Raw genomic sequence first — 50,609 nt, 5'->3', positions numbered from 1 at the left:
GGGCACGGGGGCGCGCGAGGGGTGTGGTCGGCTATTCGGGATTTATTGCCGATTGGCACCATTGCAGCTGGAAAGAAGCTGCGTGTGAAGTTCCTGTGAATTGGCTGGCAGCTCGGGGCGTGACCTGGGCGTTCTGGGGGCAAATTGGGTCATTCGGGTGAAACGGTCTCAGGTTATGCTGCCGGACCTGGGTTGACACGGTAGAACTGGCCTGTCAGTTCGGCTCCGGTGGCCCGCGTGGTTTCGGTTATGTGATGGGAAGTAGTTGAAACTCTCTAGAGACTGGGGGAACGAGTTACTGGAGTCGGCCAAGTGGCTGCTCCTCGCTTCCGGGATTACCGCGGTGCTGTTCGTGGTCGTGGGTGTGGCGCTGGTGGTCACGACCAAGTGGGGGCGGCAGTTCTGGCGGCTGAACGGGGCGTATTTCACCGGTCGGGGTGCTTGGCGGCCGCTCGGATACGTTGTCGCGTTGCTGATCCTCGCGGTGTGGGGGGTGCGGATGACCGCACTGTTCACCTATCAGTCCAACGACATGTACACCGCGATGCAGTACGCCGGGCAGGCCGTGGTCTCGGGGAAGACCGGTGCGCTGCACAGCTATGAGCATGTGTTCTGGTATTCGGTGCAGGTTTTCTGCATCCTGGCGACGGTCCACGTCATTCGTACGATGATCGAGTATTTCATCGGGCAGGCGTTCGAGATCGAATGGCGTGTCTGGCTGACCGATCGGATCACCGCCGATTGGCTCGACGGCCGGGCGCACTATCGCAACCGCTTCATCGACTCCACCATCGACAACCCGGATCAGCGTGTGCAGGAAGACATCACGACGGTCGTCCAGCAGAGTCACTCGCTGATTTTCCAAGCGGTGAGCAATCTGGTCTCGGTCGTGGTCTTCACCGCAATTCTGTGGGATCTGTCGGGACCGATGACGATCGCCGGCACGCACATCCCGCGGGCCATGGTGTTCATCGTGATCATCTTCGTGCTGCTGGCCTCGGTGGTGGCGTTCTGGGTCGGTCGTCCGCTGATCCGCTACAACTTCCGCTATCAGGCCGCGATGGCGACCTTCCGATACGCGCTGGTGCGGGTGCGCGAGAACGCCGAGAGCATCGCGTTCTATCGCGGTGAGCAGGTCGAACATCGGGGTCTGGCGAGGCGCTTCGCCGACGCGATCGTGGCCCAGTGGCGAATCGTGTACCAGGAGACCGGATTCCAGGCATGGAACCTCGTGATTTCGCAGATCTCGGTGGTTTTCCCGATCCTGCTGCAAATGCCGCGCTTTTTCACGGGCGCCATCACGATCGGCGATATTCAGCAGTCCGCGTCGGCTTTCGGCAACGTGCACGATTCACTGTCGTTCTTTCGGAACAACTACGACGTCTTCACCCAGTACCGTGCCGCCCTTCTGCGTTTGGACGGCATGGAAACGGCCGATATCCAATCTCGCGAACTGCCCAGGATCGCCGAGGCCGATCTGGACGGCAGCCTCGAACTCGAGAATATCGACGTGCGCCTTCCCGACGGCGCTCCGCTGATCGAGGCGCTGAACCTGCACCTGGTCCCCGGCGACGCGCTCGTGGTCAAGGGCGCCTCGGGCAGCGGCAAGACGACGTTGTTGCGCACGCTCGCCGAAATGTGGCCGTACGGATCGGGAACGATCCGCCGACCGGGCGCGAACGGCACGCTGTTCCTGTCACAGCTGCCCTACCTGCCCCTCGGCGACCTGCGGACCGCGGTCAGTTATCCGGCCGAATCGGGCGACATCCCCGACGAGCCCCTGCGCGACGCCCTGACCAAGGTGAGCCTGGGCCACCTGGCCGACCGCTTGGACGAGGCGGCCGACTGGGCCAAGATCCTGTCCCCGGGCGAACAACAGCGCCTGGCCTTCGCCCGGATCCTGCTGATGCGCCCGCAACTGGTGTTCCTCGACGAGGCCACCTCGGCGATGGACGAGGGCCTCGAGCACGCCGTCTACACCCTCATCCGCACCGAGGCCCCGGACACCATGCTGGTCAGCGTCGCCCACCGCAGCACCGTCGACCAATTCCACACACAGCGACTGGAACTCGGCGGCGAGGGCGGGGCGTGGAATCTGGAGCCAATGCCTGCGGCGGTATAGGCGCCGCTCAATGGGAGTGGACCCAATCCGCGATATCAGCGACGACGGCCGGATCGACGTGTTGGGCCGGTATGTATTCCATGGGCGTGGACGGGCCGGATCCGCTGAAGAACTGGTGATTATCGGCCTCGTAGATACGGATGGTGACGTCGTCACGGCCACCGAGGTCGTTCTGCCAGCCGACCAGATCGTCATCCACAGTGACCTGATAGTCGCGCCTGCCCTGCAGAATCAGCATCGGTATGTCGAGTTGGGCCGCCGTTGTGGTCGGGGGGTTGTCGCGCATCTCTATCCAGCGATAGGCCGGGAGATGATCTGGGAGGTCGCTGGTGGGCGTCGAGACCGACAATTCCGGGCTGTCGATCAGCGCGGCCTGCCTGATTATCTCCTGGACAGCAGGGTGGGTATCGACGTCGATGTCGGGCTGCAGTCCGATGAGGTATCGATACTGGCGAACCATGGTGTGGTGGAGCGGCGCGGTCGCCCCGGCCAGGATGATGAGCCCAGCTAGGACGGGCTCCGCGGCCGCGATGCGTGGGGCGACCGTTCCGCCTTCGCTGTGGCCGAGCAGAAATATCCGTGCCGGGTCGATAGAGGGATGCTCACGAAGCATCCGGATCGCGGCGATGGCGTGATCGATGTACTCGACGGTCAAGGTGGCGTCACGTTCGATGTCCAGTTTGTCAGGGTGGGTAAAAGTGACTTTGTCGAATCGCAGCACCGCGATTCCTTTGCTGGCAATTCCCCATGCCACATCCTTGAGTGGTTTGTTCGAAGTCTGTGGCAGTGTGCTGTCGCGATCCATCGGTCCGGACCCAGGTAATTGCACCACGGCGGGCCGCCGACCCGGCGTCGCCGGCATACTCAGAATCCCTGGTACGGCCAGGACGCCGCTGCCTACGGTGACGTTACTCTCGGTGAATGATGTGGGATCGGCATAATCCGGCGGTATCCACGGTTGAGCCTCCCCGAGCGCTCGCAGGCGCCAGCTCCACAGCCAACCCGTATCGTCAACTCCCAGGACAAGCGCGAAACCCTCGTTCGCGCATTTCACAGGAATCTTTACCAAGGTCAGCTGCGACCTGCCCGGCTCCGTGATGGGATCACCGATTTCGGTGATCGGTCCAGTCCGAGCAAGAGCATCCGTCCATGTGTCCCGGAGTTGTTCGGCCGTCAGCGCATCGCGCAGCTGAGGCGCGAACAGGTCGTGGACCTCGCCGAATCGTTCTACTCGGACGAGCCGCATGACCTCCAGGCCGTGCTCGGCCGCATCCACCGGCATGGGCGTCATTGTCCGCCGTCACTACAGGCTCACCCGCTGATCCTGGGCCAGGAACAGCTTGTCGCCCTCCTTCACCCCGAACGTCGAATAGAACTCCGGGAGATTCCGGACCACCTGGTTGCAGCGGAATTCGCCGGGGGAGTGCGGGTCGGTGGCGATCTGCTGTTCGGCGGCCTGGGTGGTCTGCTTGACCCGCCAGTTGCGGCCCCAGGCCCAGAACATGTCGGTGTAGTTCGGGGTGTCGGATTTCTGGTCGATGCGGAAGGCGGCCAGGGAGATCATCAGGCCGCGCAGGTCGGCGAGGTTCTCGCCGACCGTGAGTTCGCCGTTGACGTGCTCGGTCGGCGGCAGGCCCGCGGGGACCAGGGCGTTGTACTGGGCGATGAGCTGTTCGGTCTTGGCGTCGAAGGCGGCGCGGTCGCGCGGGGTCCACCAGTCGCGGCGGTTGCCGTCGCCGTCGTATTTGGAGCCCTGATCGTCGAAGCCGTGGCCGATCTCGTGGCCGATGACCGCGCCGATCGCGCCGTAGTTGACCGCGGCCTCGGCGCCGGCGTCGAAGAAGGGGGCCTGCAGGATCGCGGCGGGGAAGTTGATCGAGTTGGAGGTCTCGTCGTAGTAGGCGTTGACGGTCTGCGGCGTCATACCCCATTCGGTCTTGTCGACCGGGGTGCCGAGCTTGCTCATCTCGTACGCGGAGTCGAAAGCCGCTACGGCAAGCAGGGATTCGACGAGCTTGCCGCGGGTGATCGTCAGTTTCGAGTAGTCCCGCCACTTGTCCGGGTAGCCGATCTTGACCGTGATCTTGTTCAGTTTGGCGATGGCCGCGGCCCGGGTGGGCGGCGACATCCAGCTGGAATTGTGGAAGTTGTCGCGATACGCGGCCAGCAGATTGTTCACCAGCTGCTTGGCCCTGTCCTTGGCGTCGGACGGAAAGTACTTGTCCACGTACAGCTTTCCGAGTTGCATGCCGAGGTTGCCGTCCACGACGCCGATCGCGGACTTCCACAGCTCGGGGCGCTGCTGCACGCCGCTGGTCGCCTTCAGATAGGCGAAGTTCGCGTCGGAGAGCTGATCGGTCATGTACTTGGCGTACATGCGCAGCAAGCCGAGTTTGAGATAGTCGCGCCAGGTCTCGATATCGGTGTCGGCCCAGATACCGCCGGCGGCGGTGACGAATGACGGCTCTCCCACCACGACCTTGCCGAACAGGCTCGCGGGCCGGTCGGTGCAGCCGGAAAGCCAAGGTTCCCAATCGAATTGGGGTGCCAGGGCCTTGACCTCGTCCCAGGATTTCAGGTTGTACGTCGCGTCCGCGTCGCGCAGCCTGACGTTGTCCCAGAATCCGGCGGCGATCCGCTTCTCCAGATCCAGCACGCGCTGCGCCGAACCGTTCGGATCGGGGAATCCGGCGCCGGCGGCCAACTGTCGCAGCAGGTCCGAATAGGCCGAAAGATACTGTGCGAACTCGGGTTTGCTGTAGTACTGGGAATCCATGCCGAGGCCGGACTGGCTGATCTCGGGCAGGTAGGCGTTGGAATTCTTGCGGTCGACGGTGACGCCCAGCGCGACGAGTCCGCCCAACGGCAGCGCGCCCATCACCTTCGCCAGATCGGGTTTCGCCGCGGCGCCGTCGATCCGGGCGAACGGGCCGGACAGGGGGGTGATGCCGAGCTTGTTCAGCGTGGCTACGTCCATCCGCGCGTCGTACAGGTCGCGGATCTGCTGCGCCTCGGTGCCGCCCTGCGGATCCCCGAGGCCGTCGACGACGTCCTTCAACTGCCCCTCGACCCGATCGGACACCTCGGCGAAGGTGCCGAAGCTGGTCTTGTCCGGCGGCAGTTGATACTCCCGCAACCACGTGCCGTTGACGTGCCGGAACAGGTCGTCCTGCGGGCGGATCGCCGGATCGACGCCGGACAGGTCGGGGCCGGTCGGCGCCTTGGGGTCGCTGTCGGTGCAGGAGACCAGCGCGGCGACCGCGGGTATCGCGGCCAGGGTGTACAGGAACGAACGGCGATTCAGGTCTATCCGATGGCGCGGCGAATTCACGAAAGTCCTCTCCCCGACCGACTACTGTGCGCGGCTGCGGCGAACTCGATCAGCCCCTTGCCGGACGAGGCTACTGGACCGTGGATGAGAACGCCCGGACTTATCGCACCGTATGCACTGGCTCCCGGTCGTCGGTGCGCGATCGTCGAGCCGTGGACCAGGCATCGAGACGCCGCGATACCGTCCGCCGAAGGACGGCGAACCGGTCGGTGTGTCGGAGCGAGCCCCCTGATTTGGGCCCGACCTGGGCCTTGGCTACACTGGACCGGTTGCTGGCGGGACATCTGTGCCCGCACTCCGGCCGCGAACCCACAGTGGTTGATCACTTCGATCGTATAACCGCTGGCAGGCGTGTGTTGGGGAGCAACTGACCATGCCCGTCGGGTCGGCAATCCGGCGTGCATTACGTCCAGGTCTAGGAGGAGCTGAAGTGATTCAGCAGGAGTCGCGACTGCGCGTCGCCGACAACACGGGTGCCAAGGAGATTCTCTGCATCCGCGTGCTCGGTGGTTCGTCGCGTCGCTATGCCGGTATCGGCGACATCATCGTCGCCACCGTGAAGGATGCCATCCCCGGTGGCAACGTCAAGAAGGGCGAGGTCGTCAAGGCCGTCGTCGTGCGCACCACCAAGGAGCGCCGTCGTCCGGATGGCTCGTACATCCGCTTCGACGAGAACGCCGCGGTGCTGATCAAGCCGGACAACGATCCGCGCGGCACCCGTATCTTCGGCCCCGTCGGCCGTGAGCTGCGCGACAAGCGTTTCATGAAGATCGTCTCGCTGGCCCCGGAGGTGCTCTGACATGAAGGTGCACAAGGGCGACACCGTGATCGTCGTCTCGGGTAAGGACAAGGGCGCCAAGGGCAAGGTCATCCAGGCCTACCCGCAGGACGAGCGAGTCCTGGTCGAGGGCGTGAACCGGATCAAGAAGCACGTCGCGAACTCCGCGAACCAGCGCGGCGCCAGCTCCGGCGGCATCGTTACCCAGGAAGCGCCCATCCACGTGTCCAACGTGATGGTTGTCGACTCCGACGGCAAGCCGACCCGCGTGGGCTACCGCACCGATGAGAGCGGCAAGCGGGTGCGCATCTCCCGTCGCAACGGGAAGGACATCTGATGACCACTACCGAAAACAAGATCCAGCCGCGGCTCAAGGAGCGCTACCGCGCCGAGATCCGCGACGCGCTGAACTCCGAATTCGACTTCGCCAACGTGATGCAGATCCCCGGTGTGGTCAAGGTCGTGGTGAACATGGGTGTCGGTGACGCCGCCCGCGACGCCAAGCTGATCAACGGCGCGGTCGCCGATCTGGCGCTGATCACCGGTCAGAAGCCGCAGATCCGTCGGGCCACCAAGTCCATCGCGCAGTTCAAGCTGCGTGAGGGCATGCCGATCGGTGCGAAGGTCACCCTGCGTGGCGACCGGATGTGGGAGTTCCTGGACCGTCTGGTGTCCATCGCGCTGCCCCGTATCCGGGACTTCCGTGGTCTGTCGCCCAAGCAGTTCGACGGCCACGGCAACTACACGTTCGGCCTGAGCGAGCAGTCGATGTTCCACGAGATCGATGTGGACCAGATCGACCGCCCGCGTGGTATGGACATCACCGTGGTGACCACCGCGACCAACAACGACGAGGGTCGCGCTTTGCTCAAGCACCTCGGCTTCCCGTTCAAGGAGAACTGAGCATATGGCTAAGAAAGCTCTGAAGATCAAGGCCGCGGCCAAGCCGAAGTTCGCTGTTCGCGCCTACACCCGCTGCCAGCGCTGCGGACGCCCGCACGCGGTGTACCGCAAGTTCGGCCTGTGCCGCGTGTGCCTGCGTGAGATGGCGCACCGCGGCGAGCTGCCGGGCGTGCACAAGTCCAGCTGGTAAGCAGCATTATCGGCGAGCCCGGCACGGTTATTGCATACCGTGCCGGGCTTCGCTGTACCTGCAAAGAGCTCGCTCGGGAGTACTCAGACCGAGATCATCGTCAGTAGGTTTTCTGTGCCCTTGAAGTCGTCCGGATTGCGGGTGTAGAGCGGTAGATCGTTGACCGAGGCGATGGCAGCGATCATCAGATCGGCCTTGCGCGGCTTCGGGTTTCGTCCTGCGGCTACGACCAGTTTTGCCAGGGAGGTGAATCGCCGGGCGGAGGCGGCGCAGAAGGCGAGTGGGTCGAAGGTGTGCTCGAGCTCCAGCATTCTCTCCGTTCGAAGGGCCAGTATCTCCGGTGTCTTTGCACGGGCGATACCCAGTCCTAGCTCGGCCAGAGTGACGGTGGAGATCCGCGGCTCGATGGGCAGGGCGTCGTCGTCGATCACCTCGAGATCAATCAGGACACAGGTATCCAGCAGCCCGGCCGGAAATCGCCCGCTCGATACCGGCTCAATCATCGAGCCGGTCCTCGCCGAACATCTCGTCGATCTCTGCTCGCTCTTGCGCGCCGCTCGGCATAGCGGCGAAGCGGGCCAACCGTGCCTTGAGCTCGGTAGTTGTGATACTTCTCCGTCTCGGAGCGATGGGCCGCAGTTCGCCCACCGGTCGGCCGTTGCGGGTGATGACAAAGTCGTCGCCTGCTTCGAGTCCGTCCATGACGCCTGCGCTGCCATTGCGTAACTCGGCCTGGGTGATCGTCTTGGTCATAGGGCGATGATAGCAACCTATGCTATGTGTTGCTATGCGATCTTTCGCGTATCAGGGTCATGTCGCATTGAGCTATCGTGGCGCCTACTCGCTGGTAGGTTTGTTCTGGTGACGAGCACCGATGGTCTGTTGTTCAACCCGCGCACGTACGATCCGCGGCACTTCGACGCCGAGACGCAGCGGCTGCTGAAGGCCACCATCGAATGGTTCGAGTCGCGGGGCAAGCAGAGACTGCTGGCCGATGATGCGGATGCTGTGTGGGTCTCGGACTTCCTGGACTTCGTCCAGAAGGAGAGGTTGTTCGCGTCCTTTCTGACGCCCTCTGCTTATGCCGGAGGCGATCCGAACCGGCGCTGGGATGCGGCGCGCAATGCCGCGCTGTCGGAGATCTTCGGGTTCTACGGCCTCGCGTACTGGTACGCAGAGCAGGTCACCATTCTCGGGTTGGGTCCGATCTGGCAGAGCGACAACGAGGCGGCCAAGCAGCGCGCCGCCGCGGATCTCGTCGATGGCCAAGTGATGGCGTTCGGTCTGTCCGAGCGTGATCACGGCGCCGATATCTACAACACCGACCTGGTATTGACCCCGGCTGAGCCGGGCAGCGCCGATGCCGAGGCGGGAATCCTGTTCCGCGCCAACGGCGTCAAGTACTACATCGGTAACGGTAATGTCGCCAGCATGGTGTCGGTGTTCTCGCGTCGCGCGGATATCGAGGGCGCGGACGGCTACGTGTGGTTCGCCGCCGACAGCCGCCACGCCAACTATGAGCTCATCGACAACGTTATCCACGCCCAGCTGTACGTCAGTACCTTTGCGCTACACGACTATCCGGTGACTGCCGCCGAGATCCTCTCCACGGGCGCCGAGGCGTTCTCCGCGGCATTGAACACGGTGAATGTGGGCAAGTTCAATCTGTGTCATGGCAGTATCGGCATGGTCGAGCACTCGTTCTATGAGGCGATCACGCATGCCGACAATCGCATTCTCTATGGCAAACCAGTGACCGAATTCCCGCATGTGCGGACGAATTTCGTCGATGCCTATGCCCGCATCACCGCGATGAAGCTGTTCAGCGACCGGTCCATCGACTACTTCCGCACCGCGAGCCTCGAGGACAGGCGCTACCTGTTGTTCAACCCGATGACGAAGTCCAAGGTGACCTCCGAGGGGGAGACCGTGATCACGCTGCTGCTGGATGTATTGGCCGCCAAGGGTTTCGAGAAGGATACGTACTTCGCTCAGGTGGCTCGTTACATCGGCACGCTGCCTCGGTTGGAAGGCACCGTGCACGTCAATGTGGGCCAGATCTTGAAGTTCATGCCCAACTACCTGTTCAACCCGAAGGACTACCCGGAGGTCGGCACTCGCCGGGAAGCTGCCGACGACTCGTTCTTCTGGCGGCAGGGCCCGGCCCGAGGCGCGGGCAAGGTGCAGTTCGCCGACTGGACCGTGGTCTACGACAAGCACACCGATGTCGCCGGCGTGGCTCGCTTCTACGAGCAGGCACGAGCGTTGCGAACCCTGCTGACCACGGCCGCTCCGGATGCTGCCCAGCAGAAGGATCTCGACTTCATGCTGACCATCGGCCACCTGTTCTCCCTGGTGGTCTACGGTCAGCTGATCCTGGAGCAGGCCGCGATCACCGGTCTGGACCGCGACATACTCGACCAGATTTTCGACTTCCAGATTCGCGACTTCAACGCCTACGCCACGATGCTGCTGGGGAAGCCGTCGGCCACTGTGGCACAACAGGATTGGGCTATCGCCGCACTGCGCACTTCGATCGGCGACAGTGACCGATTCAAGCGGGTCTGGGACCGGGTCGCGTCCTATGACGGCGCCTACGCGATGCGCCCGTAGCGCTGGGCGACCGGGCGAAGTCTGCCGCAGGGCCGGCTGATCGGCAGGCCATACCTATTGGCCGGACCGAACCATTGAACCCAGACTTCGCCTCGGGCCCCCGACTGTCGCGGGGCGATGGCTGACAATGCGGACCAGGACCGCGAGCACGACGAGTGCGGGCCACGGGTGTCCATCGACTGTGTCACACCTCAGGTTCCGTATTCGTCTTACAGGTATGAAAACCAGGAGTCGGATATGCCAGTGAATCAGGAATCGCAGGCGCGCAACAGGGTTGCGTTCGAGCGGCTGCATGAGGTTGTCAATGCTGGTGATCTGGAGCTGATCTCGAAGACGATCGGTGAGATCGTGTGGGAGGATGCGGTGTTGCATACCTCGTTGCCGCTGGATGTGAGCGGGGCGGCGGCGTTCGAGCGGGTGTGGCAGATATTGCTGCGGGCCTATCCGGATATTCATGTGGCGGCCGAGGATGTGATCGTGGCCGAGGACAAGATCGTTGCGCGGCAGGTGGTGAGCGGGACGAATCTGGGGGAGTACATGGGCCACGCTCCCACCGGCCGCTCGGTTACCTACAACGAGATCTTCATCTTTCGGTTCGTCGAGGGGCGGATTGCCGAGGTGTGGGGAGTTGTGGATGTTTTCGCGCAGCTTCGGCAGTTGGGGTTCGTCGCGGTGTAGAGGGCGATCGCTCAATCTCCTACCTGGGGGAGGTGGCAGATTTGGATTAGTTCGCGGTCTCGGGTTCGGGAGATCATCAGGCCGCGGCCCGGGGGGTATTTGGCGGGGCGGATGTCGCCCAGCAGGATGCCTTCCTCCTTGGGGGTGCTCATCAGGAGCATGTCTACGGACATGTCTTTCATGGGGCCCAGGACGTTGTCGTAGAGGGCTCGGGCTATGCCGCCCGAGCGGCGGGCGATGATGAGGTGCAGGCCGATGTCGCGCGCCTGGGGGATCAGTTCGAGCAGGGGGATCAGGGGGTTGTTGGAGGCGACCATGTCGTAGTCGTCGACTATCACGTAGACCTCCGGGCCGCTCCACCAGCTGCGTTCGCGCAGCTGGGCGGGGGTGATGTCGGCGCCGGGGATGCGCTCGGAGACGAAGCCGGCGACCTCCTTGAGCATTCCGATGGAGGTTTGCGAGGAGGTCGAGTAGCCGGCCAGGTGGGGGCCCTCGACCACGCCGAGCATGGTGCGGCGGTAGTCGACCATGATGATGCGCGCCTCGTCCGGGTGCGAGTTCTCCACGATGCCCATCGCGATATTGCGCAGCAGGGTGGTCTTGCCGCAGCCGACGTCGGCGAACGCCAGCAGATGCGGCTGCTCGTTGAAATCCAGTACCAGCGGCTGCAATTCGGACTCGCCCAACCCGACCAGCACGTGCCTGGCGTCCAGTCGCAACTCCAGCTCGGTCGCCGCGGCGAGTGCCTGCTCGCGGGGTATCTCCAACGGCAGCATGCGCACGCCCGGCGCCCGGCGCCCGGGGTAGAACTCGGCCAGCTTCGCCTTGGCCGCGGTCACGCCGTCGGACAGCGTGTCCGGGTCGGTGTCGGAGTCCAGCCGGGGCAGGGCCAGCAGCATGTGCAGCTTGCCCTGGGTCATGCCGCGTCCCGGCCGGTTGACCGGGACGGCGACCGCCGCGCGACGGTCCATCTCGGAGTCCGACGGATCACCCAGCCGCAGTTCGATGCGGGTGCCGAGCTGGTCCCTGACCACCGGGCGAATCTCCGCCCAGCGGTTGGCCGCGAGCATGATGTGGATGCCGTAGGACAGTCCGCGCGCGGCCAGCGAGAGCACCTGAGCCTCGGGACCCGGGAATTCCTCACGGAACGCCGCCCAGCCGTCGATCACCAGGAACACGTCGCCGAACAGGTCCTCGGACAGCGGATCGGCGGCCCGTTCCGAGTCGGACCTGGTCGCGAGGTCGGCCTTGCGCCTGCGGAATTCGCGCATATTCTCGATGCCCAGCTGCAGGAATCGAGCCTCGCGCCGGCGCAGCAGCGTGGCGAGTTCGGCGACGGTGCGTCGTACTCGATCGCCCTCTAGCCGGCTGGCCGCCGAACCGACGTGCGGCAGCTCACCGAGTCCGGCGAGCGTGCCGCCGCCGAAGTCGACGCAGTAGAACTGCACCTGCTCGGGGGTGTGCGTGGCGGCCGCGGCCATGATCACCGACCGCAGTGCGGTGGACTTGCCGGACTGCGGGCCGCCGACCACCACCATGTTGCCCTGCGCGCCGGACAAATCGATGACGAGCAGGTCGCGCCGCTGCTCGTAGGGCTTGTCGACGATGCCGATCGGCATCCGCAACTCGCCTTGGCGATTTCCGGGTGATTGCCAATCCGGTTCGGACAGCAGCATATCCACGGTGGGTGAGATGTCCAGCGGCGGTAGCCAGACCTCGTGCGCGGGGCGGCCGTGGCCGACGAGCCGGTCGACCACCACCTGGAGCACGCTGCGTTCGGCGCCGGACGTGTCCACACCGGGCTGCTCCGCCAGCAACTCGTTCAAATCCGGCAGCTCGACCTTGACCGGTTCGGGCGGCTCGTGCATCGCCACCGGCGAGGCGGTGAACAGATCCACCGTATCCGCCGCGGCCGGGCCGCCCTCGGCCCGTGGCCCGGTGGCGATCGGCGGCACATACGTGCCCGAGACATAGCTGCCGTTGAAGCGCAACGGGTCGGCCGAATCGCTTTTCAGATAGGCCGAGCCGGGCTGGCTCGGCAGATGGTAGGCATCGGTGATGCCCAGGACCTGCCGAGATTCGCTGGCCGAGAAGGTGCGCAGGCCGATCCGATAGGACAGGTGCGAGTCCAGGCCGCGCAGCCGGTTCTCTTCCAGGCGTTGCGAGGCCAGCAGCAGATGCACGCGCAGCGAGCGGCCCAGCCGCCCGATCATCACGAACAGCTCGGCGAAATCCGGCTTCTGCGTGAGCAATTCGGTGAATTCGTCGACGATGACGAACAGTGCGGGCAGCGGATCGAGCTGGGCGCCGTTGGCGCGAGCCTTTTCGTACTCGGTGACGTTGGCGAAATTGCCTGCCGCCCGCAGCAATTCCTGGCGGCGGTTCATCTCGCCGGCCAGTGCGTCGCGCATGCGGTCCACCATCGAGAGTTCTTCCTCGAGGTTGGTGATGACCGCCGCGACGTGCGGCAGCGGATCGAGCCCGAGAAACGTTGCGCCGCCCTTGAAGTCGACCAGCACCAGGTTCAGTAGGTCCGGGGAGTGTGTGGTCACCATCGACAGCACGAGGGTGCGCAGGAATTCGGATTTACCCGAACCCGTTGCGCCGATGCACAATCCGTGCGGCCCCATGCCGTTCTCGGCGGACTCCTTGATATCGATCTCCACCGGTTGGCCGTCCGGTGTGACGCCGATCGGCACCCGCAGTCGCTCGCGGGACGAGCGTGGGCGCCATACGGTGTCCGGGGTGATGGCCGCGGCGTCCGGGATCTTCAACAGGGACATCAGTCCCGGGTCGGTGACGGTGTCCGCGTCCAGGTCGACGATCTGGTTGGCGGTGGCGGTGCGATAGCGCGACATGCCCCGGGCGAAGGTCGCGCTCTCGAACAGGCTCACCCGGTCGGGACCGGCGAATTTCTCCACCGTGCCGCCCGTGCGCGCGCCGATGACGCCGTCCTCGACGACCAGTTGCAGGCCGCGGCGCACGGCCAGACCTGCTTGCGGCGCGGTCAGATCCAGCACGGTCACCGAATCCAGGCCCGCGTCGCTGATGACGCGCTCGGAACCGCCGACGTAGCCGTCATCGATCACGACCACCAGATGGATGCGGCCTGCGGTGGGCGGCGTGTTGCGCAGGAACCGGCCGCGTTCGAGCAGGTCGTCCGACAGTGCGTCCTCCAGCTCCGACAGCGACTCGTACAGCATCCGGGCCGAGCCGATGCCGTCCTTGTCGCGCGAATGTTGCAGGTGCGGAAGCCATTTCGCCCACTCCCAGTGCACCGAGTCGGGATCGGAGGTGACGATCGCCACCCCGAGGTGATCGGGGCCGTGGAAGGTGACCAGCTCCATGACCATCGCGCGGGCCAGGTCACGGCCGAACTCGAGGGGGCCCTCGATATTGATCGCCGGGAAGGCACGCAGCGATATCGCGGTCGGCAGGCGGTGCACCACCGAATGGGTGCGCACGAACCGGCGCAGCGCGACCGTCGCGACCGGTTCCAGATCCTCCAGCGGGCCGGTTTCGGGCCGGGCGAGCTTGGTGGCGATGCGGTGGCTGCCGACGCCGATGCGGACGTGACCGAAGTCGGGATCGTTGGGGCGGCGTTCCCACATGCGCCGGGTGCCGATGAGCGAGTGCAGGTCCCGCGGATGCGGATGACTCCAGGTCAGCGCCTCGCGCTGCGACCGGCCGGTGTGGCGGACGTCCTTGCGCAGCTGCTCCAGGTAGCGGAAGTAGTCCTTGCGCTCCTCGTTGAGTTCGGCCGAGCGCTTACCGCCGCCACCGGAGCGGCCCGCGAACATGCCGACCATCGACATCAGCATCATCATCGGGAACATCAGGGTCAGCGGGTTGCTCAGCATGGCCTTGCCGCCCATGGTGAACATCATGCCCACCATGCCGAGCATGGCGACGAGCATCACCACCGGCATCAGCCGCTGCCAGAGCGGACTCGGGATGGGTGAGGTGATCTCCGGCGGCGCGTCGACGATCACCTCACCGCCCGGCGAACGGGGCGGCGCGATCCGGGCCAGCCGGACGAAACCCTGTGTGGTCATGGTTTACTCCTCCAGCTCGAGCGGGCGCTGATGCTCGCGGCGGAACGGAATCGACACCGCCAGTACGATTGCCAGCAGGATCAGGCATGCGGCCGCGCCGCCGACCCCGATGCGCAGCGGCCACGGGTCCACCCGAGGTGGTGGTGGCGGTGCTGGAATGGCCTGTCCCGCATCATGATCCGAGTCGCTCCGCGCGGGCAGTTCGGCGGTGAGCGCGGCCACCGGATCGACCATTCCGGCGCCGATGCGGTCGTCGCGGCCGTTGCCGGGCGCGTGCGCCGTGCGCACGATGCGGTCGATGACCTGCGCGGCGGACAGTTCGGGATAGCGGGCGCGTACCAGTGCGGCCACGCCGGCGACGAACGCGCTGGAGAAACTGGTGCCGTCCACGGGTGCGACCGCGCCGCTGGCCTGCGGGGTGCCGTTGATCAGGCCGATACCACCGGGTGTGCTGTCCAGCGACATCAGGTTGGTGCCCGGTGCGGCCACGCCGACCCAGGGGCCGTAGAGCGTGAATCCCGATGGCGCGCCATCGGATTCGACCGAGGCGACCGACAGCACGTACGGGGCGTACCAGGCCGGGGTGGCGACCGTGTCGACCGAATTCCAGCCGGTGGTGCCGTTCTGGGTCTTGCACGCCCCCTGGCTCTCCAGGTTTCCGGCCGCGGCGACCACCACCACGTTGCGGTCGGCGGCGTACTTCAGCGCTGCCCCCAGCGCGGCGTCGCCGGTACCCTGACCTGCCGCGGAGCACGACACCTCGGAGATGTTGATCACGGTCGCATGCAGGTCGACCGCGTGTACGACCGCGTAGGCGAGGGTGCTCACGTTGCCGTAGCCGCCGGCCGACATCTGCCCGGGGCGCTGATCGCCGTAACTGTCGGCGGCCTCGTAGGCGAGGCTCGTCTGTCGGATGGACAGGATGGTCGCGTCGGGCGCCACCCCGGAGAACTGGTCGCTGCCGTCCGCGGCGGGGTGAGCGGCGATGATCCCGGCCACCAGGGTGCCGTGCCCGTCGCAGTCGGTGGTGCCGTCGGAGGTGGACACGTAATCACCCCCGGGAACGACGCTCAACCGTGGATGCCGGTTCACCCCGGTATCGATCACCGCGACCAACTGCCCCGCGCCACGGCTGAATTGCCAAGCCTGATCAAGCCCGAGCTCCTGTTGCGCGGCAGGCTCACCGGTCGGCGCCGGTCCCGACCAGATCGGATGCGAGCACACCAGATGCTGCTGCGTGGGCTCCGGCGGTGCGACCGGGGCGTTCAGGATCAGCGCACCGGGGTTCACCGTGGGCGGCGCGATAGCCTGGGCGGCACCGGCAGATGCGAGGGTCAGCGTCAACGCCGCTGCGGCAGCACCGAGACGGTATGCGGCAGTCTTCGGCGCGCGACCTGCCTCGAAAAGTACTGCGGCAGGGTCGAGGTGGCGTGCGACGGTGGGTTCGAGGGCGTCGGTGTCAGCCATTGCGGGCGAGGGAGTAGATGTCGAGGAACCAGAAGGCCAGGGGGCCTATGGTGCAGATGCACAGGTATTCGAGCAGTTCCGCGGAGCGTTGGGCTATCGGTGAGACGGTCGTGCGGGGAGCTACGACGCCTACCAGTACCGCGATGAGCGAGAGGACTATCAGGGTGCCGGCGGCGGGTAGTGCCCAGTCGTGCAGCTTTGTGCCCAGTAGTATCGGCAGGCCGATCAGGATTGCGCAGCTGGCCAGGACCAGCGTCGCCGCCTGGATGCGGTCGGCGAAGATGCGGCCGCGCCGGCACAGCACCAGGCCTGCGGCGGCCGCGAGTGCCGCACCCTGCCAGCGGTGTTCGGCCGATCCGGCCGCGGCGAGCGCGCCCGCGGTCACGGCCAGCGCGAGGCCGATGAGCATGCCGGACTGGTATTCGTTGGCCTGACGTGAGCGCAGGTCCAGGCCGGCCGCCGAGGGGATGGTGGTCGCGCCGATCGCGCCGATGCCCTCGATGGTGGGCCGTTGCTCGTGGTCGCGCGGATCGATCACGCCGCCTGCGGTCGGCACCGGTGGCACCGGCAACCGGGCGGCCGCCACCGCGATGCGCGGGGTGAACGTGACGATCAGCAGCGCGCACATCATCGCGATCACGCCGACCTTCGGCGCCGCGAGATGCCACAGCGTGATCGTGCCGGCCGTCGCGGTACCGAACGCCGCGGTGGTGATCACCGCCGCGAAAACTGTTGTGCCCGTACCGACCAGGCGCAGCGTCACCACGGCCAGCAGCAGGGTGACCGCGCAGCCCAGCAGCAGATGCGGCGCGCCGAAACCGCCCGGTACCAGCACTGCCGCGCCGGCGCCGCTGAGCGCCAGACCGCAGACCGACAGTGCGGTCGCCGTGGTCCGGTCGGTATAGATCCGCGCGGTCAGCGCCGCCGCCAGCAGAGCCAGCAGCCCCACCGCGAGACCGGCCGCGCCGGCGGGCGGGCCCCAGCCCTGCGCCTTGGCCACCGGCAGCAGCAGTGCCGCGGCGATACTGCCCGTGGTTGCCGCGGCCAGCCCGGCCTGCCCCGCGGACTCGGAAGTCCAACCGCGGAAGGAACTTTCGGTCAGCCGAGCCACCGCATCGATGACATCGTCGAAAAGGGCGGGCGCCTCGACGGTTTCCACCTCGCGCAGCACCAGCAACTCGCCGTCGAACACATCGGCCTCGGTCAGCGATCGATGCGGCTCGATCGGTTCGTGACCCAGCCGCGACAGGGTCCAGTGCTCGGCCCGCAGTGCGCCGTCGCTGTCCTCGTGCTCGGACAGATTCGGATTGCGAGAGGCGATGAGCGCCACCACTTCCGGAATGAAGTTGGCGACCGGGATCGCCGCGGGCAACGCCATGTCGACCTGGGTGTTGCCGCCGATCACCGACACCCGGCACAGTTGCGGCTCGACGGTGGATGGCTCGATCACAGATCCTCCAATGCTCAACGCGGGCCCCAGGCGCCGGCCAGAGGGTCCAGCGCCGCGGCGGTGTGCAGTACACCGGCCAGGACGCCGGTCATGGGCCGGCGGGAGATGAGCTCGAAGCCCGCGGTCTCCAGTTCTGCCCTGGCCGCGTCGTCGCGGACCAGCTCGACGCAGGCATCCACCAGCTCGGGATAGCGGACCGCGGTGACACCCCCGCCGAGATCGTCGTCATCGTCGCTGGGGCCGACCTCGGCCACGACCGCCTTGCGGTTGCTCAGCAGATATCCGACGCGCACGGATTCCATCACCCGATATTCGGTGTGCGCGTGCAGGTTCAGCACCACCTTGGCGCGGGCGATGATCGGATCCAGTGCGCTGCCGTAGACACCGCTGACATGAACCGCCTCCAGACCCGCCCGGCGCAGCGCGGAGACGATGGCGATCCGGCGCGTGGTGCCGCCGCCGTAGAACAACACGTCGATATCCTGCTCGGGCGCCGGGGTGACGCGCCGCAGCCGCGGGTGATAGCCGAAGGGGACGTAATGCGCCGGCACCCCCCGCGCGCGCAGCTGTTCGACGTTGTGCCGCGAGTAGTCCCAGACGACATGGCGGCGCAGCACGTCCATCCGCACATGATCCGTCCGCAGGGTGTGCGCGGACACCGGCTCCAGCTGATAGACGACCGACCTGTCGGGAAAACGCCCCGGCTCGATGTAATGACCGAACACCACGTCGATGCGATCGGGGTCAGGCGCGCCGGTGTCCACGGTGCTGTGGCCGAGATCCCGCAGCGCGGCGCCGACGACGATCATCATGTCGTCGAAGGCCGGGGTGGTCCGGGTCCGGCTCGCCAGTGTGACGTTGAATTGCATTGCCGCGGGCCTAGATCGTGTAGAAGCCGTCGCCCCACAGGGTCTGCAGGCGCTGGAAGTAGTAGTCGTACTCCTTGGCGATGACCTCGGTGGAGAACTTGGATACCGCGTAGTCGCGAATCCCCTGGTAATCGAGCTTGTCGACCGATTGGGCCGCGTCGCAGAACTCGCGCAGCGTGCGGCAGCGGTATCCCTGCACGCCCTGCTGCACGGTCTCGCAGAACGCTCCCCAGTCCGTGGTGATCACGGGTGTGCCGCACAGCATGGCCTCGGCGTGGACGCCGCCGAACGGTTCGAGATACAGCGTCGGCACGAACACGCCCCGGGCCCTGCTCATCAGCTCGCCGCGTCGTTGCACGTCCACGATCCCGGCGTATTCGCCGTACTCCGGCGGGTGCCCGGCGCCGGCGACGATCAGCTTGGCGTCCAGGCGTTTACAGGTGTCGACGGCGATCTGGAAGCCCTTGGCCTCGATCAGGCGCCCGATGAACAGGAAGTAGTCGTCCTTCTCGGCGGAGAACGGGAAGTCCTCGACCTCGAAGTAGTTGGGGATCACCGCGTCGTAGAACTGGCCGCGGTCGGACATGATCTTCCCGACGGTGCTGCGCGCCCCGTGGACCGCGTGCATCCAGCTGTAGCTCTCGAACACCCGGTACTTGGCGAATACGCCGCTGTACCCGACGCCGTACTCGACGGTCTGCAGATCGGGGAAGGCCTCACCGAGGATCTGCTGACCGCCGCCGCCTATGGCGCAGATGATGTCGCGGGGTTGTTTGCGCTTGCCGATCTCGGAGATGACGCGGGCGTTGGTGAGCAGCCAGTGCCGCTCCGCGCCGTTCCAGCTGAACCAGTCGAAGCCGTCGGCGAGGGTCTTCTCGCCGAACCACTCGAGTTGATCGGCCTTGGAGGCGACGGTGATCAGCTCGGTGCAGGCGGCCTCGTTCTCCTCCGAGGCGTAGAGGAAAACCTCGTGGCCCAGGCTCATCATCATGTCGCAGAACTTGCGCACCTTCTGGGTGTAGGCGCAGGGCGAGTAGTACTTGGTGGTCTGAGTGTGCGGCAGTGCGGCTACGTGGAATCTCATCGGCTCATTCGTGCTAGTCGGTGCTTGTCTCTCGCGGTACAGCTAGCTTGATGGAGGCGGCGGCCGATCACCGCCCCCGGCCATGGGAGGCCCTCCGCCGGGGGGTGTTCCGCCGGGAGCGGCGCCCAGAGTGTCATGGGCGACCAGTGCGGACTGCCGATCCAGCATCGGACCCGACGGCAGCTGGCTGACGATCTGCCAGGGCGCCAGTTTCGGGTCGCTCAGGCCGAGTACGGCCGCCGTGGAGGTGTCGGGAATGCCGAATCGCACCCCGGTGTCGGTGACGTAGAACAGCGCCTCCCGTCGCGTGCTGTCCGGCGCGATGCCGGTGATCTGCACGTATTCACCGGTCGACGGAGGGATGTAGGCGTCGTCGGCGTACTGCTCGTGCCCGCCGTCGACCAGTGTGACCGGATGCATGGACGCGGCCAGGGGCGCCTGTGTGCCCACGAGCAGACTCAGCCGTGCGGCGGAGTCGCGCCGGCCGCGTGTCCAGTACACGCAGGCCACCGGCTGGTCGTCGGCGGAGACGATGCGCGGCTGATCCGCCGGAAATTGGTCCACCGGCAGGTCGTGTACGACCGGCACACCGGCGATGGCGTCCGGCGGGACCTTCATCATGTCGGCCTGCCCCATGGAGCCGGCGGTGCGCACGACCTGCGCGGCGAACGGTGTGAGTTTCTGCACCCCGTCCCGCAGCACCACGTACAGCGTTGTGCTGTTGATGTTGTCGACCCGGATCACCGCGCCGACAGGGACATTCGCCCATCGCACCGGGCCCGGCGACCCGGCGCCCGGGATCGTCGGCGCGGTGAGGTCCGGTGTCGCCACGCCGGCATTCAGCAGGCCGTCGCTCACCGGCCGGGGCCGCAGTCCGCGCAGACCGAGGGCGGCCACGATCGCGGTGTCGCCCATATCTATTCGGGCGTGCCTGCCGTCGTAGAGCAGATAGGTCGCGGCGCCGTTGGAGGCCAGCAGCGCCTCGTCGCCGGCCACCTCGCGGGTCGCGGAGCCGAGTTGGGGCGGGCCCGACAGGACCGTGGTCCGTAATCCGGCGGACACGTCGTCGCACAGGGTCCAGTCGGATCGGTCGCGATCCGCCGGGCCGGGCAATGCCGCCGGCACGCCGGCGATACCGAGCAGCGGTCCGCGCGGCAGTGTGGCCAGCTTGCTGTCCTTCACCGCGGTCGGCGTCTCGGGGCTGCCGGTGACCAGCCGCGCCGAGGCCAGGTTCAGCACCGGGTGCAGGGTCTGGCCCACCATGGCGTACAGCGCGCCGCTGTCCGATCCCATGATGATCTTGGCCTCGCCGACCTGACCCTGTGGATGGATGAATGCGAGCACCGCGCAGCCGCCGGTGAACAACAACGCCAGCACCAGACCGGTCATGAAAGAACGAAATTGTATGCGCATGGGGTCGTGCAGCATGCGCACATCACGGCGCACCATCGCATGATCGAAACGCTGCAACAGGAATCGGTAACCATTGACCTGCGCTCGAGTGGTCAACTGTCCGGGCACTGAAAACTCCTCCACCATTCCGGCGGTCGCGCACAACTACCGAGCATGTGAGAGGCTACCGTAATACGGGGGTGAATGCTGATGGGAGACAAGCCGAATGGGCAACATCGCAGCCACACTCCAGCAAACTGTTTCGGAACAAGAAACATCAAGGGTCCGATCTCCATTGAAATCCGGTGACGCCGGGCTGTTCCGGCGGTTTCCGCCCTCGGTGGTACTGCCCGCGAGCGCCGCTGGGGCGGTGGTGGGCACCCTGGTGATCGCATTCCACGGGCCGGTCGCGGCCGCGATCGGGGCGGGGGTCTTCGTGGCAGCATGCGGAACCGTGCGTGTGCACGGCACGAACATGTGGCGAACTGTGTTGATGCGCCTGGCATTGCAGTGGCGTAAGCGACGTCACATCGCGGCGGCGCCGGGCGAGGAGCCGTTCGACGTGCCGATTCCCGATGGCGGCGGCAGTTACGGAATGCGCTGGGACGGCCGGTTTCTGCTCACCATGTTGCAGGTCGAGCCGAAAGGGGTGTCGCCGACGCTGCTGTCCCCGACGGAGATTCGCACTCCCGACGAGGTTCCGCTGGACGAGGTGGCCCGCTGCCTGTCCCAGTTCGACATTCGCCTGGCCGCCATCGACGTCGTCGCGCTCGGGGTCCGTGCCCGCGGCGGCCACGAGGCGGTCCGGATATATGAGCGGATGCTGGGCCCGCTCCCGGCGACGGCGGTGCGCACGGTGTGGCTGGCGCTACGCTTCGACCCGCTGGACAACGCCGAGGCGATCGGCAATCGCGGCGGCGGATCCGAGGGCACCGTGCGCACCGCGGTGGTCGCCACTCGCCGGGTCGCCAACCGGCTGGCCAGGCATCGGGTCCGGGCGCGGGTGCTGACCGCCGCCGAGATGAGCGCCGCGGAATCGGCCATCCGATACGACACCGCCCCGGAACAGTGGCACGAGCAATGGCATGCGCTGCGTTGCAACGATTTCGAGCTGGCCGGATACGCCGTCCAGCCGGGTCGGCTGAACTCCGATGTGCTGGCCGGTATCTGGGCGGTTCCCGGACTGTCCACCATGGTGCGGCTGCGGGTGCGCCCCGCCGACGGTGGCGGTGCGCGCAACGTGCCGGACGGCCGGGTCGCGGTCACCGCGCTGGTCCGCCACGATACGGTCGGCCCGGTCGACGACCAGGTACGAACGACGTTGTCCGGACTGGGCCTCTACCCGCTCACCGGGGTGCAGCGGCGAATACTGCTGAACGGCGAGCAGCACGAGGCCGCCGTCTACGGCGTGCCCTCGGCCCTGTCCCAGCTGACGGTGCCGTCCGGCGGATGCGGGCAGGTGATCGGTGCGACCGCCGACGGATTCGGTGTGGCGGTGCCGTTGTTCGGGCCCGAGGTGCGGCATGTGGAGATCATCGGTGGCCTGCTGCTGGTGCAGCAGGTGACCGTGCGGGCGATGGCCCTGGGGGCCCGGGTGATCGTGCACAGCACGAGGCCGGAGGGGTGGGCGCACCTGGTCGAGCGGGTGGGCAGGCCCGAGGCGCTGTCGGTGTCGCATCCCGGTGGCGGCGCCCAGCACACCGCGGCGGCGACGATGATCGTCTACGACGGCGTCCCGTCCGCCGGGCAGGTGTCGGAGGCGACCGTCGTGCACGTGCGCGCGCCCGGTACCGCGCCCGAGGCGGCCTTCGGCGCCGACATCGCCCTCATCGAGTCCGCCGACGTGCGCGACCGGGTGCGTATCCGCACCGCGGTCGGGGATTACACGGTGCAGATGGTGTCGATCCCGGACGAGCTCCGATATGTGTCGGACGAGTATTCCTCGGCCATCGAGTTCGCGACGAGCGCGGACCGGCCGAGCCCCGTCCCGGCCGGATAACGCCCGCGGGCCCGGCGCCATCCGGTGCCGGGCCCGCGGGTAATGCGTTGTTTACCAGCTGAAGTCGCTGGCGACCTTGGTGTCGGTGGACTGCGCCCGGGACAGCGCGTCCTGCACCTGCGTCGTTCCCTTGGACAGGGTGGCGAGCAGGCTCTCCAGGTCGTTCATCAGGCTGTTGTGCTTCTGCTGGAAGGTGGCGGAGGCGCCGTTGTCGGTGCCACTGGACCACGCTTCGCCCAGCAGGTTGTTCGCCGCGTCCTGGGCGTTCTGCTTCTCGGTGGTGATCGACTTGTAGTAGGTCTGCAGCTCGCTGACCAGGTTGTCGACGGTGCTGGTGTTATACAGCATTGTGCTGTCGCTCATGACATTTCCGTTCTGAAGTCCATGGGTGGGATTTCTCAGCTGTAGCTGGAGGCCAGCGAGGTGAAGCCCGTCGAGGAATCGTCATCGGACGAGGCGGTGGCCTTCTCGCCCGAGGCGAGCGCCTCGGAGACCGCGTTCAGATCCTTGTTCACACTGCTGATCTGATCCTCGAGCTGGGTGGCGAAGGAGTTGAACGCGGTGTAGGCGGTGCCCTGCCAGCCGGACTTCGCGGCGTCCACCGAGCTGCGCAGCTGATCGATGGTCTTGTTGATGGGGGCGATGACCGCGGCGTAGGCGTTCGCGTACTTCTCGAACGTAGGGAAATCCATATAATTGGTGCTCATGAGAATCCTCTCTGGTATTGGATGATCTGATGTCGCGGAGTCACGGCTCCGGACGGATCGGAATTGCGGTAGGGGGAGTTCGGGGGAGCTACGGCATCCACCTACCTTCCGGCAGCGACTCGATCAGCGCGGCGATGACCTGCGCCGTCCTGTGGTCGCTGCCCGGGGCGAGCGTGGTCCAGGTCTGGCCGTCGGCGGTGACGCTGCCGCCGCCGATGATGCGCCCGACGGCCGTGTCGTAGACCGCGGCCGCGGCGGGGGACCGGACGGCGAGGCCGTCGCAGTGGCTGTAGCAGACGATCTCCGCCGTCGAATGCCGCCTGCGCAGGGCCGCTCCGAAGGCGACGGCGGCGTCCTGCGGGATACCGAGGTGGTAGACCGCGTCCGCATGGTCGGTGTCCGGATCGTCCAGGCGTTCGCGCAGGTCGATGGACGGAACGCTGAAGGCCGGGATGTCGGCGGGCGGGCACGGCCCCAGCGCGGCCAGCAGCGGGCGGGCCAGCGTCATGGGATCTTCGTCGGCCCACACCGTGCGCACGTCCAGCTCGTCGCCGGTGCGGATCGCGACGGCGTGGTCGAATCCGCGACGGACCAGGCAGAATCGAATCATCGTGCCGCCGCCGGGCAGAATCCGCGCGACCAGCTGGCGTTCGGGCCGGGACAGGGCGAACAGCGCGGTCGTCAGGGCCTCGTCCAGGACGTCTCCGGCGCGGTCGAGGACGCCGCGGTCGTGCAGCTCGGATACGGCGGCGAGCTGGGCCGCGGCGAACTGTCCGGCGTCGGCGTGGGCGGGACGCACCGCCAGCGCGGTCGGCAGGGTTTGGATGTCCAGGGCGGTCGCGACGGCGAGCACGCCGTCGGTGGTGAGTGTGGTCACGACGACTGCTCCGGCCTCGGCGCGGGGGCGCCCAATACCGCGGGCGCCGTGGCGAATCCGGCGTTGACCACGATCTTCTCGTGCGAGTCCGCGGCGTCGGACGCGGTCGGGCGGGGTGCGTGGGCGGCGGTGGCGGCCGCGGGCGCGGCGAATGCCGAGGCGGGCGACATCATCGGCGTATGCGTCATGGGTTGCTGGAGCGCCGGCGGGGACGTCGGCACGGGCGCGGTGGGCGTGCCCCCGGCCAGTGGCAGTGCGGACATGGCCAGTGCCTCGCCGCCGACGGGGACCGTCGGCGCCGCCGGGAACGTTTGCAGCGGGGAAAGATCCAGCTGCGGCAGATCGCTCATCGCGTGTTCCAGCTGCGGAGCGTCCGTCGTATGCCCGGAGGCGTGCGCGGCTACCGGCGTGCCGTTCGTGTGTTCGGCAAGCAGATTCGCCGCGGCGGACACCTCCGGCGCGTGATCCTGCCGCCACGGGCGGGCCAGCTGTTCGCTGGCGGTCTCGTACGAGCGCATCGCTCGCACGACCTGCTGGCGCAGGCCGTCGGCCTGGTGTTCGGCGGTGTCCAGCAGGCCGGTCAGCAGGGCGCCGGGCAGGATGCCGTGTACGAGGTTCTCGACCCCGCGGATCGCCTCGGCCACCTGCGCGAGTTGCGGAACGGTCGTGCGCGCGAGCTGATAGTTGGTCGCCTGCCGACCGGCGATCTCGGCGTTGGATTGGGCCGCGGCGGCGATCCGGTCCAGCCACCCGGCCAGCCCGGCGAGTTGATTCAAGCCGTCCGCGCTGGACGAGGACGCCCAGGCATCACCGAGCAGGGACAGCACGGCACGGAATTCCGTCGCGGCCTCTGTCAATCCGGCGGCAAGGCCGGAATACGCGAGACCGGCCTCGGTCATCGGGGTCGCGCCGTGTCCGGTGGTCACCTCGTGTACCAGCCGTTCGGGCGGGATGGCCTCCCATACGGTGCCGGTGAATCCGGGCCGAGGTGGTTCCAGCATCGTGATCACCCGCGCTCGATCAGAACAACGCGTGGAAGGCGTCGACGGCCTGGTCGTCGGTGTCGCCGAACGAGTCCGAGTGTGCTCGCAGATTGGCGGCGATCTTGCGCAGCTCGTGCGTGCCGGTGCGGTACGACTCCTGGAAGGAGCCGCCGACCTGGTCGAAGGTCCGCGCGGTATGTAGCGACACCGGGTCGAGGGCCGCGTGAGCGGGGCCCAGCGAGGGCTGCGCATCGCGCAGGCGGTCCTCCAGCTGGTCGGCGAGCGCGTCCAGTCGCCCGGCGGCCTGGCGTGCCAGTTCGTGGTCGAAAGCGAGCTTGTTCACGGGAATCTCCTTGTATCGGAGCGGATATCAGCCGGGCGGATCGGTCAGAAACCGAACGGATCGGGCTGGGGGGCGGTGTCGGTTTCGTCGGAGTCGGGGGTGATCGCGTCGGCCGTGATAGCGCCGATCACCGGCGTGGCGGCGGTGTCGTCGGTGTTGCCGACTATCTCCTTGCCGTTGCGGGCAGTGATCAGCGACGGCGGCGTGCTCGTGGTGGCGGCGATGCCCGTCTGGAATGCCGTCATCGCGCGGGCGCCCGGAATCACCGGCGGCAGCGTCTCCTCGGCCACCGCCGAGGCGGGGACGGTTTCGGCGGCGGTGGCAGGGTCCTCCGCCGTGGCGTCCTCGTTGTCGGCGAGGTCGTTGTCCTGCCAGGCGCCCATGGTGTCGGCCTTGCCGGCGCCTTGCACACTGCCGGGGTGCGTGACCGCCGTGGCGCCGGAGTTGTCGGCGAGCGCGTCGGATCGGGCCGTCGCCAGCATGGAATCGGAGATCGCCTTCGCCGATGCGGTGCCGGCCGCGGATCTCCCGATGGCCTGCTGTGCCGCGGACATCAGCGGGGTGATGGCTTGCTGGGCGACCGAGAACAGTTGTTCCAGCTCGGAGCTGGAGCTGCTGCTGGAACTGGAACTGGAACTGCTGCTGGAGTCGGAAGTGCTGCTGGAGTCGGAACTGGCGCTGCTGCTGGACGCGGTCTTGGTCCCGCCCTTGACCGATATCGAGTTGCCCTCGCGGGTCATCGTGGACGAATGCCCGACCAGCTGGGCCTTCGTCTTGGCGGTGATCGCGAGCGCTTCGCCGGCCGCCTCCACGGCCACGGCCACGAGGGCGGTCTGGCCACCCGGGGTGGCCGCCAGCGGCGACAATGCCGTTTCGGTGGTGACCAATCTGGTCGCCACCCCGGTCATCTCCGTCGCGCCGGTCGCCACGGACGTCGCCGCCGCGCCCAACGTCGTGTCGATCTTCGCGGACTGACCGGAGACGGCCGTCGAGGTGCTCGCGGCGTCTTCTCCGGCCGAGGTGGCCGCGTCGGTGCCGCTGCCCTGCATCGACTCCAGCAGTTGCAGGCCCGCCCCGCCCAAGCTCACGGCCGTGCCCAATGCCTGAACCGCGTTCTGCAGCAACGTCTGCGGGTTGAGCGATCCGTTCGCGCCCAGGTGGCCGGTGCCGAAACCGCCGAACAAGTCTGTCACCGGCTTCAGCAGGCCGTTCATATCCAGGGCCGGCAGTGGCGCCAGGCCCGGCAGCGGCGCCAGCGCATGCCCTTGCGGCACCGGAGACAGGCCCATGGTGTTCAGCACCGTGGCAACCGGCTGACCGATCAGCGGTGCGACGGGGGTGTTCTTCAGGGCGTCCAGCACCGTGGGATGCAGTGGCGCCGTGAGGTCTTCGGCGGAGCTGGTCATGTCGTGGACGATCCGGCGTCGGTGAAGCCGGCCGCGTTGTGCTGCTCGGTCTTGGAATAGGCCGCAGCCGCGGTGTGTGCGGCCGTCGAGGTGTTGTCGAAGACGTTCGCCAACTGGAGGATCGAGGAGAAGTTGTTGGCCTGCGCGTAGGCGAAGCTGGCCAGGAAATCCTGGCCGATCAGCCCGAATACCGTTGCCGCCGCGGCCACGCTGGCCGCCTGGTCGACGGCGCCCGCCGCCGCGACCGTGGTCGCCATGTTCTGCGCGATGTCGCCGTACTGCTGAAACGTCTTGGGCTGCACCTGGAGAACGTCCGTCACGGCCCACCTCCTAGAGCTGGTCTGCGTGAATATTCCGTGCGACGCACCCTTAATGCTAACGGGCGCAGTTCAATCAGCAAGTTGAAGGCCACTACCTCGCTAATCTTTTTTTTCCGGATTGTCTTCAAATTAAGACGCCTCTGATTCCGGATTGTTTTCAAGTTAAGCGGGTAAGTCTCAAGTTAAGTTGCCCTGCAAGAATTGCGGATATGTTGTAGCTGCTGTGCGGGCGGGAATGCGCCGGAAACCGCTGGCAAGATCACATGCAAGCGCGAACATGAAGAATCGAAGTAAACAAGAGTTTTCGAGTTACCGCTTCGAGGTTGAACCCGCGGCGGCCGCGCGTGGGCGCCGGTGACATCTCACCGAAACCGGTGCGAACTCACCGTTCGATGATCGGGCGTACCGTCAGCGGATCGTCGCCGATCGCCTCGTCCAGGTGGCTCTTGGAGTCCAAGGAGGAGGAACGCTTGCGATCCTTCTGCTGATTCTGTCGATTACCGGCGCCGCCCATGCCGTTCATCGGCATCATGGGCTCCTGCGCCGAGGCGTCCGCGCCGGCCCGGCTCGCCTGTGCGCCGCCCTGTGGGTCGGTCGAGGCGCCCGAGGCGCTCGGGAATTGGTTGGCCTCGGCGGTCGGGTCCTGGGACAGCGGGCCCGAGGCGCCGGGGCCGAGCGCGCCGCCGCCACCGAGACCGCCACCGACGCCACCGAGACCACCCGGGCTGCTCGCGCCCGAGATACCGCCGAGTCCGGTCGGGCCGGAGATGCCCTCCAGCGCGGTCGAATGCAGTGGCCCGGAGACGCCGCTGGCCCCGAGCAGGTTTTGCAGTAGCGAGGACAGGGCGCCCGTGGCGGAATCGCTGCTACTGGAGTCGTCGCTGCCCGTGCTGGAATCAGTACTGCCGGTGCTGGATCCGGTGGATCCGGTGCTGGAATCGCTGCTGCCAGTGGAGCTACTGGTGCTGGTGCCGCTTCCGGTGGAGCTGTCGCTGGATCCGCTCGAGCTGGACCCGGTGGAGCTGGACCCGGTGGAGCTGGTGTAGGTGGAACCGCTGCTCCCACTGGCGCTGTCGCTGGATCCGGTGGAACTGGTGCTGTAGGTCGGGGTGGAGTAGGAGGTGGTGCCGGTGCTGCTGCCGCTTCCGGTGGAGCTGTCGCTGGATCCGGTGGAGCTCGTGCTGTAGGTCGGGGTGGAGTAGGAGGTGGTGCCGGTGCTGCTGCCGCTTCCGGTGGAGCTGTCGCTGGATCCGGTGGAGCTCGTGCTGTAGGTCGGGGTCGAGTAGCCTGCGCCGCCGGTAGAGCTACTGCCGGTGCTGGAATCGCCACCGCTGGAGGAGCTTCCGGTGGCCGCTGCCTCCTCGCCCGCGGTGTAACCGGCGGTATAGCCCGCGGAGTAACCGGCGGAATAGCCGGAGCCGCTGCTGGAGCCGTTGCCGCTGCTCGTTGTGGTGGATCCGGTGGCGGATGTGCTGCTACCGCTTCCGGCGGAGCTGCTGCTTCCGCTGCCGGAATCGCCGCTGCCGCTACTCGATCCGCTGCTGGATCCGCTGGCGCCGGAGCTGGATCCGCTGCTACCGCTCGAGCTTCCACTTGATCCCGAGCTGCCTCCGCTTGCGCCGCTGCTGGAGCCGGAATCGCCGCTGCCGCTGCCGCTGGATCCGGATGCGCCGCTGGAACTTCCGCTTGCGCCGGACGCGCCGCCGGAACTTCCGCTTGCGCCGGACGCGCCGCTGGAACTTCCGCTCGCTCCGCTGGATCCTGAACTGGTTCCGCTTGCGCCGCTGCTGGATTGGGTGCCGGGGTCGGAGAAGGCGGGGACGATTTCGGCGACCTTTTGCAGGCCCGGAGGGTAGAGGTTGGTCCAGGCCTGCTGGATGTGGCTGAGGTCGTGACTGATGGAGTGACAGCCGCTCTGGGCGTAGTAGGTGCCGTCGGCGAGGTAGCCACTGCCGGAGTAGGTGCCGTATTCGCTGTTGTAGGTGTAGCTGTAGGCGACGGGCATTTGTTTGTAGATGGCCTGGAGCAGGCTCATGAGTTCGACGATGGTTTTGTACATCGCGCCCATGGTTTGGCCCAGGGAGGTGACGGCGCCGTTGACGTAGCTGTCTACGGCGCTGACGGCGGCAGAGGCGCCGGAGCCGGACCATTCGCCGGAGTTGAGGGCCTGCTGTATGTCCTCGTGGAAGGTGGTGGCCCACTCGTCCCAGGTGGACTGGACGGAGTTCCACTGTTCCGCGGCCGAGGACAGGGAAGCGCTGTTGTCGGTGATGGATTCGCCGATGTAGATGAAGTCTTGGAGGGTGAAGGAGGTGCCGTCTTCGGCTTCGTCGGCGATGGTGGTGGCGTAGCTGTCGGCGGAGACGAGGTCGGCGGAGCCGGTGCCGCCGAGGCTGTAGCCGGTGGATCCGGAGGAGCCGGAACCGTAGGTGGAGTTGTAGTCCGGTGGGCTGACGGTGGAGGAGTCGCTCTCGATGGTGGTCGATCCGGTGGAGCCGGGGTCGAGGGTGTTGAAGGTGTCGGCGCTGGTGTCTTCGCTGCTGGAATAGGCGTTGGCGGCGGCCTGGAAGGTTTCGCCCATGTCGGTGACGATGAGTTTGTGTTGGTAGAGATCGTTGTAGAGATCGGACCATTTATCGATCAACAGGGTGCGGAAGTTGGCGGCCGAGCCGATGGCGTCGGTGCTGCTGTCGCTGCTGTCGGTGACCAGGGGTTTGGTGGGGGTGGCCAGCGAGCCGACGGAGTTCATCATGGATTCGATTTTTCCGAGCAGGGTTGAGCAGGCGTTGTAGCAGGTGACCGCGACGGCGCTGTTGAACATCAGGTCGCCGTCGTTGGCCTGGGTTTTCAGGTTCGGCCATTGTGAGTCGTCGGTCCCGGTACCGGATGCCGTCACCACACACTCCCATAATTTGTTCTACGCCAACGACTTCCGCTCGAGCCGGATCGTGGAGAGGCCCGGCTAGTCGCTGAAGATGCTCGTCCGCGCGATGCCCTCCTGGGACTCGTCCTGCACCATCCGCAGCATCTCGGCGATTCCCCGATCGATTCGCTGTCGCATGTCCTGGGCATCGATGCCGACCGCCGCGATCGGCGGGTCCAGATCGATGAGATAGCGCCCGTCGCCCGGATGATCCTCCCAGAACAGCCGTTTCACCGTCTTCATACCCTGCGGCCCGAACTTCGATTTGCCCTGCCGGACCTCGATGATGCCGACGGTCGTCCGGGGCGTGCTCTGCCAGCGTTTGCTCTGGTAGGCGTCGTCGTCGCCGTCGTCGTAGAAGCTCGACCGGCCGTGGCTCCACTGGTCCGCGGCTCGCATGCTTTCCGTGTCGCCGTAATTGGTCAGCTCGACACGCCCCTGCGATCCGGCGGGCATCTCGGGCAGGCTGTCGACCAGAACGGACGACAGTGACTGCGCGTCGCATTCGACGATTCGATAGCTGTCGCAGCTTTGGGCGCTGCGCTCATAGATGCCCTGTATGACGACGGCGCGAGCGCCACATCGGTTGCCCACCAAGAAGTATCGGCTCGCGGTAGCACTGATGTCGCGGCCGTCCCAGCATCTGATCTGCACCCTGGTATCCGGGTTGCCGGCCTTGGTGATCGCGTCGGCCAGATCGGGATCCCAGATCGTCTGCAATCTGTTCCACGTGCGGGCCTTCTCGTGCAGGAACTCGATGCGGCTGCGGACCGGACCTATATAGGTGAAGGGCCAGGGCAGGTAGCGATCGAGCAGTCGATCACGCAGGACGATGAACTCCATGTCGGTGAGGGTCCAGGTGCGGTGCATCTCAGATGGTCGCTTCCGATGTAGTGAATGCGGTTCCGGCGGAACCCGATCCGGCGCTCGTCGTGGTCCCCGGGTCGGCGCCGCCGCCCGCATGACCGGTGGCCGCGAGACCGGCGGTGACGTGGCTCGGAATCATCTGTGCCGAGTCGGACGAGACCGATGCGCGGAACAGTGCCTGCTGCGGTGATTGTGGACCGGTCGGGCCCGAGGGGCCGGACAGCCCGAGGGCATGTTCCGCGTCGTGCCCCAGGTGCTGGATATTGGCGCCGACGTCCCGCGCGGCATCGTGCAGGGTCTGCTGGAGGGACAGCACACCGTGTTCGTATTGCTCGGCGAGGTGTTGCAGGGCTTGGGGCAGCTCGTTGAGTAGCTGCTGACCGAGCTGTTCCAGGGCGGGGACGCCCGAGGACAGCAACTCCAGCGCCTCGGCGAGCGTGCCGAGCTCGTCCGAACTGCTTCCCGACGAGCCGCTGGAGCTGGAGGACGTGGTGCCGGTGCTCGTACCGGTACTCGTGCTGCTGCTGCTTCCCGATCCGCTGCCGCTGCTGGAATCGCTGCTGCCACTGCTGGAATTGCTGCTGCCGGTGCTCGAGTCGCTGGATCCGGTGCTCGAGCTGCTGCTGCCGGTGGAGCTGGTGGTTGTGGTGCTGGTGCCGCTGCCGGTGGAGCTGTCGCTGGATCCGGTGGAGCTGGTGTAGGTGCTGCCGGTGCTGGAGTCGCTGGATCCGGTACTGGAGCTGCTGCTGCCGGTGGAGCTGGTGGTTGTGGTGCTGGTGCCGCTGCCGGTGGAGCTGTCGCTGGATCCGGTGGAGCTGGTGTAGGTGCTGCCGGTGCTGGAGTCGCTGGATCCGGTGCTCGAGCTGCTGCTGCCGGTGGAGCTGTCGCTTGATCCGGTGCTGCTGGATCCGGTCGAGCTCGTGCTGCTGCCGGTGCTGGAATCGCTGGAACCGGTGCTGGAGCTGCTGCTGCCGGAGCTTCCGCTGGCCTCTGCTGCCTCGCCCGCGGCGTAGCCGGCGGTGTAACCCGCGGAGTAGCCGGCTGAATACCCGGATCCGGAGCTGGAGCCGGACCCGCTGGTGGAGCTGGATCCGCTGGCGCTGCTGTCGGATCCGCTGCTGCCGCTGCCGGATCCCGAGCTCGAGCCGCTGCTTCCGCTGCTGCTGCCGGAGGATCCACTGCTGGATCCGCTGCTGCCGCTGGAGCTTCCGCTGGATCCGCTGCTGCTGCCGGATGATCCGCTGGAGCTTCCGCTTGCGCCGGATGCGCCGCTGCTGGATCCGCTGGATCCGCTGCTGCCGGTGGAGCTTCCGCTTGCGCCGCTGCTCGATTGGGTGCCGGGGTCGGAGAAGGCGGGGGTGATGGCGGCGACCTTCTGGAGGCCCGGGGGATACAGGGAGGACCAGATTTGCTGGAGGGTGCTGACGTCGTGGCTGGTGGAGTGACAGCCGGACTGGGTGTAGTAGGTGCCGTCGCCGGTGTAGCCGCTGCCGCTGTAAGTGCCTGTGCCGCTGGCGTAGTCGTATTGGTATTCGGTGGGCATCTGTTTGTAGATGGCCTGGAGCAGGCTCAGGAGTTCGACGATGGTTTTGTACATCGCGCCCATGGTTTGGCCCAGGGAGGTGACGGCGCCGTTGACGTAGCTGTCTACGGCACTGACGGCGGCGCTGGCGCCTGAACCTGACCATTCGCCGGAGTTGAGGGCCTGCTGCATGTCCTCGTGGAAGGTGGTGGCCCAACTGTCCCAGGTGGTTTGCAGGGAGTTCCACTGTTCCGCGGCCGAGGACAGGGAGGGGTCGTTGTCGTCGATGGATTGGCCGATGTGGAAGAAGTCGTCGAGGCTGAAGGAGGTGCCGTCCTCGGCTTCGTCGGCGATGGTGGTGGCGTAGCTGTCGGCGGAGACGAGGTCGGCCGAGCCGGTGCCGCCGAGGCTGTAGCCGGTGGATCCGGACGAGCCGGAGCCGTAGGTCGAGTTGTAATCGGGGGCACTGACTTCGGAGGAGGAGTTGTCGATGGTGACCGATCCGGTGGAGCCCGGGTCGAGGGTGTTGAAGGTGTCGGCGCTGGTGTTGTCACTGCTCGTGTAGGCGTTGGCGGCGGCTTCGAAGGTTTCGCCCATGTCGGTGACGATGAGTTTGTGTTGGTAGAGATCGTTGTAGAGGTCGGTCCATTTGTCTTTGAGCAGGGTGCGGAAGCTGGCGGCTGAGCCGAGGGAGTCGGTGTCGGGGTTGCTGTTGGTGGTGACCAGGGGTTTGGCCGGTGTGGTGAGGGAGCCGACGGAGTTCATCATGGATTCGATGTTTCCGAGCAGGGTTGAGCAGGCGTTGTAGCAGGTGACCGCGACGGCGCTGTTGAACATCAGGTCGCCGTCGTTGGCCTGGGTTTTCAGGTTCGGCCATTGTGAGTCGTCGGTCCCGGTACCGGATGCCGTCACCACACACTCCCGTCGTGATCGAGCCAGCTGCGCGGCTCGTATTCATGGTTGTCTTCATCACCGAGTTCGGTTTGTTCCACCGCGTCCTGGGTGGGCAGTCCGAGCAGGTCCAAGGTCGGGTCGGTCATACCCAGCTGTGTCAGCTCGGTGCGTCTGGCGTAGCCCGCGCGCCCGGCTGCCAACCGGCACAGTCGCATCAGGTCGCCGGCCAGGTCCGCGGGTTCGCGCCGGAGCTGTCCGGCGTCGACACGCAGGTGCAGCGGCAGACCGAATTCCGTTGTCGTGACGACGATTTCGCCGGTGCGAAGGGATGCCTGGCCGGTCGACCAGCCGGTGTATCCGTTGTCCTGCGGCGCACCGACCGGGTTCGCCGACGAGGTCCGGCCCGGCGGTTCGGCGCCGCCGGGATCCACGGCGTCCGGCTCATCGGCAGGACCCCCGTAGACCGCGGTCTCGTGGATGGTCTGATCGGTGTACCAGTGCGGCTCAGGCACGGCGCTCGTCCTCCAGCGTTTGCAGCACCCTGGCTATGTCGGCCGCGATCAGCGCCGCCAGTCGATGCGGGTCGGCCCCGACCGCGATGGGGTCGGCGGTGTCGGGGATGACGTAACGGCCGTCGTCTACGAGATCGCGCCAGTAGATGCGGTGGATGGAAATCCCTCTCGGTCCGAAAAGTGAACGGCCCTGGGATATCTCGATGGAACCGAGCGCGCGCACGGGGTGATTCAGGAAGGCGGCGCTGCGTCGCTCGAGCTCCGGATAGCTGTCGTACACCTCGGATTGCCCGTACCAGTGGTCGATGTCGCTGCTGTCCGGTGGTTTCACCATGGGCATATCCGGTAGCCGGCCCGGCTCGAGCATGGGCATGGAGCCGACGACCGCGCCCGCCAGACGTTGGGCGTCACCCATGGTGATCGTGAATCCGCCGCTGTGCCACATGGATTCGCCGGGAAGCTGCCGGATCACCACGCCCATCGAGCCCTGCCGCGCACCGAGCACGCGCACGCGCGCCGCGGAATCCTCTGGATGCTCTGGATCCACACCGTGTGCCACCACCCGCACGTCGGCACGTGCCACGCGGCCGAGCGCGTCGTGCAGCGAACCGTCGTATCGGTCCCGCATATCCACCCAGGTTCGCGTGGCCAGGCGGGCGTATTCGTCGGCGTAGTGCACCGGCAGCAGGGCGCACAGCGGCGAGGGCAGGCGCTCGGCGAACAGCCTGTCCCACGCGACGACCAGTTCGGTGGCGGTGAGATTCCAGGTGAGAGCCATCAGTCGACCACCGGCCGCACACCACGCTCCAGGTCGCCGACCGCCTCGTCCAGGTGTTCGGTCGAGTTGAGCGCATCCGAGCGTTTTCGATACTTCTCCGGCTGCTGCGCGGCGCGGGCGCCGCCCATGCCGCCCATCGGCATGGACTCTCCCGGCTGGTGTGCCAATCCGGCGAGGCCCGGCCGCGCCTCCGGAGAGGCGCCGGAACTCGCGGCCAGATTCGAAGCCTGGTCGCCGGGTGTCTGCGCGGCGAGGGCCGAGCTCGCGTCGCCGCTGAGTCCGCCGAGCCCGCCCAGTCCGCCGAGCCCGCCCGTGAGTATGCCCTTGTCCGCGTTCGCCGTTTGGGCGGCGATGTGGTGACCCGATGGTGTCGAGGCCGTCGTGGTCGGCTGGCGCAGGGTGGTCAGCAGGCTGCCCACTGTGCTCGCCAGTGACAAGAGGTCGGAAGAACCACTGCTGCCCGAGGACGACGAGCTGCCGGAGGAGCTGTCCGAGGAGCCGGAACTCGAATCCGATCCGCTCGAGCTGTCGCTGCCGGAGGAACTGTCGCTACTACCGGTGCTGGAGTCGCTGCTGCCTGTGCTCGATCCGCTGCTGCCTGTGCCGGAGTCGCTGCTGCCTGTGCTGGAACCGCTGCTGCCTGTGCTGGAACCGCTGCTACCGCTACTGGAGTCGCTGCTGCCGCTGCTCGATCCGGTGCTGCTGGACCCGCTCGATCCGGTGCTGGATCCACTGCTGCCGCTGCTCGATCCGGTGCTGCTGGACCCGCTCGAGCCCGTGCCGGAGTCGCTGCTTCCGCTGCTCGACCCGCTCGCGCTGCTGCTTCCGGCGGCTCCCGCGCTGCCGGATCCGCTGCTGCCGGAGCTGGATCCGCTCGATCCGGTGCTGGATCCGCTGCTGCCGCTGCTCGATCCGCTCGATCCGCTGCTGCCGGTCGAGCCGGACCCACTGGAACCACCGTTCGTCACCTGATTCGGCGTGGGCAAAACGGCGATGTCGTCGCTGGTGGAGGAGAAGGAGTCCGTGTAATGCGTGGTGAACGCGTTCTGATACGGCTCGGTCTCCGAGGCGATGTCGGAGGCCGTGGTGCTGTAACCCGAGCCGCTGGTGGTCGGCGGATCGGGCGAGGTCGGCATGGCGTTCTTGGTGTCCTGCAGCCAGCTCGAGGCGGAGACCAGGGTGTCGCCGACCTTCTTCATATCGGTGGTCAGGAGATCGGCGGCCCGCACATACTCCTTGGTGGCGCTGATCGCCGCCGACGCACCGGACCCGGTCCACTCACTCTCTGCCGACTCGATGCTGCTGCTCAAGGTGGAGAAGTCGCCGGCCAGTTCGCCGGCCAGCCACCGCCAGACGCCCCCGGCGTCGGCCACCGACTGGGGTTTGATGCTCTGGCCGATGGAATACAGCTGCTGCCAGCTGAAACTACTGCCTTGCTCTGGTGTGATGTCCACCGATTCCGTGGTGCCAGAAGACGAGCCGCTCGCGGAGGACGAACTGCTCGCGGAGGAGGGTATCGAGGGCGACTGCGCCACACCGCTCGGCGAGGTACCGCCCGAACCGTCGAACGAGATGTCGTCGAAACTCTGGGCCGACTCGTTGTCCGAGCTCTCGTACTGCTTTCCGGCCGAGACGAAGGTGTTGCCCATATCGGTCAGGACGCTGCGATGCTGGTTCAGCCGTTCCACCAGTTCGGTGCCGAACTTCTGCTCGAATACCGCGGCCAGTTCCTCGCCCGAGTTCGTCTCGGCGATGGTCGGACTGCCTTCGGCGGAGTTGCTCTGGATCCAGCCGATCATGCCGACAACGGCGTTCAGCATCGTCTCGACATGCTCGGCGCACTGCTGCGCGATTCCGGACTCGAGCATCAGTTGGCCGTCGCTCGAGCTCAGGCTCGACCAGCCGGTGTCGTCCGAGGTGCTCGAATCTGTTGCCACGGTCACACTCCCACGTGATCGCGGCTCAGCGCAGCTGCTCGCGCAGGTCCGCGATGCCACTCGCGGTGTCGTCCACCTCGGCGCGCCCGCCGTGGTCGGGGGCGATCGGTGCGAACAGTGCGGAGGTCTGCTCGGCCACGTCGGTCACCGCCCGTTGCGATGCCTCGGTGATCGCCGCGGCGATCTCGTCGTAATCCAGACCTGTGATATCGGAGGAGAATTTGATATCGATGGCGATTCCGTCGGCGTTGACGGTCACGGTGACCCGGCGGCGCTCGGCGGTGCCGATGCCGATCAGCCCGGTGCGTTCCTGCTGCAGGCGAGTGATCTCGCTGAGTTGCGCGTGGAACTGCTCCAGGCTTTTCTCGGTCTGCTCGTTGTTCATGCGTGACGTTCCTCTCAGCGATCGAACGCGCTGTCCGAGCGCGGGCGGTATTCGACCGCGTCCTCGAATTCGATTGCCGTCGAGGTGAATTCCCGTTCGCCGGGCGGGGTCAATGGTGCGGCGGGCGGTACGGTCGGCAACTCCGGCAGCACGGGCACGCCCCGTATCAGATCCGACAGGTTCGGCATCTTGGCTCGCGCCGCCAGCATCGGGGCGAGCAACTCCTCGGTCTTGCTCCGCACGTGTGCCGCGGCCTGCTGCGCGGCCTGCAATGTGCCCCGGGCGATCTGGCTGTAGGTGAGATCGTCGACGTTCTCGCTGAAGGTGGTCGCGATGATGGAACCCGAAGCGTTGACGACCACGGTGATCCGTCCGCGTTCCACGCTGGCCGAACCGGTCAGGGCGTCACGCCGACGACGTGTGTCGCCCGCCTGCGCTATGGCGCTCTGGATGGAATCAAGGAACTCGGCTGCATCGGTTATCAACCGATTGTTCGGCTGGGACATGATGCCTCACAACATTTCTCGACGTGTCGTGGCAAACGGTACAGCGCACCACACCATGTCGCCATTTCTCGGCGGTGGACTTGTTTTGTTGACAAGAACCATTGTTGCGCATGCTATTTCGGTGAACGAAGCATGTCGGGGATTATAAATCCGACAGCGTCGTCATATCCTGCCCGATACCCTCGGTCTCGAGCGGGAGACCGGTGTACGCGACCAGGTACTCGATCACTTCGGCCGGGTCCTGCTGCCCTTCCGCATCTGGCATCAGGACCAGGAAGCGGGACGGCGCGGGACCACGCTCGCCCACCAGAGCAACCAGTTGGCCGCCGCGCAGGCGTAATACGAGCAGGGTCGTCTCGGCGCCGGATATCTCGGCGTCCAGGTCGAACGATGCCCGCACCGACTCCTGCGCCAGCGGGAGGGGCAGTTCGAACCAGGCGATCGGCAGGCCGGAGCCCAGTGAGGGCCATTGTTCGGGATCCACCGGCAACAGCGTCGGCTGCGGCCAGGGCCTTCGCCGTTCCAATTCGATCAGCAGTCGTCCCAGAAATGACAGAATGGCTGCCGCGGAATGAATTTCCGCGGCAGCCAGCGCCATCGGCGGCAATGTGGCGGTGGTCACGGCACGGACGAATACGGGATGGAAATCGGCCACGGTCGCCTCGTAGCTGAGCCGGTCGATCAGGTCGTCGGCGGCGTGCGTGACCAGTTCGTCGCCCGACAGATCCGAAACATATCGTGCGGAGTCGCAGAACATTTCGAGCAGCATCTCGTACTGCTCGTCGTCGGGTGGTGAATCCCACATCACCGGTTCGGCGTCCACGGTGTGGCGATCCGGTGAGTTCAGCTGCTGCTGCCGGTGGCGCCGACCGCCTCGATGAACTCGTCGCCGTATTCGTCCTCACCCTTGTTGAACGCCTCGGCAGCGTCGACGATATCGCTGCCGTACGCGGTGAATATGGATGAGAACGATGGCAGCGACCCGGTGGCGCCGAGGAGCGAGTCCTTGGACGCGAGGTATCCCGACGCACCGCTGGCGAACTGCTCACCGATCTTGTCATCACCCCACGGCTCGCCGAGAGCGTCGATGGTGGCACTCAGATTCGAGGTGATCGAGGACAGGGTGTTCGACAGATTCGCGAAGTTCGAACCCGCCGTACTCAGCGCGTCGATGTCGACTTCCAGCGGATCCGAGGAGTCGGACGATGCCATGGTGACCTCCTGACAGGCGTATGGAATAGCCGTGGCACCGGGGCGAGCCCAGCAGTGTCGCACCAAAGGTAGTGATCACGAACCGAATTCGCGACTCGGGATGTGATGATGCTAAGTGCGAGGCAAGGACACCACTATCGTCGGCTCGTCTGTCTCGAACTCCGAGGCATGCGCCGCCGCCTCAGCTGCGTGCTGAAGATACACAGCCAGATATTCGGTGGCCGCGGCGTGATCCAGGGTCCGCTCGTCCATGCCTTGGGCATGGTCGGCCTGTATGTCGTAGCCGCCCGTGGTCACTGTCGATCGGAGTTCCCCGAATGGGGGCGCGGAAATATGGATGCGGGTTCCGGGACGATATCCGAAGTCGAACGCCGCGAGGAAGTTGTCCAGGTTGTGGAATGTCTCGGTGTGGTTGTCGGGCAGGTTGAGATGTGGCCGGTCGGGGTCGATGCCGTTGTCGCGGAATTGGTTCAGCACCGCGGTGTGGAAGTCGTCGTAGGCGCCGGCGCGATGTTGGTTCAGTGCGTCGGCGATCAGGTGGGTCCGCAGTCGGCTGACGCTGTGTGGTGGCGGTTTGGCGATGAAACCGACGCCGGGCAGAAGTTGTTCGGTTCCGGGTGGTACGTCCCAGAGGAACAGGTGAGTGTGGTCGGTCTGTATCGCCCGCAGCCAGAGTGCCACTCGGCGTACTGCGGCCAGGTCGCGGACGGAGATCGCCAGGCCGGCCGATTGCCGCTGCATGGGGCCGGCCACGGTCACGGCGTATACCCCGGGGAACCGGGCGGGGTCGTCGATGATGCCGTGCACGACATCGGCGGTTATCCGGTGGCGTTGGGCGTGGGGCGTGTTCACGTAGATCGCGAACTCGGCGTCTTGCGGGCTCATCCCATCGGGCGGGTTCACCCGGGCATACCCCACTGATGAGATGTCTTCGAGATTCCAGCGTTCGACGTTTTCCGGGGTGAGTATGTCGTTACCGCGCAGGCCGTCCAGTAGGGCGATGTTCCGAAGTCCGGCCATCTGCACGCGGGCCCGTTGCGCGGGTCCGGGTGCGCGGTCGCGCAGGAGGGCCGCCAGGTTGTGCACGTACTGCTGGTGCTGGTAGTGCGGGATGTCGGTCTGCTGTTCCGCGCCGCGCTGCGCTTGGATGATGTAGAGATCATGTGCGGCGCGTTGTGGTTCGTGGTCGATCTGCTGCCTGACGTCCCAGAGATCGCGCAGGAAGGTATCCAGGCTTTCCCGCGACAGCGCCGGTGAGAGTTCCTGCCTGCCCGCGTAGATCAGTTCCCGCAAGGCCCGCAGGTCGCTGTACCACACGTGTGGCTGTGCCGGAAGTATCGTGGTGTACAGCTGCTCCAGTGTGGGTGGTTTGTTGTCGCGTGTGGCCGGGAGTCGTAGGACAGCGCGTGCGAGCGTCGTGTCCGGCCAGTATTTCTCCGGCGGTATGGCTGGTCGGGCGGTCGCGAACAGGCCGCCCTCGATCCATTGGCCGATATCGGGCGAGCCGGAGTCCTGCTGCTGGCTCTGCGCGCCCTGGTCCCATATCGTGATGGCTTCCGCGATGGTGGTCTCGCGCCCGAAGACAGTCCTGCGCTTGAATTCCAGTCGGCGGAACCGCGTCACGACATCGCTGATGTGCCCGCCGGTTCTGGTCGCATAGGCCTGCAAGAGCACGGCCTGCTCGATGGTCACCCCGAGCTTGGCAGTTGCCCCCGTCGCGTTGATGGCGTGCAACGAGCGGCGGGTACCGGCAGCGGTGGCAGCGGTGTATGCCTTCAGGTCCGTACGCTGCAGGTCTGTCAGTTCGCGGATTCCTCCAGCGGTGGGTGGTTGCAGTCGGTTCTCCTCGACGGCTCGGCGCGTGACGTCCTCGACATGCTCACCACTCGAGGCGGCTTCGTACTGCATCCGCTGGGCGTCCCTGAGACTGATCCCGAGCATCGTGGCGGCGTTCGACGCCGCGGTTTTGACCCACGAGTTGGTCAGGATCGGAATTGTTCCGTCGTAAGGTTCGTCGTTGGCGGTGTATGCCCGCAGCGCCTCCCGCTGGGCGTCTGTCAGTTTCTGGGTTCCCCCATCCGCGGGTGGCATCAGCCGCCCGTCCAGGCGTGCCTGCGTCACGATATTCGCGAAATCCTCGACCTCGTGTCGCCCGCTCGCGGTGGCTTCGTTCGCCAGGGCGGCGAGCTGTGGGACGGTAACCCCGAGGTCGACGGCTGCCCGGTATACCCAGGCCCGCACCCCGATGGCGGAGGCGTTCTCGCCGAAATCCTGTGCCGCTGCCACATAATGTTCGTGATTTTGGGCGTATTTCATCACCGCCTTCCATCGGTTGTTCGTCAGGTTGGTTTCGCTGTCGGCGGGTAGCGTCCGTCGCACCCGGCGGGCCTGACGCGAGGCGACAGGCGGTGCTTCTCGCTCTTTGTCGGTGGGTCGCAGAGCCGGCATTGTTTCGGGGATCGTGATGTCAGGCGGGAAGAAGCCGAGTTCGTACTCGCCATCGTGCCGGCGCAGGAATATGACCGATGAGCGGTCGGGGCCGTGGAAGAAATGTTCTCGGGTGATGCCGGTGTGAATGAAGGCGATGTTGGATTCGGTAAGACGGGCGAGAACGACCACGGCGAAGTCCACACGATGGTGTCCGAGGTATGCGTGCTGCCCGAGGTAGTGGTAGCCGCCGGTACCGCGCCCGCCGGCCCTCAGCTCGGTGATCATCTGGTTCAGCAGATTCTTGCGCAGACCGGTCATGTGTTGGCCGAATTCGTTGCGGCGGACGCGTTCGACGTCGGCCGCATGCTCGTCGGCGGGGCGGAACCATCGGCGATACTCGTTTTCCAAGGCCAGGCTGATGTCGAGGTCGTCGTTGGTGATGTGGGTGGCAAAGTGATCGAGGTCGGCGGCCAGGTGGTCCGCCAGATTCCGGCGCAGCCGCCGGGCTCTCTCCGGTAGCTGCTGTGCGTGCTCTGATTCCCGAATGTGAGCCAGCGCCCGGGCGATTGTCGAGGTCAGTGGATCATCATCTGGGGAATAGACGGTCTGCCAGTGTGTTTCGTCCACAGTAGGCAGCGCGGCAACAACCATCTCGTCCCCGTGGTCACGCAGGGAGCGGGTGAACCGCGCCCTGGTCTCGACCGTCTCCTGTCCGTCCCGGTCGACCCCGATGCCGCCGTCGGTGCGGACTCGGGCCGGTGTGCCGTCGGGCAGCTCGAGCTGGGTCCCGGCCAGCACGATGTTCCTGTCCAATCGCTCTGCCAGCTCGGCGGCGGTATACAGCGCGATCGGATCGGGCGTGTCAGGACTCGGCTGGAACACTGCTGCCGTCGGCTCCGCGCTCTCGAACCCTGGAGTGTCCGCCATCGCCCGAGTGACGCGCTCCAAATGATCGGTCAGTTCGTCGGCCGCCGTGGCGTGGTCCCAGAACTCCTCGTTCACCTCGTCGGTGTAGCGGAACTGCGCTTTGTAGCCGTGCAGGGTCACCGTCAGCTGGAACTGTGTGTGGGGAGATCCCAGAACATGGATGCGAGTACCGGGCGGGAAGCCGCTGATGAACGCCTCCCGGAGATCGTTCCGGTGATGGAATACCTGCACCCCGTCGTCGGGCGGGTCCTCGTCCCAGGGGACGTCTTCGGCGATGTCGTGGTCGCTCCGGCTTGGATCGACGGCCGCCGGCTGTTCCGCGATTCGTTGTGCGAAATACCTGTTGATCCTGTCGATATTGACGAGTCTGTGCCGGATGGCGTTGTGCACTATTTTTTCGCTACTGACGCCCAGCCTTTCACTCGCAGAGTTTACCAGGGTGGCAGTCGCAGCCGTATTCCCCGTGCGTATTTTGATTTCCTCACCCGTGTAGCCGGCGGCCAAATATTCGATGGTCTCACGTTCATTGGGTGTGAAGAAAACGGATCGCCGGATGTCGGGGGTGGTTTCGCAGACGACTGCCTCGGTGATTGCCCTGCCGAATCTGTCGAGCATGTCCTGGATCGCCGCCCAGGCATAGCTTTTCTCATCGCGGTGGGGGGCGTTGTGGTAGCGGTATTCGATGACCCTGTAGCTACCGTCTGGGCCGACGGTCAGTCGCAGGATATTGGCGCCCATGTATACGTCGATACGTGCCCGGGGTTGGAGGTCCGGATTCGGTGCCCGGAGGTATTCGAGGAATTCGCTCGGTTCGAACCAGCGGATACCGCTGTCGATGTGATCGTCCAGCGGGTCGTATCCGTTTTCGGCTCTGATCTTATTGATTTCTCCTATATTCACGAGGCCGAGCCGACGGGCCCGCAGTGCGGCGTCTTGCCGGCTCTTGGCACCGAGCTTCTGATGAGCTCTGCTTCTCAGGTTCCGCAGTGCGGAGTTGTTCTCGATCGCGACCTCTTCATCGCCGTAAAAGGCGGCGTCGTGCTCGAGCGCCTTTCGCTCGTGGGGCGTCAGAAAGTAAGGCAAATGCGATTTGGGGAGGTTGGTGGTGGGTTCGTAGATCACTGCTTCGCTGATGTGCTCGACGGCAAAGTATTTTTCCAGGATATTCTGGGTGTTCTTCCAGTCGTAGCCTTCGTCGTCGTTGCCGGTATAGGAGGTGAAGCGGCCACTCCGGGAGTGGTTTTGGATGGTGTATCGCCGGTTGCCGGTGGCGACCAGTCGAATGGCTCTGGCAGAGGTGTATATGTCGATGTGGGTGCCGGGGTCGAGGGTGAGTTCGGCCGTGAAATGTTCGAAGAAGCTCGTCGGATTTTCGAGCCATCGGGTTCCGTCGACTACGTATGGAGGAGTCTGATCGTTGTAGCCGGGGTGGCCTGCGGGCGTGTAGAGAATGGCGGATATTCTCACCGGCTCGCGTCCAGGTCGTGGGGGGAACGGGTGGAGCATTCCCATACCCGGGTCGTTGACAAGGATAGATCCGTCGTCGTTGGTGATCAGGTACGTGTGGGCGCCGACGCCGTTCCGGTCGGTGGTGTATTCGTCTACGACCAGCGCGGTCGAGCCGGGCCCGAGATCCTCCAGCGCACTACGAATGTGCGCGTGGTCCTGGTATCTCCGCAGTGACGCTGCGGCTGCGTGTTCGAGTTGTTCTCTGGTGACCCCTGCGGCGCCTGGCGTTTCGAGTGTGTGGATGTTCGGATTGCCGGTGCGTTCACGCAGGACGGCCAGCGTGCGCGATGCGCAATCATTGGCGGGTGTGCTCCACGGTCCGGATGGAGTATCGGCGTCCCGGGTGGGGGTTGCCCCGATCCGGATCGTCGGATCGAGGGGATCGCCGTCGGGGTTCCAGTGTGTCGGATCCTGGGCGCGAGGGCCGGGGATGGTCTCGGTGAAGTGCCCGCGCAGGACGGTGAAGTCGGGGCGGTAGTAGGAATCGAAGGGGTCCGGCCCGAATCCGGTGATTACGTAGGGTGTGTTACTCGCGAGCAGAAGTTCGTTTTCGTGTGTGTTTTTCTTGCGGCCGTCGCGGCCCAGGTAGATCCCGTGTAGCCCGGGTAGTACGACGAGTTCGATGCGGAAGTTCGGCTGGGTGCTGAGTTCGATCAGTTCGCTGTGCAGGGAGGTGGAAAGGAGTCCGAGATCGCGTTGGGGGACGTTGCGGACAAGGGTGAGGTCTTTGCGTCCGTCGAGCGGGTTTCCGTGCTGGTCGATCAGGAAGTCGACGTGTCCGAGTGAGCGCACGACGAGGAACGGTTCGGTCACCGGCAATGGCCGGCTGGTTCCCTGGCCGAGCAGTTCTAGATACGGGCGGACATTGTCCGGCGTGGGCGACGCGCCGAAATATCTCAGGTATGCCTTGGTGAACCGGCTGTAGTCTCTCCCGTTGGTACGGATCTCCTCCCAACGCGCTTCCGGGCGGTGGTGCTGAAGAATGTCGTCCAGCGCACGCAGTTTCAGAACTTCGGAATCTTCGAGATGGACCTTGTCCCGCAGGGCGTTTCTCGACTCGATCAGCAGGTTGAGACCGGGGTGCTCGGGATGTCCCTCGCTGAGCAGGTCCGTGGTGGCGGCATAGCGCTGGAGCCGGTCGAATATTTTCTCGAAACTCTCGCCCGTGCTGCGTAACAGTATGTTGGTGACGGCGGCCGTTTGCTGGTAGGTCATCAGCGCGGCGCGTACTTCGGGGGACTGCTGGTGGAACGCACGCAGCATGTTGTGGCCGAACTCGGCTCCGTCTCGGTCGCTGGCGAATACGCGCACATCGAGGGGTAGCTCGGCGGCGGGGGTATCGAGGATCGAGGGATGCGTCGTCACCGTTGACGGAACGGATGCGGTGAGCGTCGCGGGTGCGTATACGTGGATCTGCTGTATCTCGGGATGGTGTGTGGAGAATTGGGTGATCGCCGTTCCCAGGCCCTCGGCGGAATCGCCGGGCGACTCGGTGCCGTAGTCGATCCAGACGACGGTTGCGTCGCCGGGGGTGATTCGGTCGTGCAGGCCCGCGGCGCGGCCGGGCATGTCGTACATCTCGGCGGGAGAGGTGGCGGAGTGGGCATGCCAGTGCACCGTCGATGCGGTGTCGACGGGCCCGAAAGCGATGGCCACACGGCCGCGGCCGCCCGATTCGTTTCGGACGAAAGACAGCAGGTGCACCGTCGGCGGCGTGCTGCCGGAACGATCGGCGGCCGCTGCGGCGTTCCTGATCGCGGTGCGCAGGTAGGTGCGGGGGATGTGCAGGTTGTGCTGGCGTTCCTCCAGGTCCGGGGGCAGTTCGTCGCCGGTGTTCTCCAGGAACCAGGCTTTGTCGAGGAGTAGGTACCGAGTGTTGCGGCTGTGCCGGATCGGGGCGGGCAGGACGTCGCTGTTGCGCAGCGCGGGGAACTTGTCGAGCAGTCCGAGCTGTTCTTTGTTGAACCAGTCGGTGAAATGCAGGTTGTCCCACCAGGTCCGGCCGGTACCGGGGTGGGTGTAGAGGGAATCGGGCTCGTGCAACTGCCGTAGCACCTGCGGTGAGAGTTCGCCGCTGTCGTCCGCGAGGCTTTGGAGCCGGTCCACCTCGAGTTCGAAGAGCCTCGTGGTGAGTTCGTCGGTGATCTCGAACGGGGCGGCTTTGCGCAGTGCGGGGAATCCGGTCAGTAGACGCAGCTGTTCGGCATCCGGTAGGCGATCGAAATGCAGGTTGTTCCACCAGGTTTCACCGGCATCGCGCCACCAGGAGTCCGAGGTGTCCGGGTCGTCGAACCCAGGGGGCGGCCGCAGCGGATCGTCCGGGCCGCCGATCGGTTGGTGTCGGACCGTTTCGGGGTCCGGGGTGGTGGGGGTTGCGCCGATGCGGATGTCACGTGCGGCGGTGTTGACAGGGGTTCCATCGGTCCCGGTGAAAGCGAGAGTCGCTGCCGCCCGTTGTGATCGAAGCTGCCGAATCAGTTTCGGCATGCGGGGGGTGGGCAGTACCTTCGCGGACAGCACGGTGATCCGGTCGCCGGGCGTGATATCGGTGATCTGGTAGCGCGTATCGCGGGCGAGTACGAGTTCGTGCTGGTCCGGGTGCATGCCGTCCTCGCCGAGGTAGATGCCGCGCGCGCCGCGTGGTAGCTCCAGTTCCAGCCGGAACTCGGCACGGCGGAAGTCGACCGTTTCCGCACTCACCGAAGTCGACAGGTAGCCCGGCTCGCGCTGAGTGACGCCGAGCAGCAGCTGAGGATCCCTAGCACCCAGTGGCCCGCCGTCGGGGGCGAGCATGAACTCGACATCCTCCAGGGCGCGCACGACACGGATCGGCTCGGTCAGCGGCAATTCGCGGTCGGTCGCGTCATCGAGCAGCCCGATGACCTCCTCCAGGGTTTGCTCCTGAGCCCACGGTTCGAAGTCCCGGCCGAATTGTTCGGCGTAATGCCTGGACACCCGGAGATACAGTGCGGCATCGGCACTGATCTGGTTCCATCGAGCCCCAGGACGCTCGTCCCGAAGGATCGTGTCCAGCGCCCGCCGTGCCCGATCTTCATCCGTGTCGCGGATATCCTTGTTGCTCAGCGTATTCCAGCCATCCCTCAGGTCGTCGATTCGCAGGTCGAAGCCCAACTGGCCCTGGAGCAGGGTGACGATTCGGACGCTGTCGCGCAGACCGTCGATCCGGTTGCGCAGGCCCTGGTCCGAGGTGATGCCGCGCAGCACATCGTTTATCCGCGATGACTTCTCGTAGCCGAGCATCGCGGAGCGGACCTGCTCCGGCAGCTCGCCCCAGACCCGCAGCTGCCGGTAACCGAAGTTGTCGCCGGCGATGTCGGAGGTGAATCGGCGCACGCCGTCGATGACGTGGCCGCGGTCGGTCACGAATGCGCTGCCCTCGGCGGTGCGGCCGATCTCGTAGCCGCCGTCGGGCGTCAGGCGAAGGAATGCCTTCTGTGCGCCCGGTGGGCCGGCGGTCTCGGATACCTGTCCGTCCGGATGCACGATCATCAGGAGGACGCCGAGGGCGTCCGCAGCCAGTTGCACTGTCGCGCCGAGGGATTCGTGGCCCGATGCGCCGAGGTCGGCGATCGCGCGGCGAGAGGCGGCGAGCCACTGGTCGAAGCTGCCCCGCAGCTGTTGCTCCGCGTGGGGGTCCCACGTCCCCGAAGGTTGGCTGTCCACGGTGGCGCGGCGCAGGCGCTCTTCGAGTTCACGGTCGCGCACGTAGCTGTCGATGCGCTGCCGGACGTCGTCGCTCCTGGGCAGGCGCAGGATTCGTGTCAGGGCGGATTGCAGTGGGCTGCTCGTGGCGTGCACCGGCTCCCAGCTCGTGATCATGCGGAGGTCCGGATGGTTGGTGAGGGTGGTCATGCCGATGCGCAGATCGTGACCTGGGCTCGCGGCCGGGGTCATGCGGTGTGCCGGTGGCGCGAATGCCTCACGGGTGTGCAGGTTTTCCTGGTCGAGTGGGTAGGCGATGCCGTCGTCGGTCATCGCCACATGCAGGTTCGGCATGCTCCCGCCCGAGGTGTGCAGCATCAGGAACGGGACATCGGGCCTGTTGTTCCGATATATCTCCCGAGCGTTGTTTGGTTGCAGCGCAATAAGGTTGAGTTCGAGCATCCGGGCGGCGATGGGGATCAGGTTGTCCATGGCCGAATCGGTGGACGCGTGCGGGTCGTGCAGGCGGGAGATCAAGGTCTGCAAGGCCTCTCGCTGCGCGTGTGCGATTTCCTGATCGGATTGCCCGCGCCGGATCGCTTCGGTTGCCCGATCGGCGTCCGTGATTCGCCCGGCCTGGATCTCGGCGTCGACGAGCCTGCGCCGGTTCGTTTCGGCGTGCGAGAGCCGAATGAGTTCCGGCGAGGCCATCATCGGGACGATAGTGTCGAAGTTCTCCCGCATCCGCTCCAGGAGTGTGGTGCGCGCCTCGTGCGCGGTACCGTGGACGCCCAGTCTGGACAGTGCTTCGAAGAACTGATTGCCGTTGGGCGCCATGGAAATCCATCGTGGCGTATGGGTGGGATTACCCGCTGCGGTGTAGAGGATGGCGTACGTTCTGGCGGTTTCGTACTGTTGATGCGGGGGGAATCGGTGGTGTACACCCATACCCTGGTCCTCGACGTGGATGACTCCGTCGTCATTGGTGAGCAGGTAGACGTGAGCGCCGATGCCGTGCTGCTGGGGGGTGGTGATCTCGTCCAGGACCAGTGCTGTCGAGCCGGGGCCCAGGCGCAGCAGCGCGCTTCGGATATCGGTGTGGTCGCGATACCGGCGCACGGATGCCGTTGCGGCGTATTCGAGTTGACTCAGGGTGATGCCTTCGGGCCCCGATACTTCGATTACCTGGATGTCCTGATTGCCGGTGCGCGCGCGGAGTGCGGCCAGCGTGCGGGGCGCGCAATCGTTGCGGTCGAGTGTGTTTCGCTGTCCGGACGGGTAGGCCGTTCGGGTGGAGCCGATCCGTAGTTCGCCCGGGTGGGGTGTGCTGCCGTCGGCAGGGGGCGCGACTCGGTTGAGGTGTACCCGGTCGGGGTCGATGTCGTTGGTGTGGAACTGGTTCAGTACTTCGGCGTGGAAGTCGGCGTAGGAGCCGTGGCGATGCAGGTCGAGCGCCGTGGCGATCGCGGCGGCACGAATCCCGCCGGAGCTGTCGTGCGCCGGTTCCGCGGCGAAGCCGACGCCGGCCAGCACCTGTTCGGTTCCGGGCGGCACATCCCACAGGAACAGTGCGGCATGGCTGCGCTGAACCGACCGAAGCCAGGCGACCACCCGATCCACTGCGGCCGGATCGCGCATGTAGATCACGATGCCGTCGGTCCGCTGCGCCAGCGGCCCAGCCGCTTTCGCCGCGTACACCCCGGGGAACCGGTCGGGGTCATCGAGGACCTCGTGGACGACCCGGGCCATCATCGAGGGGAGCGCGGAGCCGGACGTATTCAGGTGAACCTTGAAGCCGATGTCCTGGCGGCGCAGGCTCATCGTGGTCTGGTCCGCCCGGACGTACTGCACGAACGGGATGTCTTCGATCGCCCAGTCGTCGGCGTTGTCCGGTGTCAGGGTGCCTACGTCCTGCAGAATGGCATACTGCGCGCGTCCGGGTGGGCGGTGGTCGAGGATGTCGACCAGTTCGTCCCAGTAGTCGTCCGGGTCCGGGGCAGGCTCTCCGGCTCCCCGCTGCGCGTACAGGCCGTAGATGTCGTCGTCGGATTGCACCAATTCGCGGTAGTCCCAGATGTCCCGCAGGAAGGCATCCATGCTTTCCCTCGACAGCGTCGGCGGATGCGCCCCGTTGCGCAGGTAGGACCGATCCCGCAGCGTCAGCAGCTCGTCGAACGACAGGTTCGGTTGCGTCGGTAGGACCGTGGTGTAGAGCTGATCCAGCGTGCGCGGGCGATCGAACAGGTCCGGGAAGTCCCGGATGGCGTGCTCGAGTGCCGCGTCCGACTCGGGGCGAGTCGGCGGTACGGCCGGCCGGGCGTGCGGGAACAGGCTTCCGTCGTACCACGAACGTCCGCGGGGGCTGTCGGAGTCGGGTTGCTGCGGCTGTGCAGGTCCCGTGTGCTCGCCGTGGTGTGCGGTCGCTGGTTCGGTTCGTGGATCGGTGGTCGTGTCGGTGGTGATGCTCGTGGTGCGGGGAGGCTGGTCGACAGCGGTCGGACCCGGCTCGGTGTGCCCGCGCAGACCTAGGAAGAAGTCGGGCGCGGGCTGCGTCTCGGTATCCTCGTCCGCGTCGTCCGCGTCGTCCGCGTCGTCCGCGTCGTCCGCGTCGTCCGCGTCGTCCGCGTCGTCCGCGTCGTCCGCGTCGTCCGCGTCGTCCGCGTCGTCCGCGTCGTCCGCGTCGTCCGCGTCGTCCGCGCGTTCGATGCTGGGAGACCGGCCTATGTCGTGCGCATCATCGGTACTGTCCGGGCGTGCCTGGACGTCGTGCTCATCGGCGACGGGATCTGTAGCGCCGATGCGGAGTTCGCCGCCGGCGGCTTGTTCGGCTTCGCGGAATGAGCGGCCGTTGAGGGGCGCGGGGGTTTGTGATCTGCGGGTCGGTGCGCTGGGCGGGGTGCGGGAGATGCCGGTGATTGCCTCGTCGAGGAGGTTGGTGGTGGTCGCGAGGGAGCGTGGTGCGACGGTGGCGCGGGGG

General features: G+C 66.1%; 36 protein-coding genes. 8 read left to right on the top strand and 28 right to left on the bottom strand.

The annotated features are described in order from the left end of the window. Positions 1–265 precede the first annotated feature (265 nt). A complete protein-coding gene (locus tag JZ791_RS23975; RefSeq protein WP_216897456.1) occupies positions 266–2,122 on the top strand; it encodes an ABC transporter ATP-binding protein/permease in 1,857 nt (618 codons plus the stop codon). 7 nt (positions 2,123–2,129) lie between these two features. Here the strand turns inward: JZ791_RS23975 and JZ791_RS23970 are convergent, their stop codons facing one another. Together JZ791_RS23970 and JZ791_RS23965 are read right to left on the bottom strand one after the other, a co-directional pair. Continuing rightward, positions 2,130–3,404, bottom strand: coding sequence for an alpha/beta hydrolase (locus JZ791_RS23970; protein WP_216897455.1), 1,275 nt, complete (start codon positions 3,402–3,404; stop codon positions 2,130–2,132). A gap of 21 nt (positions 3,405–3,425) precedes the next feature. Continuing rightward, complete coding sequence (locus JZ791_RS23965) at positions 3,426–5,453, bottom strand: M13 family metallopeptidase (protein ID WP_308163059.1); 2,028 nt, start codon at positions 5,451–5,453, stop codon at positions 3,426–3,428. A gap of 430 nt (positions 5,454–5,883) precedes the next feature. On the opposite strand from JZ791_RS23965, the gene rplN reads away from it, so the two are divergent. From rplN to JZ791_RS23945, 4 genes are read left to right on the top strand one after another with little or no spacing between them, the layout of a single operon-like run. After that, positions 5,884–6,252, top strand: a complete 369-nt coding sequence (gene rplN / locus JZ791_RS23960; protein ID WP_216897454.1) for a 50S ribosomal protein L14 — start codon at positions 5,884–5,886, stop codon at positions 6,250–6,252. Position 6,253: 1 nt separating this feature from the next. Then, positions 6,254–6,568: a 50S ribosomal protein L24 gene (rplX, locus tag JZ791_RS23955; RefSeq protein WP_216897453.1), complete on the top strand. Its 315-nt coding sequence runs from the start codon at positions 6,254–6,256 to the stop codon at positions 6,566–6,568. Continuing rightward, on the top strand, positions 6,568–7,134 hold the full coding sequence (rplE, locus tag JZ791_RS23950) for a 50S ribosomal protein L5 (protein WP_216897452.1): 567 nt from the start codon (positions 6,568–6,570) through the stop codon (positions 7,132–7,134). Before rplX ends, rplE begins: the two co-directional genes overlap by 1 nt. 4 nt (positions 7,135–7,138) lie before the next feature. Next, positions 7,139–7,324 (top strand): type Z 30S ribosomal protein S14, encoded by a 186-nt coding sequence (locus JZ791_RS23945; RefSeq protein ID WP_153414929.1) that lies wholly within the window; start codon positions 7,139–7,141, stop codon positions 7,322–7,324. A gap of 83 nt (positions 7,325–7,407) precedes the next feature. On the opposite strand, the gene JZ791_RS23940 is transcribed toward JZ791_RS23945, so the two are convergent. Together JZ791_RS23940 and JZ791_RS23935 are read right to left on the bottom strand one after the other, a co-directional pair. Then, positions 7,408–7,827, bottom strand: a complete 420-nt coding sequence (locus tag JZ791_RS23940; RefSeq protein WP_216897451.1) for a type II toxin-antitoxin system VapC family toxin — start codon at positions 7,825–7,827, stop codon at positions 7,408–7,410. Beyond that, positions 7,820–8,077 (bottom strand): type II toxin-antitoxin system Phd/YefM family antitoxin, encoded by a 258-nt coding sequence (locus tag JZ791_RS23935; protein ID WP_216897450.1) that lies wholly within the window; start codon positions 8,075–8,077, stop codon positions 7,820–7,822. Before JZ791_RS23935 ends, JZ791_RS23940 begins: the two co-directional genes overlap by 8 nt. A gap of 108 nt (positions 8,078–8,185) precedes the next feature. Here JZ791_RS23935 and JZ791_RS23930 point away from each other — a divergent pair, with 108 nt between their 5' ends. After that, the gene (locus JZ791_RS23930; protein WP_216897449.1) at positions 8,186–9,937 is read left to right on the top strand and encodes an acyl-CoA dehydrogenase family protein; all 1,752 of its coding nucleotides are present in this window, start codon (positions 8,186–8,188) and stop codon (positions 9,935–9,937) included. A 237-nt stretch (positions 9,938–10,174) separates the two neighbouring features. Then, positions 10,175–10,615: an ester cyclase gene (locus tag JZ791_RS23925; protein WP_216897448.1), complete on the top strand. Its 441-nt coding sequence runs from the start codon at positions 10,175–10,177 to the stop codon at positions 10,613–10,615. Positions 10,616–10,626: 11 nt separating this feature from the next. On the opposite strand, the gene eccCa is transcribed toward JZ791_RS23925, so the two are convergent. The 6 genes from eccCa to eccB are packed head-to-tail and all read right to left on the bottom strand — an operon-like array spanning position 10,627 to position 21,061. Then, a complete protein-coding gene (eccCa, locus tag JZ791_RS23920) occupies positions 10,627–14,670 on the bottom strand; it encodes a type VII secretion protein EccCa (RefSeq protein ID WP_216897447.1) in 4,044 nt (1,347 codons plus the stop codon). A 3-nt stretch (positions 14,671–14,673) separates the two neighbouring features. After that, positions 14,674–16,137, bottom strand: a complete 1,464-nt coding sequence (gene mycP / locus JZ791_RS23915; RefSeq protein WP_216897446.1) for a type VII secretion-associated serine protease mycosin — start codon at positions 16,135–16,137, stop codon at positions 14,674–14,676. Continuing rightward, the gene (eccD, locus tag JZ791_RS23910) at positions 16,130–17,587 is read right to left on the bottom strand and encodes a type VII secretion integral membrane protein EccD (protein ID WP_308163058.1); all 1,458 of its coding nucleotides are present in this window, start codon (positions 17,585–17,587) and stop codon (positions 16,130–16,132) included. The genes mycP and eccD overlap by 8 nt, the downstream gene beginning before the upstream one ends. A 14-nt stretch (positions 17,588–17,601) precedes the next feature. Further along, entirely contained in the window at positions 17,602–18,456 is an 855-nt protein-coding gene (locus tag JZ791_RS23905) for a CgeB family protein (RefSeq protein ID WP_216897445.1), read from the bottom strand. A 10-nt stretch (positions 18,457–18,466) separates the two neighbouring features. After that, positions 18,467–19,540, bottom strand: coding sequence for a glycosyltransferase (locus tag JZ791_RS23900; RefSeq protein ID WP_216897444.1), 1,074 nt, complete (start codon positions 19,538–19,540; stop codon positions 18,467–18,469). A 42-nt stretch (positions 19,541–19,582) separates the two neighbouring features. Further along, complete coding sequence (gene eccB, locus JZ791_RS23895; protein ID WP_216897443.1) at positions 19,583–21,061, bottom strand: type VII secretion protein EccB; 1,479 nt, start codon at positions 21,059–21,061, stop codon at positions 19,583–19,585. Between the two features lie 166 nt (positions 21,062–21,227). Here eccB and eccE point away from each other — a divergent pair, with 166 nt between their 5' ends. Then, positions 21,228–22,931, top strand: coding sequence for a type VII secretion protein EccE (gene eccE, locus JZ791_RS23890; RefSeq protein WP_216897442.1), 1,704 nt, complete (start codon positions 21,228–21,230; stop codon positions 22,929–22,931). Positions 22,932–22,982: 51 nt separating this feature from the next. Here the strand turns inward: eccE and JZ791_RS23885 are convergent, their stop codons facing one another. The 18 genes from JZ791_RS23885 to JZ791_RS23800 form a co-directional block, all read right to left on the bottom strand. Next, positions 22,983–23,294 carry a hypothetical protein gene (locus JZ791_RS23885; protein ID WP_216897441.1) on the bottom strand — a complete coding sequence of 104 codons (312 nt, stop codon included), beginning with the start codon at positions 23,292–23,294 and terminating at the stop codon, positions 22,983–22,985. Between the two features lie 35 nt (positions 23,295–23,329). After that, positions 23,330–23,638: a WXG100 family type VII secretion target gene (locus JZ791_RS23880; protein ID WP_216897440.1), complete on the bottom strand. Its 309-nt coding sequence runs from the start codon at positions 23,636–23,638 to the stop codon at positions 23,330–23,332. A gap of 88 nt (positions 23,639–23,726) precedes the next feature. After that, positions 23,727–24,515: an ESX secretion-associated protein EspG gene (locus JZ791_RS23875; protein ID WP_216897439.1), complete on the bottom strand. Its 789-nt coding sequence runs from the start codon at positions 24,513–24,515 to the stop codon at positions 23,727–23,729. Beyond that, positions 24,512–25,516, bottom strand: coding sequence for a PPE domain-containing protein (locus JZ791_RS23870; RefSeq protein ID WP_216897438.1), 1,005 nt, complete (start codon positions 25,514–25,516; stop codon positions 24,512–24,514). Before JZ791_RS23870 ends, JZ791_RS23875 begins: the two co-directional genes overlap by 4 nt. A gap of 19 nt (positions 25,517–25,535) precedes the next feature. Beyond that, on the bottom strand, positions 25,536–25,841 hold the full coding sequence (locus tag JZ791_RS23865; protein WP_216897437.1) for a PE domain-containing protein: 306 nt from the start codon (positions 25,839–25,841) through the stop codon (positions 25,536–25,538). 44 nt (positions 25,842–25,885) lie between these two features. Beyond that, positions 25,886–27,247, bottom strand: a complete 1,362-nt coding sequence (locus JZ791_RS23860) for a hypothetical protein (RefSeq protein WP_216897436.1) — start codon at positions 27,245–27,247, stop codon at positions 25,886–25,888. Then, positions 27,244–27,567: a type VII secretion target gene (locus tag JZ791_RS23855; RefSeq protein ID WP_308163057.1), complete on the bottom strand. Its 324-nt coding sequence runs from the start codon at positions 27,565–27,567 to the stop codon at positions 27,244–27,246. Before JZ791_RS23855 ends, JZ791_RS23860 begins: the two co-directional genes overlap by 4 nt. Before the next feature lie 382 nt (positions 27,568–27,949). Next, positions 27,950–30,463: a hypothetical protein gene (locus JZ791_RS23850; RefSeq protein ID WP_216897435.1), complete on the bottom strand. Its 2,514-nt coding sequence runs from the start codon at positions 30,461–30,463 to the stop codon at positions 27,950–27,952. Between the two features lie 66 nt (positions 30,464–30,529). Then, positions 30,530–31,333, bottom strand: a complete 804-nt coding sequence (locus tag JZ791_RS23845) for an ESX secretion-associated protein EspG (protein ID WP_216897434.1) — start codon at positions 31,331–31,333, stop codon at positions 30,530–30,532. A gap of 28 nt (positions 31,334–31,361) precedes the next feature. Continuing rightward, positions 31,362–33,791 carry a hypothetical protein gene (locus tag JZ791_RS23840; RefSeq protein ID WP_216897433.1) on the bottom strand — a complete coding sequence of 810 codons (2,430 nt, stop codon included), beginning with the start codon at positions 33,789–33,791 and terminating at the stop codon, positions 31,362–31,364. Beyond that, a complete protein-coding gene (locus tag JZ791_RS45235; protein WP_254206204.1) occupies positions 33,788–34,285 on the bottom strand; it encodes a hypothetical protein in 498 nt (165 codons plus the stop codon). The genes JZ791_RS23840 and JZ791_RS45235 overlap by 4 nt, the downstream gene beginning before the upstream one ends. Beyond that, positions 34,278–35,063, bottom strand: coding sequence for an ESX secretion-associated protein EspG (locus tag JZ791_RS23830; protein ID WP_216897432.1), 786 nt, complete (start codon positions 35,061–35,063; stop codon positions 34,278–34,280). The genes JZ791_RS45235 and JZ791_RS23830 overlap by 8 nt, the downstream gene beginning before the upstream one ends. Continuing rightward, a complete protein-coding gene (locus JZ791_RS23825; RefSeq protein WP_216897431.1) occupies positions 35,063–37,000 on the bottom strand; it encodes a hypothetical protein in 1,938 nt (645 codons plus the stop codon). Before JZ791_RS23825 ends, JZ791_RS23830 begins: the two co-directional genes overlap by 1 nt. A 25-nt stretch (positions 37,001–37,025) precedes the next feature. After that, positions 37,026–37,385, bottom strand: coding sequence for a YbaB/EbfC family nucleoid-associated protein (locus JZ791_RS23820; protein WP_216897430.1), 360 nt, complete (start codon positions 37,383–37,385; stop codon positions 37,026–37,028). 14 nt (positions 37,386–37,399) lie between these two features. Then, positions 37,400–37,891, bottom strand: coding sequence for a YbaB/EbfC family nucleoid-associated protein (locus JZ791_RS23815; protein WP_216897429.1), 492 nt, complete (start codon positions 37,889–37,891; stop codon positions 37,400–37,402). A gap of 142 nt (positions 37,892–38,033) precedes the next feature. After that, positions 38,034–38,714: a hypothetical protein gene (locus tag JZ791_RS23810; protein ID WP_216897428.1), complete on the bottom strand. Its 681-nt coding sequence runs from the start codon at positions 38,712–38,714 to the stop codon at positions 38,034–38,036. Between the two features lie 20 nt (positions 38,715–38,734). Beyond that, the gene (locus JZ791_RS23805; RefSeq protein ID WP_216897427.1) at positions 38,735–39,103 is read right to left on the bottom strand and encodes a hypothetical protein; all 369 of its coding nucleotides are present in this window, start codon (positions 39,101–39,103) and stop codon (positions 38,735–38,737) included. A gap of 111 nt (positions 39,104–39,214) precedes the next feature. Continuing rightward, positions 39,215–50,609, bottom strand: an 11,395-nt coding sequence (locus JZ791_RS23800) for a T3SS effector HopA1 family protein (RefSeq protein ID WP_254206203.1), incomplete at its 5' end; no start/stop codon positions are given.

This window comes from Nocardia alni (assembly GCF_019038435.1).
GTDB classification, from domain to species: Bacteria; Actinomycetota; Actinomycetes; order Mycobacteriales; family Mycobacteriaceae; genus Nocardia; species Nocardia alni.
Note: the sequence above shows the minus strand (reverse complement) of the source record. Positions and strands in the feature narration are given on the sequence as shown.

Excerpts from the sequence above, each read along its gene's own strand:
- JZ791_RS23970 (WP_216897455.1), bottom strand. The coding sequence starts at position 3,404 with ATGCCGGTGGATGCGGCCGAGCACGGCCTGGAGGTCATGCGGCTCGTC.
- rplX (WP_216897453.1), top strand. The coding sequence starts at position 6,254 with ATGAAGGTGCACAAGGGCGACACCGTGATCGTCGTCTCGGGTAAGGAC.
- rplE (WP_216897452.1), top strand. The coding sequence starts at position 6,568 with ATGACCACTACCGAAAACAAGATCCAGCCGCGGCTCAAGGAGCGCTAC.
- JZ791_RS23945 (WP_153414929.1), top strand. The coding sequence starts at position 7,139 with ATGGCTAAGAAAGCTCTGAAGATCAAGGCCGCGGCCAAGCCGAAGTTC.
- JZ791_RS23940 (WP_216897451.1), bottom strand. The coding sequence starts at position 7,827 with ATGATTGAGCCGGTATCGAGCGGGCGATTTCCGGCCGGGCTGCTGGAT.
- JZ791_RS23935 (WP_216897450.1), bottom strand. The coding sequence starts at position 8,077 with ATGACCAAGACGATCACCCAGGCCGAGTTACGCAATGGCAGCGCAGGC.
- JZ791_RS23925 (WP_216897448.1), top strand. The coding sequence starts at position 10,175 with ATGCCAGTGAATCAGGAATCGCAGGCGCGCAACAGGGTTGCGTTCGAG.
- eccCa (WP_216897447.1), bottom strand. The coding sequence starts at position 14,670 with ATGACCACACAGGGTTTCGTCCGGCTGGCCCGGATCGCGCCGCCCCGT.
- mycP (WP_216897446.1), bottom strand. The coding sequence starts at position 16,137 with ATGGCTGACACCGACGCCCTCGAACCCACCGTCGCACGCCACCTCGAC.
- JZ791_RS23905 (WP_216897445.1), bottom strand. The coding sequence starts at position 18,456 with ATGCAATTCAACGTCACACTGGCGAGCCGGACCCGGACCACCCCGGCC.
- JZ791_RS23900 (WP_216897444.1), bottom strand. The coding sequence starts at position 19,540 with ATGAGATTCCACGTAGCCGCACTGCCGCACACTCAGACCACCAAGTAC.
- JZ791_RS23885 (WP_216897441.1), bottom strand. The coding sequence starts at position 23,294 with ATGAGCGACAGCACAATGCTGTATAACACCAGCACCGTCGACAACCTG.
- JZ791_RS23880 (WP_216897440.1), bottom strand. The coding sequence starts at position 23,638 with ATGAGCACCAATTATATGGATTTCCCTACGTTCGAGAAGTACGCGAAC.
- JZ791_RS23870 (WP_216897438.1), bottom strand. The coding sequence starts at position 25,516 with ATGCTGGAACCACCTCGGCCCGGATTCACCGGCACCGTATGGGAGGCC.
- JZ791_RS23860 (WP_216897436.1), bottom strand. The coding sequence starts at position 27,247 with ATGACCAGCTCCGCCGAAGACCTCACGGCGCCACTGCATCCCACGGTG.
- JZ791_RS23845 (WP_216897434.1), bottom strand. The coding sequence starts at position 31,333 with ATGGAGTTCATCGTCCTGCGTGATCGACTGCTCGATCGCTACCTGCCC.
- JZ791_RS23830 (WP_216897432.1), bottom strand. The coding sequence starts at position 35,063 with ATGGCTCTCACCTGGAATCTCACCGCCACCGAACTGGTCGTCGCGTGG.
- JZ791_RS23820 (WP_216897430.1), bottom strand. The coding sequence starts at position 37,385 with ATGAACAACGAGCAGACCGAGAAAAGCCTGGAGCAGTTCCACGCGCAA.
- JZ791_RS23815 (WP_216897429.1), bottom strand. The coding sequence starts at position 37,891 with ATGTCCCAGCCGAACAATCGGTTGATAACCGATGCAGCCGAGTTCCTT.
- JZ791_RS23805 (WP_216897427.1), bottom strand. The coding sequence starts at position 39,103 with ATGGCATCGTCCGACTCCTCGGATCCGCTGGAAGTCGACATCGACGCG.